The 55,875-nt window shown below is 56.9% G+C and carries 59 protein-coding genes (1 of these 59 only partly in view); 34 read left to right on the forward strand and 25 right to left on the reverse strand.

Going from position 1 to position 55,875, the window contains the following annotated elements:
• Positions 1-341 precede the first annotated feature (341 nt).
• Entirely contained in the window at positions 342-755 is a 414-nt protein-coding gene (locus tag ABJI08_RS09400; RefSeq protein ID WP_348401573.1) for a GFA family protein, read from the reverse strand.
• Positions 756-855: 100 nt separating this feature from the next.
• Between ABJI08_RS09400 and ABJI08_RS09405 the strand changes: the two genes are divergently transcribed.
• Complete coding sequence (locus tag ABJI08_RS09405) at positions 856-1,500, forward strand: N-acetyltransferase (protein WP_348401574.1); 645 nt, start codon at positions 856-858, stop codon at positions 1,498-1,500.
• Positions 1,501-1,569: 69 nt separating this feature from the next.
• Here the strand turns inward: ABJI08_RS09405 and ABJI08_RS09410 are convergent, their stop codons facing one another.
• Positions 1,570-2,448 (reverse strand): hypothetical protein, encoded by an 879-nt coding sequence (locus ABJI08_RS09410; protein WP_348401575.1) that lies wholly within the window; start codon positions 2,446-2,448, stop codon positions 1,570-1,572.
• A gap of 487 nt (positions 2,449-2,935) precedes the next feature.
• Here ABJI08_RS09410 and rsgA point away from each other — a divergent pair, with 487 nt between their 5' ends.
• The 3 genes from rsgA to ABJI08_RS09425 all read left to right on the forward strand — a co-directional run bounded on the left by rsgA (position 2,936) and on the right by ABJI08_RS09425 (position 5,338).
• Positions 2,936-4,015, forward strand: a complete 1,080-nt coding sequence (gene rsgA, locus ABJI08_RS09415; RefSeq protein ID WP_348401576.1) for a ribosome small subunit-dependent GTPase A — start codon at positions 2,936-2,938, stop codon at positions 4,013-4,015.
• An 89-nt stretch (positions 4,016-4,104) separates the two neighbouring features.
• Positions 4,105-4,266, forward strand: a complete 162-nt coding sequence (locus ABJI08_RS09420) for a hypothetical protein (RefSeq protein ID WP_348401577.1) — start codon at positions 4,105-4,107, stop codon at positions 4,264-4,266.
• A gap of 118 nt (positions 4,267-4,384) precedes the next feature.
• Positions 4,385-5,338: a DMT family transporter gene (locus tag ABJI08_RS09425; protein WP_348401578.1), complete on the forward strand. Its 954-nt coding sequence runs from the start codon at positions 4,385-4,387 to the stop codon at positions 5,336-5,338.
• Between the two features lie 4 nt (positions 5,339-5,342).
• Here the strand turns inward: ABJI08_RS09425 and ABJI08_RS09430 are convergent, their stop codons facing one another.
• The gene (locus ABJI08_RS09430; protein ID WP_348401579.1) at positions 5,343-5,798 is read right to left on the reverse strand and encodes an NUDIX hydrolase; all 456 of its coding nucleotides are present in this window, start codon (positions 5,796-5,798) and stop codon (positions 5,343-5,345) included.
• 57 nt (positions 5,799-5,855) lie between these two features.
• Here ABJI08_RS09430 and ABJI08_RS09435 point away from each other — a divergent pair, with 57 nt between their 5' ends.
• Positions 5,856-6,638, forward strand: coding sequence for an alpha/beta fold hydrolase (locus tag ABJI08_RS09435; RefSeq protein WP_348401580.1), 783 nt, complete (start codon positions 5,856-5,858; stop codon positions 6,636-6,638).
• Positions 6,639-7,109, forward strand: coding sequence for a GNAT family N-acetyltransferase (locus ABJI08_RS09440; RefSeq protein WP_348401581.1), 471 nt, complete (start codon positions 6,639-6,641; stop codon positions 7,107-7,109).
• An 11-nt stretch (positions 7,110-7,120) separates the two neighbouring features.
• Here ABJI08_RS09440 and ABJI08_RS09445 read toward each other — a convergent pair whose 3' ends face one another.
• The 4 genes from ABJI08_RS09445 to ABJI08_RS09460 form a co-directional block, all read right to left on the reverse strand.
• On the reverse strand, positions 7,121-8,200 hold the full coding sequence (locus ABJI08_RS09445) for a 5-(carboxyamino)imidazole ribonucleotide synthase (RefSeq protein WP_348401582.1): 1,080 nt from the start codon (positions 8,198-8,200) through the stop codon (positions 7,121-7,123).
• On the reverse strand, positions 8,197-9,000 hold the full coding sequence (locus tag ABJI08_RS09450) for an NAD(P)-binding domain-containing protein (RefSeq protein ID WP_348401583.1): 804 nt from the start codon (positions 8,998-9,000) through the stop codon (positions 8,197-8,199). The genes ABJI08_RS09445 and ABJI08_RS09450 overlap by 4 nt, the downstream gene beginning before the upstream one ends.
• Positions 8,952-9,440 carry a 5-(carboxyamino)imidazole ribonucleotide mutase gene (gene purE / locus ABJI08_RS09455; protein ID WP_348401584.1) on the reverse strand — a complete coding sequence of 163 codons (489 nt, stop codon included), beginning with the start codon at positions 9,438-9,440 and terminating at the stop codon, positions 8,952-8,954. The genes ABJI08_RS09450 and purE overlap by 49 nt, the downstream gene beginning before the upstream one ends.
• Before the next feature lie 80 nt (positions 9,441-9,520).
• Positions 9,521-9,745, reverse strand: coding sequence for a YdcH family protein (locus tag ABJI08_RS09460; RefSeq protein WP_348401585.1), 225 nt, complete (start codon positions 9,743-9,745; stop codon positions 9,521-9,523).
• 209 nt (positions 9,746-9,954) lie between these two features.
• On the opposite strand from ABJI08_RS09460, the gene ABJI08_RS09465 reads away from it, so the two are divergent.
• The 3 genes from ABJI08_RS09465 (at position 9,955) to ABJI08_RS09475 (ending at position 12,597) form a co-directional block, all read left to right on the forward strand.
• Positions 9,955-10,368 carry an Hsp20 family protein gene (locus tag ABJI08_RS09465; RefSeq protein WP_348401586.1) on the forward strand — a complete coding sequence of 138 codons (414 nt, stop codon included), beginning with the start codon at positions 9,955-9,957 and terminating at the stop codon, positions 10,366-10,368.
• A 3-nt stretch (positions 10,369-10,371) separates the two neighbouring features.
• The gene (locus ABJI08_RS09470) at positions 10,372-10,599 is read left to right on the forward strand and encodes a DUF1150 family protein (protein WP_348401587.1); all 228 of its coding nucleotides are present in this window, start codon (positions 10,372-10,374) and stop codon (positions 10,597-10,599) included.
• Positions 10,600-10,929: 330 nt separating this feature from the next.
• Positions 10,930-12,597, forward strand: a complete 1,668-nt coding sequence (locus tag ABJI08_RS09475; RefSeq protein ID WP_348401588.1) for an FkbM family methyltransferase — start codon at positions 10,930-10,932, stop codon at positions 12,595-12,597.
• A 223-nt stretch (positions 12,598-12,820) separates the two neighbouring features.
• On the opposite strand, the gene ABJI08_RS09480 is transcribed toward ABJI08_RS09475, so the two are convergent.
• From ABJI08_RS09480 to trxB, 4 genes are all read right to left on the reverse strand, one after another.
• A complete protein-coding gene (locus ABJI08_RS09480; protein ID WP_348401589.1) occupies positions 12,821-13,168 on the reverse strand; it encodes a hypothetical protein in 348 nt (115 codons plus the stop codon).
• A gap of 146 nt (positions 13,169-13,314) precedes the next feature.
• A complete protein-coding gene (locus tag ABJI08_RS09485; protein ID WP_348401590.1) occupies positions 13,315-15,390 on the reverse strand; it encodes a bifunctional sulfate adenylyltransferase/adenylylsulfate kinase in 2,076 nt (691 codons plus the stop codon).
• Between the two features lie 117 nt (positions 15,391-15,507).
• Positions 15,508-17,196, reverse strand: coding sequence for an adenylate/guanylate cyclase domain-containing protein (locus tag ABJI08_RS09490; RefSeq protein WP_348401591.1), 1,689 nt, complete (start codon positions 17,194-17,196; stop codon positions 15,508-15,510).
• A gap of 103 nt (positions 17,197-17,299) precedes the next feature.
• The gene (gene trxB / locus ABJI08_RS09495) at positions 17,300-18,241 is read right to left on the reverse strand and encodes a thioredoxin-disulfide reductase (protein ID WP_348401592.1); all 942 of its coding nucleotides are present in this window, start codon (positions 18,239-18,241) and stop codon (positions 17,300-17,302) included.
• Positions 18,242-18,456: 215 nt separating this feature from the next.
• Between trxB and ABJI08_RS09500 the strand changes: the two genes are divergently transcribed.
• Positions 18,457-18,957, forward strand: coding sequence for an Lrp/AsnC family transcriptional regulator (locus ABJI08_RS09500; RefSeq protein WP_348401840.1), 501 nt, complete (start codon positions 18,457-18,459; stop codon positions 18,955-18,957).
• Between the two features lie 115 nt (positions 18,958-19,072).
• On the opposite strand, the gene ABJI08_RS09505 is transcribed toward ABJI08_RS09500, so the two are convergent.
• The 4 genes from ABJI08_RS09505 to ABJI08_RS09520 all read right to left on the reverse strand — a co-directional run bounded on the left by ABJI08_RS09505 (position 19,073) and on the right by ABJI08_RS09520 (position 21,783).
• Positions 19,073-20,002, reverse strand: a complete 930-nt coding sequence (locus tag ABJI08_RS09505; RefSeq protein WP_348401593.1) for a sterol desaturase family protein — start codon at positions 20,000-20,002, stop codon at positions 19,073-19,075.
• On the reverse strand, positions 19,999-20,388 hold the full coding sequence (locus ABJI08_RS09510) for a hypothetical protein (protein WP_348401594.1): 390 nt from the start codon (positions 20,386-20,388) through the stop codon (positions 19,999-20,001). Before ABJI08_RS09510 ends, ABJI08_RS09505 begins: the two co-directional genes overlap by 4 nt.
• Before the next feature lie 111 nt (positions 20,389-20,499).
• On the reverse strand, positions 20,500-21,129 hold the full coding sequence (locus tag ABJI08_RS09515) for a hypothetical protein (protein WP_348401595.1): 630 nt from the start codon (positions 21,127-21,129) through the stop codon (positions 20,500-20,502).
• Between the two features lie 30 nt (positions 21,130-21,159).
• A complete protein-coding gene (locus ABJI08_RS09520) occupies positions 21,160-21,783 on the reverse strand; it encodes a TlpA disulfide reductase family protein (protein ID WP_348401596.1) in 624 nt (207 codons plus the stop codon).
• 21 nt (positions 21,784-21,804) lie between these two features.
• Here ABJI08_RS09520 and argH point away from each other — a divergent pair, with 21 nt between their 5' ends.
• The 6 genes from argH to ABJI08_RS09550 all read left to right on the forward strand — a co-directional run bounded on the left by argH (position 21,805) and on the right by ABJI08_RS09550 (position 28,002).
• Positions 21,805-23,196: an argininosuccinate lyase gene (argH, locus tag ABJI08_RS09525; RefSeq protein WP_348401597.1), complete on the forward strand. Its 1,392-nt coding sequence runs from the start codon at positions 21,805-21,807 to the stop codon at positions 23,194-23,196.
• Positions 23,193-23,339: a hypothetical protein gene (locus ABJI08_RS09530; protein WP_348401598.1), complete on the forward strand. Its 147-nt coding sequence runs from the start codon at positions 23,193-23,195 to the stop codon at positions 23,337-23,339. Before argH ends, ABJI08_RS09530 begins: the two co-directional genes overlap by 4 nt.
• Positions 23,340-23,422: 83 nt before the next feature.
• A complete protein-coding gene (locus ABJI08_RS09535) occupies positions 23,423-23,623 on the forward strand; it encodes a hypothetical protein (protein ID WP_348401599.1) in 201 nt (66 codons plus the stop codon).
• A gap of 95 nt (positions 23,624-23,718) precedes the next feature.
• Positions 23,719-24,036, forward strand: a complete 318-nt coding sequence (locus ABJI08_RS09540; protein ID WP_348401600.1) for a DUF2834 domain-containing protein — start codon at positions 23,719-23,721, stop codon at positions 24,034-24,036.
• 108 nt (positions 24,037-24,144) lie between these two features.
• The gene (gene lysA, locus ABJI08_RS09545) at positions 24,145-25,410 is read left to right on the forward strand and encodes a diaminopimelate decarboxylase (RefSeq protein ID WP_348401601.1); all 1,266 of its coding nucleotides are present in this window, start codon (positions 24,145-24,147) and stop codon (positions 25,408-25,410) included.
• Between the two features lie 36 nt (positions 25,411-25,446).
• Positions 25,447-28,002, forward strand: coding sequence for a TIGR02302 family protein (locus ABJI08_RS09550; RefSeq protein ID WP_348401602.1), 2,556 nt, complete (start codon positions 25,447-25,449; stop codon positions 28,000-28,002).
• A gap of 77 nt (positions 28,003-28,079) precedes the next feature.
• Here the strand turns inward: ABJI08_RS09550 and ABJI08_RS09555 are convergent, their stop codons facing one another.
• Positions 28,080-29,114 carry a zinc-ribbon domain-containing protein gene (locus ABJI08_RS09555; protein WP_348401603.1) on the reverse strand — a complete coding sequence of 345 codons (1,035 nt, stop codon included), beginning with the start codon at positions 29,112-29,114 and terminating at the stop codon, positions 28,080-28,082.
• A gap of 146 nt (positions 29,115-29,260) precedes the next feature.
• Here ABJI08_RS09555 and ABJI08_RS09560 point away from each other — a divergent pair, with 146 nt between their 5' ends.
• The 4 genes from ABJI08_RS09560 to ABJI08_RS09575 are packed head-to-tail and all read left to right on the forward strand — an operon-like array spanning position 29,261 to position 32,175.
• Entirely contained in the window at positions 29,261-29,938 is a 678-nt protein-coding gene (locus tag ABJI08_RS09560) for an ATP-binding cassette domain-containing protein (protein ID WP_348401604.1), read from the forward strand.
• Positions 29,935-30,837, forward strand: a complete 903-nt coding sequence (locus ABJI08_RS09565; protein ID WP_348401605.1) for an FtsX-like permease family protein — start codon at positions 29,935-29,937, stop codon at positions 30,835-30,837. Before ABJI08_RS09560 ends, ABJI08_RS09565 begins: the two co-directional genes overlap by 4 nt.
• Positions 30,837-31,586: a lysophospholipid acyltransferase family protein gene (locus ABJI08_RS09570; RefSeq protein ID WP_348401606.1), complete on the forward strand. Its 750-nt coding sequence runs from the start codon at positions 30,837-30,839 to the stop codon at positions 31,584-31,586. The genes ABJI08_RS09565 and ABJI08_RS09570 overlap by 1 nt, the downstream gene beginning before the upstream one ends.
• Positions 31,570-32,175, forward strand: coding sequence for a pyridoxamine 5'-phosphate oxidase family protein (locus tag ABJI08_RS09575; protein ID WP_348401607.1), 606 nt, complete (start codon positions 31,570-31,572; stop codon positions 32,173-32,175). The genes ABJI08_RS09570 and ABJI08_RS09575 overlap by 17 nt, the downstream gene beginning before the upstream one ends.
• Positions 32,176-32,218: 43 nt before the next feature.
• Here the strand turns inward: ABJI08_RS09575 and ABJI08_RS09580 are convergent, their stop codons facing one another.
• The 8 genes from ABJI08_RS09580 to mdh all read right to left on the reverse strand — a co-directional run bounded on the left by ABJI08_RS09580 (position 32,219) and on the right by mdh (position 43,635).
• Positions 32,219-32,596, reverse strand: coding sequence for a hypothetical protein (locus ABJI08_RS09580; protein ID WP_348401608.1), 378 nt, complete (start codon positions 32,594-32,596; stop codon positions 32,219-32,221).
• A 206-nt stretch (positions 32,597-32,802) separates the two neighbouring features.
• Positions 32,803-34,200 carry a dihydrolipoyl dehydrogenase gene (gene lpdA / locus ABJI08_RS09585; protein WP_348401609.1) on the reverse strand — a complete coding sequence of 466 codons (1,398 nt, stop codon included), beginning with the start codon at positions 34,198-34,200 and terminating at the stop codon, positions 32,803-32,805.
• Between the two features lie 167 nt (positions 34,201-34,367).
• A complete protein-coding gene (gene odhB / locus ABJI08_RS09590; protein WP_348401610.1) occupies positions 34,368-35,873 on the reverse strand; it encodes a 2-oxoglutarate dehydrogenase complex dihydrolipoyllysine-residue succinyltransferase in 1,506 nt (501 codons plus the stop codon).
• Positions 35,874-35,876: 3 nt separating this feature from the next.
• Entirely contained in the window at positions 35,877-38,837 is a 2,961-nt protein-coding gene (locus ABJI08_RS09595) for a 2-oxoglutarate dehydrogenase E1 component (RefSeq protein WP_348401611.1), read from the reverse strand.
• A 306-nt stretch (positions 38,838-39,143) separates the two neighbouring features.
• Entirely contained in the window at positions 39,144-40,025 is an 882-nt protein-coding gene (sucD, locus tag ABJI08_RS09600; RefSeq protein ID WP_348401612.1) for a succinate--CoA ligase subunit alpha, read from the reverse strand.
• A 347-nt stretch (positions 40,026-40,372) separates the two neighbouring features.
• On the reverse strand, positions 40,373-41,566 hold the full coding sequence (gene sucC, locus ABJI08_RS09605) for an ADP-forming succinate--CoA ligase subunit beta (protein WP_348401613.1): 1,194 nt from the start codon (positions 41,564-41,566) through the stop codon (positions 40,373-40,375).
• Positions 41,567-41,735: 169 nt separating this feature from the next.
• Positions 41,736-42,554: a hypothetical protein gene (locus tag ABJI08_RS09610; RefSeq protein WP_348401614.1), complete on the reverse strand. Its 819-nt coding sequence runs from the start codon at positions 42,552-42,554 to the stop codon at positions 41,736-41,738.
• A 118-nt stretch (positions 42,555-42,672) separates the two neighbouring features.
• Positions 42,673-43,635: a malate dehydrogenase gene (gene mdh, locus ABJI08_RS09615; RefSeq protein ID WP_348401615.1), complete on the reverse strand. Its 963-nt coding sequence runs from the start codon at positions 43,633-43,635 to the stop codon at positions 42,673-42,675.
• Between the two features lie 454 nt (positions 43,636-44,089).
• On the opposite strand from mdh, the gene ABJI08_RS09620 reads away from it, so the two are divergent.
• Positions 44,090-44,833 carry a sulfite exporter TauE/SafE family protein gene (locus ABJI08_RS09620; RefSeq protein ID WP_348401616.1) on the forward strand — a complete coding sequence of 248 codons (744 nt, stop codon included), beginning with the start codon at positions 44,090-44,092 and terminating at the stop codon, positions 44,831-44,833.
• Between the two features lie 12 nt (positions 44,834-44,845).
• Here the strand turns inward: ABJI08_RS09620 and ABJI08_RS09625 are convergent, their stop codons facing one another.
• The gene (locus tag ABJI08_RS09625) at positions 44,846-45,163 is read right to left on the reverse strand and encodes a hypothetical protein (protein WP_348401617.1); all 318 of its coding nucleotides are present in this window, start codon (positions 45,161-45,163) and stop codon (positions 44,846-44,848) included.
• A gap of 301 nt (positions 45,164-45,464) precedes the next feature.
• Here ABJI08_RS09625 and ABJI08_RS09630 point away from each other — a divergent pair, with 301 nt between their 5' ends.
• The 13 genes from ABJI08_RS09630 to ABJI08_RS09690 form a co-directional block, all read left to right on the forward strand.
• A complete protein-coding gene (locus tag ABJI08_RS09630; protein WP_348401618.1) occupies positions 45,465-46,319 on the forward strand; it encodes a CoA ester lyase in 855 nt (284 codons plus the stop codon).
• A 34-nt stretch (positions 46,320-46,353) separates the two neighbouring features.
• Positions 46,354-46,902: an NnrU family protein gene (locus tag ABJI08_RS09635; RefSeq protein WP_348401619.1), complete on the forward strand. Its 549-nt coding sequence runs from the start codon at positions 46,354-46,356 to the stop codon at positions 46,900-46,902.
• Positions 46,903-46,906: 4 nt separating this feature from the next.
• Positions 46,907-47,110: a DUF1737 domain-containing protein gene (locus ABJI08_RS09640; RefSeq protein ID WP_348401620.1), complete on the forward strand. Its 204-nt coding sequence runs from the start codon at positions 46,907-46,909 to the stop codon at positions 47,108-47,110.
• Positions 47,111-48,142 carry a MaoC family dehydratase gene (locus ABJI08_RS09645; RefSeq protein ID WP_348401621.1) on the forward strand — a complete coding sequence of 344 codons (1,032 nt, stop codon included), beginning with the start codon at positions 47,111-47,113 and terminating at the stop codon, positions 48,140-48,142. It abuts the gene before it with no gap.
• Positions 48,143-48,149: 7 nt separating this feature from the next.
• Positions 48,150-48,911 carry a DUF4344 domain-containing metallopeptidase gene (locus ABJI08_RS09650; protein WP_348401622.1) on the forward strand — a complete coding sequence of 254 codons (762 nt, stop codon included), beginning with the start codon at positions 48,150-48,152 and terminating at the stop codon, positions 48,909-48,911.
• Between the two features lie 56 nt (positions 48,912-48,967).
• Entirely contained in the window at positions 48,968-49,654 is a 687-nt protein-coding gene (locus ABJI08_RS09655; RefSeq protein WP_348401623.1) for a DUF1194 domain-containing protein, read from the forward strand.
• 268 nt (positions 49,655-49,922) lie between these two features.
• Positions 49,923-50,306 (forward strand): succinate dehydrogenase, cytochrome b556 subunit, encoded by a 384-nt coding sequence (gene sdhC, locus ABJI08_RS09660; RefSeq protein WP_348401624.1) that lies wholly within the window; start codon positions 49,923-49,925, stop codon positions 50,304-50,306.
• A 10-nt stretch (positions 50,307-50,316) separates the two neighbouring features.
• Entirely contained in the window at positions 50,317-50,688 is a 372-nt protein-coding gene (gene sdhD, locus ABJI08_RS09665) for a succinate dehydrogenase, hydrophobic membrane anchor protein (RefSeq protein ID WP_348401625.1), read from the forward strand.
• A gap of 11 nt (positions 50,689-50,699) precedes the next feature.
• Entirely contained in the window at positions 50,700-52,505 is a 1,806-nt protein-coding gene (gene sdhA / locus ABJI08_RS09670; protein WP_348401626.1) for a succinate dehydrogenase flavoprotein subunit, read from the forward strand.
• The gene (locus ABJI08_RS09675) at positions 52,505-52,918 is read left to right on the forward strand and encodes a hypothetical protein (RefSeq protein WP_348401627.1); all 414 of its coding nucleotides are present in this window, start codon (positions 52,505-52,507) and stop codon (positions 52,916-52,918) included. The genes sdhA and ABJI08_RS09675 overlap by 1 nt, the downstream gene beginning before the upstream one ends.
• A gap of 78 nt (positions 52,919-52,996) precedes the next feature.
• Positions 52,997-53,776: a succinate dehydrogenase iron-sulfur subunit gene (locus ABJI08_RS09680; RefSeq protein WP_348401628.1), complete on the forward strand. Its 780-nt coding sequence runs from the start codon at positions 52,997-52,999 to the stop codon at positions 53,774-53,776.
• Between the two features lie 267 nt (positions 53,777-54,043).
• Positions 54,044-54,199, forward strand: a complete 156-nt coding sequence (locus ABJI08_RS09685) for a hypothetical protein (RefSeq protein ID WP_348401629.1) — start codon at positions 54,044-54,046, stop codon at positions 54,197-54,199.
• Positions 54,200-54,302: 103 nt separating this feature from the next.
• Positions 54,303-55,875, forward strand: partial view of an FAD-binding dehydrogenase gene (locus ABJI08_RS09690; protein ID WP_348401630.1) — the 5' portion only. 68 nt of this gene lie beyond the right edge of the window; only the first 1,573 of its 1,641 coding nucleotides appear in the window; the start codon lies at positions 54,303-54,305; its stop codon lies beyond the right edge, outside the window.

A 55,875-nucleotide genomic window follows, 5' to 3' on the forward strand; every position in this document is an offset into this window, starting at 1 on the left:
GCGTCGAATGACACTCAAAAATCCCATGTCGATCACTCCAAATCTCCCTGAACAAAAACGTCAGGGCCATGTGTTCACATGGGTCAATTCTCAGTGACAATTTGGGGGGCTACCGGGTCAGTTCTCAATGACATTCAACAATAACGCATCTGATTTGGTTGGCTTGCGTATTGTCACGATCGACAGATGCCGGAATCCAAATGAAGGTCAATACACTTGCTTTGGCAAAAAATTGGTATCGTTGCAGGCTCTATTGCCAGTCTTTCTTGCTCGTTAAATCAAGCTTGGGCGACCGCTTTTTCAACATGCTGTTTGCTCATGGCGTTCCTTCGGCATCAAACTTAAACGGCGGGGTTTTTGTCAAACGTTGCTGTTCCATTCGTTTTTGCCATCCATTCGAGACGGGATTGCGTCCAACACTCGAACTTTGGGACAAGCAAGCCGCGTTGCCGGATCGTGCCCACACGAAGGTTGTATGCCTCTGGTTTTTCCTCTGTGCCGCAAGAATACAGCCCAGAGCCACAATCTGAGCAAAACGCCTGAACGCGGGGATTACCACTATCGCCAACCTTCACGTAATGCTTGGGCGTACCTTCCAAAATCTTAAAACCTTCGGACGGCGCGATGGCAATTGTACGAAATGCTGAAGCTGAAAGAGCCTGACAATCGGCGCAATGGCATATCCCAACTTTGGCCAAATCGAGTTCTGCTTGGTAGGTAATTGCGCCGCAGTGACAAGCCCCGTCGATCTTCAATGTACCGTTCCTCCGATATGACCCTAAGATCATTCTGACGTAATGCATTGCAGTTGTCACTTAACTCTCGTAGCCCAGTTTGTTGAAATACCGATCACTTGTGAAGGTACGCGTGCCTGTAGATCCTACAATCCCGGTATGGGCGACTCTCTTTTTGGTGGCTGTGGTGTCGACTTTATTGTCCTTAGCGGATGTATTAGCCTTTTCGCAGGAAACCAGAGAGTTGCCGAATTTTATGCAAGAAAAACAACTCAAAATCAGAGATGAAGTGCCGGATGATGCGCAGGCTATTTTTGATCTAACGGCCGCAGCGTTTGAGCCAAAAGCGTATAGCGACGGGACAGAGGCCCCCATCATCAATCAGTTGCGAATAGATGGCGATCTGACGACTTCGCTGGTCGCGGTGGCTGATGGCGAGGTTGTCGGTCATGTTGCGTTTTCGCCGGTCACGATCTCTGGAAGCAGCGATGGTTGGTATGGATTAGGCCCTGTTTCTGTGCGCACTGATCTTCAAAGGACCGGTATTGGCAGCAAGATAATTCGCAAAGGTCTTTCGCGATTGGAAGCCAACGGCGCGGCGGGATGCGCCCTGATTGGTGATCCTGATTATTATGGAAGATTTGGTTTCAAAAGCGATGGTCGTCTTCACTACGAAGAGTTGCCCGACAGGTTGGTGCAATGGCTTGCCTTTGGCGATGAAGACGCCGAAGGGGTTTTGGAGTTCTGTGCGGCGTTCCAAAGTTAGGAAAAGGTTCGGTGTGGGCGCGAACTTACGCTGTGGGTATGGCCTTCGGAGGATGCCAGAGTTGCGGCGTCAGCCAGCGTCGCCTTTGTTGGAAAATGTGGTGGGGAGATGGCGGGGGCAATTTGTGTGGCACCCGAGCGAAAAGCAGGGTGTGGCGTTGGTTTCCAACCCGGATTGATCAAGCGGTTTGTTGCTTTTGCGGATGACGTCTTCCAGAGTTTCCCTGCTCACTCTGGACTTGAATTTGATGCCCGCATAACACGCGTTTCGCCAGACCATTTTGCCTCTGACCTTGTGGCCACAAAAATAGAGGTCGGCCCATTTTTGTTCGATGACTTTCTCAGAAGCTTCGATTTTCATCCCGCCCTGCGCCATGTCAACGATATGGGTGACGGTGCACTGGTCGCCATACACGATCAGCATGGATGTGCGGCACATTTTTCGGGCTTCGCGGCGGCGGCATTTGAAAAAAATCCCGGTCACGAGGCCCATCAGGGCGACGATTATGGCGAGCCAGAAGACCGAGTTTGACATGGCGGATTTAACAGCGGTCACAAGGCGCGGCTTTGTCGCTGCGCTGGTGGCGGATCGTGTGGGTCCGGGTGGCAATGTGGCCACGTCTGCGCATCCAAAAATACGCGTCACCTGATCCAGCGTCTGCATGTGGTGCGAGAGGTGTTGGTACAGGCGTGCGCCGACGGCCGAGTTTCCTTGTACCGGCTCTGTGATCTCGGTCTTAATCGTGTTGGTCAGGCCGGAGATGTCGTGGTTGATGCGCTGTAGGGTCGGTGTTGCGTTGAGGGTTTCGACGGCACCAAGTTGCGACGTGAGCGTTGCAAGCTTGGAGATTGTTTCTGGCGCATTTGAGATTGTTCGGGTTGGGGTGGCTTGCTGATAGGTGTGTTTCAGGGCGAGCGTGGTTTTGCAGATGTCATTTGCGCCGGCCATAGCCGGGTGGGCCGCCAGCAAGCCCAAGCAGGAGAGGAGCCCGCAGAAAGCCTTGAGGGGTTGTTGAATATTCATGCTGTTCAATGATTTACGCGAAGATTGGTAAGATAAAGTGAACAGGCACAGGCACGCCGCATCTTAAGCGTCAATTTGGATATTCAGCGGCCGCTCAATTCCCTCAGATCTCGCGGTCAAGTGCCCGGTACGAGGTAGATACCTTAGCCTGGCATGCCTCCCGGGAGCTGTAGCCTGCACAGGTATCCCCCCGCTGGAATTGACAAATATCTGTTGCGCGCATATCTCATAGGGGTGGAACAATGGAGATTTTATGGCCCGTTGAGGTTGAGAGGCAAGGCGCCTCTCGTTGCAAATCACAGACTTGAAAAGAGCTGCGCGCGCGTGGACAATAGGGTTGTGTTTGCATCCGATACTCTGAATTTCTGAGGCCCGGGCATGACCTGAGGCCGGACCATGAAGGTACTCTATAATGACACGGGACTATTCCCAGTTTTTGCCGCTTGGCGGTCAGACACCCCCGCCTGAGGCTCAGGCATCTTTGCTTTCACGCCTTGGTTGGCAGCCATTTTTCAGCCGACAAACTGATCCTGGTACGTTGGGCGCCACGCCTCCGGCGCGCGTGACCGAAGTGCATCGCACCGGGTTGCGAGTGCGCGGCGACGGGTTTGACGACGTCATCCCTGCCGGGCCGGATGCCACGGTGGGGGACTGGTTCTTGTTTGATCACGAAACCCCGGCGCAAAGTGTTTTGCTGGAACGCAAGAGTCTGTTCAAACGCCGCGCCGCGGGACATGACCGGCGGGTGCAGCTGATTGCGGCCAATATTGATACGGCTTTTGTCGTGTCGTCGTGCAATGCCGATTTCAATATCGCGCGCATGGAACGCTATATTGCGCTGGCCTTTGAGGCGGACGTGACACCAGTGATTTTGCTGACCAAGGCGGATTTATGCGATGATCCGGACAGCTATGTTCAACAGGCGATGAGCATTTCTGACCGTGTGGTTGTGTTGGCTTTGAACGCGCTGAGCACTGAGCCGGTGGCGAAGCTGGCGGATTGGTGCAAGCCCGGGCAGACGGTGGCGTTTCTGGGCAGTTCGGGTGTGGGTAAGTCGACGCTGGTGAATGCGTTGTTTGCTGAAGAGCGCGCAGAGACGGCGGACATTCGCGAGGATGACGCCAAGGGTCGCCATACGACAACTTCGCGCCAGATGCATTTCACCCGCGACGGGGTGGCCGTGCTGGATACGCCGGGCATGCGAGAGCTGCAGTTAACGGATGTCGAAGACGGCATCGCGGATTTGTTTTCGGATGTGACCGAGCTGGCCGCGACGTGCAAATTCAACGATTGCGCGCATGAAACCGAACCGGGATGTGCGGTTTCAGCGGCCGTCAAAGCGGGCGAGTTGGACCCGGCACGTTTGGCGCGCTGGCGCAAGCTGGCAGCCGAGGACCGGTTCAATTCGGCGTCCTTGTCCGAACGACGGTCTAAGGACAAGACGTTTGGCAAAATGGTCCGAACGATCGTGAAAAACAGAAAGAAACGCTGAAAGCCGAAGAATTTGGTTTTTGAGTGATCCGGTTTTGTGCATGGCGCGTACTCTTTGAAAGCTGAATAAAGCTGACAGGGGGAACGGCCATGCAGAAGGTTTTACCAATCAACGAACGCTTTGTAATGCTGGCGTTGGGGCTGTTGTTGCCCTTGGCGCTTGCATCAAAAGTGCACGCAGAGGCGGGCGTACCGGACGTGCAAGCCTTGGTCAGCCAGCCCGCAGAGTTGGGTAGTCATACGTTTAACTGACATTGATTTACGACGTCTTTGATTTTGGTGGCGGGGGGCTGCTTCCAATTTTTGACTGTGCCGGGATGCAACCCGGTGGAAACATTGATGCAGGCGCGTTGTTGGCGCTTTCGGCGGGATGAACGATCCTGACCTGCATTTTGAAAGTCGTGGTGATGGGCCTGGTCCCCACATTGCCACGTCAGACACGCAGGATGTAACCGGTCTTGCCCTCGGGCATCCTGCGTGTCACCTAATGTTTATGCGTATGTTTTTCCTGAGCTTACTGACAATGATCGCCTTTGGGGCCAATTCCGTTCTGAACCGGGCGGCGGTGGGCGAGTTTGGCATGGACCCGGTTGCGTTTGGTGCCATTCGTTTGGGTGCTGGTGCGGCTGTCTTGACTGTTCTGGTTATGGCGCAGGGTAGGGGGTTTGCTTTGGGCGGCGCGGGACGGATTGTCGGTGTCGCCGGACTGTTGATCTATATCTTCGGTTTTTCGCTGGCCTATCTGACGCTGGATGCTGGATTGGGCGCGTTGATCCTGTTCGGTGTGGTGCAAGTCACAATGTTCGGTGGGGCCGTTCTGGCGCGCGAAGAGGTTCCGACCTCTCGCTGGGCGGGGGCTGGATTGGGGCTGGCCGGGTTGGTCTGGCTGCTATGGCCGGGTGGCGCGTTTGATGTTTCGATAATGCATGCCGGAATGATGATTGCGGCCGGGCTGGGCTGGGGTGTCTATTCCCTGCAAGGACGACGGGAAACCGACGCGACTCAGGCAACCGCGATGAATTTTCTTTTAGCGGCCCCAATTGCGGTGGTTTTGGCGCTAGTCTTTGCCGGATCGGACAGCTTGGCAACGGGGGGAATTGCCCTGGCGGTGGTGTCTGGTGGGATCACCTCGGGGCTGGGCTATGCCTTGTGGTATCGCATCCTGCCCATTTTGGGTGCGAGCCGTGGAGCGGTAGCACAGCTGAGCGTGCCGGTGATCGCGCTGGGCGGAGGTATCGCGTTTTTGGGTGAACCTGTGACGCTTCGGTTTGTCGGAGCTGCGGTTTTGGTTATTGCCGGCGTGCTGGTGTCGATGCGGCGCTAGGCTATCAGCGCACCGGGTTTGGTTTCACAATCGGTTCGAGCGGATCGTATAGGATCGTGTCAGACCAAGCCGCATCAACAAGGCTGTCTGGTTTAAAGGACAGTGTCTTCATTTCCGCACGGGTGGCAAAACGGCGTTGGCTGACGATGTTTTCCGGGTCTTGCCAGCCATCCGTCAGAGTGCCCGCGATGATACGACAGCGAAAATAGATATCGACCTGATGAAATGTCCCGTCAGGATCATGAAATTCATTGATCAGACAGGGTGCACCAACCGCAATCGTCAAACCGGTTTCCTCGTAAACCTCGCGTTTGAGATTGTCTGGCAGTGATGCGCCCCGCTCAACACCTCCGCCGGGCGCGCACCACAGATCGCTTTGACCTGCCGGATAGGCATTGACCAGCAACAGCCGGTTGTCTTGCAAAATCAGGGCGCGGGCGGCGAGACGTGGCGTCGGCATGGTGGTTCCGTTGTGTTTTGGCTTTTGTAATCGGGCCTGATTGCCTATCTCAAAGGAATGAAATGGATTTGTACAGCTTTCGCGGTTTTTATCGCGTGTATTCCGGCGCTGGCGCGCGCTGATTGTGTTGTTTTGCTGCACGGGCTGGCGCGCTCAGAAAACTCCTTTGTGCTGATGGAGGCCGCGTTAGAGCGGTATGGGTTTAAAGTGGTGCGCCCGGGATATCCGTCGACACGCAAGGAAATCGCCACGCTGGCGCAGGAGACACTGCCCGGGGCGGTCAAACAATGCCGGGACGAAGAGTTGCATTTCGTAACGCATTCCATGGGTGGCATTCTGTTGCGATTGTGGCTGCTGGACCATCGGCCCGAAAATCTGGGTCGTGTGGTGATGTTGGGGCCCCCTAACAAGGGGTCAGAGCTTGTTGATGTGTTGGGGGAACTGGAACCGTTTGACTGGATCAATGGCCCGGCGGGGGCGCAGCTGGGCACGGATGGGTTACCAGGTGAGCTGCCTGCGGTGAATTTCGAATTGGGCGTGATTGCGGGGAACCGGTCATTGAACGCGCTGTATTCAGCGCTGATCGCGGGGCCGGATGACGGTAAAGTGTCGGTTGCAAGTACACGCGTGGCGGGGATGAAAGAACATCTGGTGCTGCCGGTGACGCATACATTTATGATGAACAACCCAATTGTGATTGAGCAGGTGCGTCTGTTTCTGGAGACAGGCGCCTTTGACCCGGACCTGGAATGGGGAGAGGCGGCGACGTCGCTCAAAGAGCTTGGATTGTCACGCGATGAGGCATGCGAGCAGGAACCTTGTCAGGACGGTGGGCGCTGAATGCACGATATTGCGTTCGTCCCGCTCGGCGATGTCGACCCGGAAGAGATATTGCGACACATGGCAGATCCGCGTGTGGCGGAACACTTGCCTTTACTGACCGGGGCGTTCGACCGGGCGATGCTGGCACAGTTTCTGGAGGCAAAGGCCGCCTGCTGGTCGCGTGACGGGTTGGGACATTGGGCGATCCTGAACCACGGCGTTTATGTCGGGTGGGGCGGGTTTCAGCGCGAAGGCGACGATTGGGATTTTGGTCTGGTTCTGAAACCGGAGCGCTTTGGACTAGGGGCTGCGATCACCCGCAAAGCGCTGAAATTTGCCAGAGATCACAAGGATATCGACCAGGTTACTTTTCTTTTGGCGCCGTCGCGACGGTCACTGCGCGCGCTTGATCGCCTTGGCGCGACATTCGACGGTCGGGTCGAACATGGCGCAGAGACATTCCTGAAATACCGGTTGAAAACGTCCTGAAATGCGTGGCCTTAGCTGGTTTTGCGACGGATGAGATTGACGTGGCCCATTTTGCGGCCCGGCTTGGTTTCCGCCTTGCCATAAAGATGCAGCGCGGTTTCGCCCTGGCCCATCAGGCCCGGCACTCTGTCCATATCTTCGCCAATCAGGTTTTCCATAACCACATCAGCGTGCCGTTGACCGTCGCCCAGCGGCAGACCGGTGATGGCGCGGATATGTTGCTCAAACTGATCCACCGCACAGCCATTCTGGGTCCAGTGGCCGGAATTGTGCACGCGCGGGGCAATCTCGTTCACGATCAGACCGTCTTTGGTCACAAACAGCTCGACCCCCATGACGCCAACATAGGTCAGCGCATTCAGGATTTGAGCGGCCAGAAAGACGGCGTCCATGCGTTGCGACGCGTTCAGCGCGGCGGGCACGGTGGTGGTGCGCAGAATGCCATCGGTGTGCACATTTTCGCCGGGGTCAAAACAGGCAACATCGCCGTGCAATCCACGCGCAGCAATCACCGAGACTTCGCGGGAGAATTCAACAAACCCTTCAAGGATCGCAGGGGCACCAGCCATATCAGACAGCGCATCGGTCGCTGCGTCAGGCGTCATGACCCGGGCCTGTCCTTTGCCATCATAGCCAAAGCGGCGGGTTTTCAGGATGCCCGGTGCGCCCACAGACGCCATGGCGGCGCCCATATCGGCCTGCGTTTCAACGGCTGCATACGGCGCGGTTTTGAGACCCAGATCACGGAGGAATTTCTTTTCAACCAAACGGTCCTGTGACACGCGCAGCGCCTCGCGGCCCGGGTGGATCGGGCGCAGCTCTTCGAGGATGTCGAGCGCTTGCGTGGGGATGTTTTCGAATTCGTATGTGATGATGTCGACAGAGGCCGCAAAGGTCTTGAGCGCGGACGTATCGTCGTAGTTTGCCGTGGTCACCTGATCCGCGACATGGCCCGCAGGGGGATTGGCGCCGGGTTCAAAGATGTGAGTCTTGTAGCCCAGCCGCGATGCCGCAACCGAGAGCATGCGGCCCAGTTGGCCGCCGCCCAGAATACCGATGGTGCTGCCGAGGGGAAGGTGCGAGTGGGTCATGATGATGGGTCCAACCGTTTGCCGATGGCGTTCAGCGCGCTGTGAAGCGCGTCATGAGCGCCCTGTGTCCGGAGAGTTTGCGTCATTTGAAGGCTGATCGTGCCGTCGGTGGCCAGCGCATCGCGTTCCCGCGCCAATGCGCCGTGATCGCGGTCCATAGCCGACAGAAAGCCCGAAACCAGCTGCGTGGTGAAAAAGTCTGCCGCGGCAGGGTCTTGTGTGTGATCGCCCAGCCAATTGGCTCCGGTTTGCATCATGTCCAGCAGGCCGGGCACCATGGCGCAGATCGCGAAATGCGCGTTCAGGGCCGTTTCGGAGGCGACCGGGACCACCGGGTTTTCCGGTGCAAACAGCGCCTCAAGCACCGTCGTATTCCCAAAGGCTGCCAAGGGACAACCGCCGATTTCCAGAAATCCCAGCGGAATGGTTTGCACGAAATCTGAGGCCGGGGCGCAAAGTGTGGCAAGCGTATCGGACGCAATTCCGGCCATGACTGAGACGATTTTGTGATCTGCACGGAAGGTCAGAGAAGGCAGTACGTCGTTGATCTGGTGGGGGCGCAGGCAAAGAAAAATGATGTCGCTGCCGTCCAGAACAATCTGGGTATCGGCCACGATGGCGCCGTGATCTGCGGCAAGAGCGGAAGAAACGGCCTGGGAACGGCGGGTGACACGAATTTCGTGGCCGCGGGCCGCGAGAAAGCGGACCATCGGCGCGGCTATGTGGCCGGTACCGATGAAACCGATCCGGCTCATCCCTCGGGGGCTTCGGGGATCGAGGCAGAAAGGGCGGCGCGCCATGCGTCCAGTCGGGTGGCGAGCGCCGGGTCTTGCAGGGCAAGGATACCAGCGGCCATCAGACCTGCATTTGAGGCCCCGGCTGCGCCGATGGCCATGGTGGCCACGGGAAAGCCCTTGGGCATCTGCACGATAGAATAAAGGCTGTCGACGCCCGAGAGCGCGCGGGTCTGAACCGGCACACCCACCACAGGCACACGGGTTTTTGAGGCCATCATGCCAGGCAGATGCGCAGCACCTCCAGCGCCTGCGATAATGACCTGCAGGCCACGATCAGCGGCCTCTTTGCCATAGCTCCACAAACGATCCGGCGTGCGATGCGCCGAGACAATCTTTTTCTCATATGAGATGCCAATCTCGTCCAGAATCTCTGCTGCGAGTTTCATTGTGGGCCAGTCTGACTGGCTGCCCATAATGATGCCAACCTGTGGTGTTTCCGTCATTTTCGCCTCTGCCAGATCGTGAAGCCCGGTTTATAGAGCATTGCCCGGTTTGCGCAATGCGACGCTGGTGTAAACAGTGCTCAGGCGATGATGTCGGGGGTCAGACGGTCTTCGATCAGGGCAATGATGTCCTTGAGGCGCAGTTTCTGCTTTTTCAGGCGTCGAATCGTCAGCTGATCACCGGTGCCCCGATCAACCAACGCATGAATCGCCTCATCAAGGTCGCGGTGTTCGCGTTTGAACACTTCTAATTCGACCGTAAGCACATCGTCGGTTTTCATCGCCAGGTCGGTTGGAGCGTTCATGGACGGAATTTCCCTAGGTATTGCAGGGTCATAGAATAGCGATTCGTGCGCGTGGTGCAAAGGTTTTGGCAGCGTTAACCTCAGGTTTTGCGGAAGTTCCCCAAAACGCTTGCCTCTTGCCATTATGGGGCGGGGCTCCCATATTTATCGGGAACGGGTCGCCGGTACGGGGCCCGCAATGGACTGTCGCTTAGGCTAAGGACGTGTCGATGACAAAACTAACACTGGGCTCGCACCCCCACATGCTGGGGTTCGAACAATTGGAACGGCTTTTGGAGCGCACCGCGAAGACGGGCAACGAAGGCTATCCCCCTTTCAATATTGAACAGACATCGGATTATTCGTACCGGATCACGCTGGCCGTGGCCGGGTTTCGCGAAGAAGATCTGAGCATCACGGTCGAAGATCGCCAATTGGTGATCCGCGGGCGGCAAACCGACGAGCAGGACACAAGGGTGTTCTTGCATCGCGGCATTGCTGCACGTCAGTTCCAACGCTCGTTTGTGTTGGCAGACGGCGTCGAAGTGGGCGAGGCCAGCATGGAAAATGGCCTGCTGCATGTCGATTTAAGCCGCACGGTTCCCGAAACCGTGGTGCAGACAATTCAGATCAGAAAGGGGTGAGCCATGTATAGCAAATTTGATTTTGGCACAGAGGATGGTCAGCGCATCGTTTATGTGCGTGAGGTATCGGTCTCTGACCTGCCTGAGGACGTTCAGCAACAGGTTGACGGGGCAGAAACGCTTTATGCCGTGCACAGCGCGGACGGAGAGCGGCTGGCGTTGGTGAAAGAGCGCAATCTGGCTTTTGCGCTGGCGCGGCAGAATGATTACGACCCGGTCACTGTGCACTAAGCAATATACGCGGGTCGAAACTGAGGAACGCACTGACTTTTGACGTGATGCAGCGGAATGTCTGTATCCTGTAAGACGGCCGCGCAATTTGGGTCCAAAAAACGCTAGGCTTTTTGGACCCAAACCAGACTGTTGAACAGTCTAAGCAAATATCGGTATTGCGGACGAAGTTGACTTTCGCTGCAACCTTCACGAAGATCGGCAATAGGCTGCGAAGCCGACCTTGCGAGGGTTGTTTCAAGGCCCGGAGTACGTTTGAGTGTCGCCGACTGTTTGCCCATGTTAGCGTAGGACCGTGCGACCAAGTGCGAATGAGGATGACTGACTGGGATGACTGAAGATCTTTTTGATGAGAGACTGCTGCCTGGGAGTATCGAACCTGGTTCCCGTGGCATCGTTTTCGCATCGACCGGGAGACTCTATACCGATCTTGCGAGGCGGGCAGCACGCACTGTCCGAATCGCAATGCCCGATGCAATAATTGATCTCTTCACTGACCAGAAAACGGATGATCCTGTTTTTGACGAGATCCACGAGATTTTCGGGACAGGACACCGACCAAAGATCGAAGCCATCCGAAAGACGCGGTTCGAACGGACGATTGTTCTGGACGCGGATGTCGTCGTTCTTGCGGATATTTCCGAAATGTTCGAGGTCTTGGACCGCTTTGATATGGCTGGAGTCTTGGCCGGAAACAGAGGACGACTAATGACGCCGCGGGACGGCCAGACCCCGACTTGTCTGAACCCGGTCAACACGGGCGTTTTGGCGGTTAAAGCTTCACCCAAAGTACAGGCATTCGCGCGCGCCTGGGAACTCGAGATGAATTCCCAGAACGCGCTGATGGATCAACCAGCATTTCGGAGATTGTTATACCAGAGTGATCTTGATTTCGTGGCTCTTGGGCCTGCTTACAATTGCATCTGGTTGGATCTTCTAGACATCTGGAAATTCAACATGGGCGCGCCACGAATACTCCATGTCCGAGCTTTGCATGACGATCACCCTGGTGACCCAGAAAAACCTTTCGATCTGGTCGAGGTAATTGGCGAGCAGAGAGCCCGGCATGTCGAAAAGCTTTTGGCGGCGGATTGGATGTTGGGTGGCGATACGAAGCAAACAGAAAAAGGGGCACCGAACGACATTCGGATAGAGCGATTGAGAGCGCTAGAAGGACCTGGCGAAAAGCTGCCAAAGTCACACAAAACAGATCGGCAACCCATTCAGGGTCAAGCTCCGAATGGTCCGAGCAACAAAGGACCCGGAAACCAACTGAAGCGTCTTCGCCGAGAACTGAACTACGCGATATCGCAGATCTACAACGCCGCAATAATTGCCCTTGCATATCAAGGGCGTCCAATTCGGATATGTGTTATTGGCGCAAACGATGGGAAATATGGGGATCCGCTTTACAAGTTGGTTCGACACAAACTCCGTTCCTGCACGGAAATCACGTTGTTTGAGCCTCAAGAATACCTGATACCGTTCTTGGAAGCGAACTACAGCTTCCATCCTTCTCACCGTATTGTACCGGCAGCCGTCGGCCCGGAAGATACCCTTACTCTGCACGCAATTCGCCCGGAACATTGGAAACGTTTCACCCCCACTTATTCCTCCGACTGGCCATCGTATCGGGCACCTACCGGGGTGACATCCACCGACCGCAATTGTGTCCTTCGGTGGGTGAAAAAGCACCTGCCAGACGAATGCGATCCAGAAAACCTTGTCACCGAACTGACCGTTCCGTCCAAGCGGTTGACAGGGTTCCTCGAATGTCTTGGAAAAGAACCGGTTGTCGATGTCCTTCAAGTCGATGCTGAAGGGTTCGATGATGAAGTGATTTATGCTTGCGATATTGATCTGACCGAACCGAAGATCATCCGGTTCGAACATAGCCATCTTCCTGAAGAAAGACTTGCTCGACTGAAGAAACACCTGTCCAAGCAATACGATCTGATTGAATCCAAAATGGATGTAGTCGGAATTAGACGTCCTTGAAGCCGGACTCGCGCGGTAGGCGCCGATGGGAAAAAAAGACACCCAAGTAAACGACTCGGATTTCGGCAAGGTCGGCAAAGCTGGCGCGAACTTGGTCAGACCTGACAGGTAGTTTGGGCTCAAAACGGAAATTCGCGGCGTTTTGCCGGAACGTCCGATTTTTTGGTGTCTGGGACAGGTGGTGACACGATGATCAAAGTCATCTGACCTTCTACAAGCAGGGTCAGTCGAGTGTCACGGCATATGTCTCGTCTGACCAGCCATCCACGATACAGCGCGACCGGATGAAGACGGTTGTGGCCGATGCGGGCACTGCGACTCCGCTGAGGGATCGCGTGAAAGGTTGTTCGTGTTCGTGCGGATGTGTCAGCACGCGCAAGCCCAGAACGTTGCCATCCGCGTCTTCCACACGCCATCCATCGGCATAATGGTCCCATCCAGTGTCGGGGTGGGATAGGGTCACGTCAAATCGCCAGTTTGTACCGGAACCGGAAGCTTTGGCGGCTTCGATCATGGGTGGGTCGGCGAGGGCCGGTTGGGCGGCCAGGAGAAGAACACTTAAAATACGCATGGTCTCAGAATACCCAGGTGCAATATTTTTCCAATGGGAATAACGGACACGATTTCGTGCATGTTTGCATTGGCCGCGCGGTCCTAAGCGGACAAAAAAAGGCCGAAGCGGATGCTCCGGCCTTTCTCTAAAACTGTGATGTCAGATCAACCTTTGATCAGACCCATGCTTTCCAGTTTCAGGATCACCTGATGGGCACAGTTGTCCACATCGGCACCTTCTGTTTCAACGCTCAGCTCAGGATTTGCAGGTACGTCATAGGGGTCTGAAATACCTGTGAATTCCTTGATCTTGCCTTCGCGGGCCAGCTTGTAGAGGCCTTTGCGGTCACGACGTTCGCATTCGTCGATCGACGTGGCGACGTGCACTTCGATAAAGGCACCGAATTGTTCGATGTCTTCCCGCACGGCGCGACGTGTGGTTGCATAGGGTGCAATTGGTGCACAGATTGCAATGCCGCCGTTTTTCGTGATTTCCGACGCGACATAGCCGATGCGACGGATGTTCAGATCGCGGTGCTCTTTGCTGAAGCCCAGCTCGGAGGACAGGTTCTTACGAACGATGTCACCATCCAGCAGCGTCACAGGGCGACCGCCCATTTCCATCAGCTTGACCATCAGCGCGTTGGCGATGGTGGATTTGCCAGAGCCGGAGAAGCCGGTGAAGAATACAGTGAAACCCTGATCGGCACGCGGTGGTTTGGTGCGACGCAGTTCTTTCACAACTTCGGGGAAAGAGAACCATTCAGGGATCTCAAGGCCTTCGGCCAGACGACGGCGCAGTTCTGTGCCCGAGATGTTCAGAATAGTGACGTTGTCACGATCTGCGATTTCATCATTGGGTTCGTACTGAGCGCGTTCCTGCACATAAACCATGTGTTTGAAATCAACCATTTCACAGCCGATTTCGGATTGGTTTTCGCGATACAGATCCTGTGCGTCATAGGGGCCGTAGAAATCTTCACCAGCCGAGTTTTTGCCGGGGCCGGCGTGGTCGCGGCCAACGATGAAGTGGGTGCAGCCGTGGTTGGCGCGGATCAGACCGTGCCAGACAGCTTCGCGAGGACCGGCCATACGCATTGCCAGATTGAGCAAGCTCATCGAGGTGGTCGCGGCAGGGTATTTGTCCAACACTGCTTCGTAGCAGCGCACGCGGGTAAAGTGATCCACGTCGCCCGGTTTGGTCATGCCCACGATGGGGTGAATCAACAGGTTGGCCTGCGCTTCTTTAGCGGCGCGGAAGGTCAGTTCCTGATGCGCGCGGTGCAGCGGGTTGCGGGTTTGGAACGCAACCACTTTGCGCCAGCCAAGCTTGCGGAAATACGAGCGCAGTTCGTTAGGCGTGTCACGACGTGCACGGAAATCGTAGTGCACGGGCTGTTGGATTCCAACAATCGGGCCGCCCAGATAGATTTTACCAGCCTGGTTGTGCAGGTAGTTGACGGCAGGGTGTGCATCGTCGTCGGCACCAAAAACTTTTTCGGCTTCACGTGCCTTGTTGGGTTCCCAGCGGTCGGTCACGGTCATGGTGGCGAGGATCACGCCTTCCTGATCGCGCAGAGCGATGTCCTGACCGATTTCAACGCTGTCGGCAAATTTTTCGGACACGTCCAGCGTGATCGGCATAGGCCATAATTGACCGTCGGCCAAACGCATGTTTTCGACAACACCGTTATAGTCTTCTTCGGTCAGGAAGCCTTTGAGCGGGTTGAAGCCACCGTTCATCAGCAGTTCCAGATCACAAATCTGACGTGGGGACATATCGTGGCTGGTCAGGTCAGCTGCTTCGACCTTGAGTTTCTGAGCGCTCTCGTATGAGACGTAGAGCTCGGGGATGGGAGCCAAGTTGTTTTGCATAGGATGGGTCCTGTGTTTTTGAGGTGGCAAGCCGCTTGCGGTGCCTGTGAGTTCCGCGTGCAACGCGTTGTATTCTGCGAATTTGCGGGCGAGGAATTGATCCGTGAGGCGCACTTTTTCGGTGGCACCACGTGAGGTTAGCGAATAGGCAAAGCGTTGTCGTTTGTCTGGTCCCGACCGATCACTGATCGCGATCAGGCCAAGCTCGGTTGCCGTGCGCAATTGAGCATTCAGATGCCCAAGGGAAATACCCAGTGCGCCTGCCGTTGTCCGTTGAGACGCGCCAGGTGTCGTATCAAGCTGACGCAAGAGACGAAAAAGCAGGTCTTCCTCTTCAGGATTGGTATTTGCAATTGGCAGTGGCATAAAACGACTCAAAGTGTGTTCACGTGTGAACGCATGCCATCAAAAGCATGCAGAGGGAAGCGTTATTTGATCCCATTGGCCGTTTCTTGCGCACGTTGCATTGCTGCAACGCAGAATTCAGGAGCCAGTCGATTGGTTTTGTAAAAGCTTCATAACCGTACTGGCCTGTCGCACAGACAGGGCGTCAACGGGATGGGACACACCTCGGAGTGTGAGGGAGACCAGATCGTAGTTTTGCGACGTAAAACCGGCTGCATCCAGAAGGCTTGCCGAAACCAGCAATTCAACGCCCAAGGTCTTGGTCTCGCTTTCGAGGCGGCTGGCGGTGTTTACAGTGTCACCGATAATGGTACGCGGTGCGTTTTCGGCGGCGCCAATTTCACCAATCACAAGATCGCCTAGGTGCAAACCAACGCCGATGGCCACAGGCTGAGCGCCCTCGGCTTTGAGCGCCTGATTGAAAATCTTGACGGACGACCCGATACCCGCCGCAGCTTTTAGGGCGGCGGTCGCTGACGCGTGCTCATCTTCCAGTTCGAACAAAGCCAAGAGGCCATCGCCCAGATATTTGTCTATGGTGCCGCCAGCGCCGGTGATTGAGGGCACAATGGCATCAAAGAACCGGTTCAGCAGAAACACCACGTCATAGGGCAATTGCCCCGTGGTGCGGGCGGTAAAGCCGCGCATGTCCAGAAACAGGATTGCAAGGCTTCGCTCTTGGCCAAGGCTTTGATGGGCGCGGGCGCGGCGCCCGTCGGGGCGAAAGACTCGCAAGACTGTTGCCGGATCGGTCGGGCGCATCTGACAGGCGAGACGCGCATTGGGCGGCGCGTTGACAGCGCTAAGGCTGGCGAGTTCCTGAGCAGAGGGAGGGTCGAGAGTTTCCGCCCCGTTTTCGACCACGACCCGACAGGTGGTGCAACGCCCGCGTCCTCCACAAAGCGCCATATGCGGTACCCCGGCAGCGCGCGACATTTCCAGCAGGGTCATGCCCCGCTGGCCGCTGATTTCGGGTCCATCGACATATTGAATGCGTAGCGATTTGCGACTGCCCAACACTTTGCGTCCAAAGTAAACCGCCGCTGTCATGGCAAGCAACGCCAGTACAATCGCAAGTCCGGTACGTGTCACGTCGGCCAGTTGGGAGAAAATGTCGGGCGTGGGAAAATTGTATTCCTGCAGCAGCGCCGGACCTTCGGGCGAGTCAAACAGGCGGGCGTGTTGCAGCCTTCCTTGCACCAGAAATCCCGCCAGCGCAAAGGCTGGGATCAGTGTGGCCAGCGAAATCATCGGCGGGATCAGACGCCGCCATGCGGGTAAAACCCGCAGCCAGTAATGCAATCCGATACAACCGTGCACCCAGACCACCAGCACAAGCGTTGCCTGTTGCCAGCCGCTGCGGCTGTCCCAGATCAGGCCGGCGATATAGCCCATTTCCGCTTCCACATCAAAAGCAGACGAAGCGACCCGTGTGTGCACGAAATGCACCATCAGCAAAAGCGGGATCAGAATACCAAGCAGGATTTGCAGCGCTTCTGGTCCCGGCATCCGCAAGGTGCGTCGCATGGCGAGACGATAGAGCGCCAGCCCCAGATGCGTGAGCAGTGCGCCATAGAGCAACACCGTGCCGACACGCGTTTCGGTTACCTCTTCCAGCAATTCCTGGGCCTGGTGCATCAGCTCAAGCGAGAACAGGCCCATGCCGACATTGAGCAAATGCCACAGCACGTAAATGAACAGCACAAGGCCCGAAACGATCCGGGCCTTGGTTCTCCAGTTTCCCTGCCACAATGCGCTGCTGGCCATCTGGTTCTCCGTCCGCGTGAAGACCAAGGTGCCGCGTGGGCAGGATCGGGTCAAGGCGCGATCTGATCGCGATCCGCGTCAGGCACGCACTGAGCGCGTCGGGTTATTCCTGTTCGGCGATAAAGCGTTCGGCATCAAGTGCCGCCATACAGCCCATACCGGCAGAGGTCACAGCCTGACGATAGATATGATCGGTCAGATCACCGGCAGCGAAAACGCCGGGGATCGACGTGCGGGCGGACCCGGCTTCGACCTGAACATACCCGCCATTATGCAGTTCAAGCTGATCTTTGACCAATTCGCTGGCTGGGGCATGACCGATGGCGATAAATACGCCCGCACAGGGAATTTCGCTGATCTCGTCGGTTTTGACGTTGCGGACCTTGATCCCTGTGACGCCCTTGGGATTGTCGTCTCCGACCACCTCTTCGAGCGTGTTAAACCACAGCGTTTCGATTTTTTCGTGCTTGAACAGGCGGTCCTGCAGGATTTTTTCTGCGCGCAGTTCATCGCGCCGGTGGATCAGCGTCACTTTGGACGCGAAATTGGTGAGGAACAGGGCCTCTTCCACGGCGGTGTTGCCGCCGCCGACAACCACAATTTCCTGACCACGATAGAAAAAGCCGTCACATGTGGCGCAAGCTGATACACCAAAGCCTTTGAAGGCCTCTTCGCTGTCCAGTCCAAGCCATTTTGCACGAGCGCCTGTGGCCAGAATTACCGCATCCGCAGTGTAAAGCGTCCCGCTGTCACCCTTGGCTTTGAAGGGGCGCTCGGAAAGATCCAGATCGGTGATGATGTCGCCGATGATTTCACAGCCCATTGCGGCGGCGTGTTCCTGCATTTTGACCATCAGGTCGGGGCCCTGAACTTCGGTAAAGCCGGGATAGTTTTCCACGTCGGTGGTTGTGGTCAACTGGCCCCCGGGTTCGATCCCCTGCACCAGAATGGGCTCCAGCATGGCGCGGCTGGCATAGACGCCTGCGGTATAGCCTGCAGGTCCCGACCCGATGATCAGGACCTTTGTGTGTTTGGTGTCGGCCATGGGGGCCCCTTTCGTGATTTTCATGCGGTCTTTGGCTAGGGGATATAGTCGCACCAAGCGGTCAGGAAAACCCCATGACACAGGCGCGTGACTTTGGCGGCCTTCTTGCGGAAATTTTCGAAGATGTAAAAGGATGTTGCTCGGATGCGAAATATTATTGCGCACAATCGGGGCGGTGTTATAAGAACTGCAAAATTCATGGAGTTACTGATCATATGCCCGGTGCCCGGCTTGATCCCATCGATCGCAAAATACTTGCCGAATTGCAGGCCGATGGCCGCATGACCAATGTTGAACTTGCCAAAAGGGTTGGAATCTCTGCGCCGCCCTGTCTGCGCCGGGTGCGCACATTGGAGGATGCCGGATATATTCGTGGCTATCATGCCGACGTGGATGCGCGCGAGTTAGGGTTCGAAGTGCAGGTGTATGCTATGGTTGGGCTGGTCAGTCAGGCCGAGGCTGACCTGAGCACGTTTGAAGACCGTTGCCGTGGATGGTCGTTGGTGCGCGAGTGTCACATGCTGAACGGCGAAGTGGATTTTATCCTGAAATGCGTGGCACCCGATCTGAGCACGTTCCAGACGTTTTTGACCGAGGAACTGCTCAGGGCGGATAATGTGGCGAGCGTGAAGACTTCGCTGGTGATCCGTGGCGCCAAGGATGACCCGGGTGTGCCGTTTGATATTCTCGAAGAACGCCTGACCCGCGACGCCTGACCTGACTTAAGTTCGCCGGACCCATCAACCGATCAGGCTCAGCTTTTGCTGAGCCATGCCCAAACCGCGCTGTGGCGCAGCTTGCTGCGTCTCAGACGGGCGGGAGCGCCACCGGTCAGGAAAACCCCGGTGTGCCCTTGTCTTTTGGATGCCGCTTCAGATGTGAGGCCTTGATTTGATCCGAGGTCTGACGGCTTTGATCATGGCTCCAACCCGGAGGCGCGACGGCATAGAGCAGGCGTTGGCGTAGGGTCAGGTCGGGTTGGCGCATATCGCGTAATATCCCGGCCCACTCATGAAACGCCACGCGCAGCGGGTTGAACGTGCCTAGATTGTGCACCAGACCGTAGTCGACCTTTTCGCTGGCCTGTTCGGGTACAAATGTTCCAAACAGCTTGTCCCAGATGATGAACACCCCGGCGTAATTGCAATCCAGATAGCGCGCATTGCGCCCGTGATGCACGCGGTGGTGGCTGGGCGTGTTCATGATCGCCTCAAACCAGCGGGGCAGGCGGTGGATGGCTTCAGTGTGAATCCAGAACTGATAAATCAGGTTCAATCCGCCACAAAACAGAACCATGGCCGGGTGAAACCCCAGCAACACCAGCGGCGCCCGCACAATCATCATAAAGGTAAATGTCCCGGTCCATGTCTGGCGCAGGGCTGTGGTCAGGTTGTAATGCTGGCTTGAGTGATGATTGACATGGCTGGCCCAAACCCAACGAATGCGATGGCCAAATCGGTGCACCCAGTAATATCGCAGATCATCCAGCACAAAGCACAGCGCAACAATGCCCCAAGAGGTGCCAAGGTCGAGCGGCGTGATCTGCCAGAGCGCCATAAAGAATCCCCAGGCGATAAACCCTAAAAGGATACCCGAGGCGACATTGCCCGCACCCATGATCAGCGATGTCAGCGCGTCGCGGGTTTCATAGCGACCGCCGCGCCGTTTGATCACGATCCATGCCAGCTCAATCAGGATCGCAGCAATGAAAAACGGCACGGCGTAGGTCACAACATCCGGGTAGGTCAGCGTTTCGCTCATTTAGGCCTCATCTGTGTCAGCCAGTGTTGGCGGTCTGTCCCGGGCAGAGTGATATCGGTGCGCGGCGTGCCGATGTCGTTGAATTCAACCCGCAGCCCGGTTTCCGTTTCGCACGTCGTACAGCCCGAAACCGGACGGGCGACTGTGTCTGCGCCGTGGCTCCAGGCCAGTCCGGGGCCTTGATCGGTCATGATCAACGCTGTCATGCGATCGGGGGACAGGATGATCCGGGTTGGCTGTCGATCCGGAATTTCGCGCAGCCAGGCTGTGCGCGCGGCTTCTTCATTTTCAAATTGAAAGCGGCGCGACAATCCAAGGCGATGCAGGATCACTGTAATGCCCGCAATTCCGCCGACCACCAGAACCAGTAATATTTCAAGCGGCAAACCGATCTCCTCCCGGATAATATGAAACCGTGCAGGTGATCTGTTTGTCAAAGGTGGCGTGGGGTCAGCCTGCGCCAGTGGTTGCGCAGGTGGTTGTGGCGGGGCTGATGATCAGCGCGCCCAGTGCACCACTGTGCAGGTCGCCATACCATAATTGGACACGGCGTCACGCAGATGATCCGGCGTTTTCTTGAGCAGCTTACGGGTGGCTTTCTCGCAGCGCTTGAGAGCCTCACGTTCGGCCCAATCGCGGGTGGCTTCGGCCCAGGAATACCCGGATGCGCCGTTATCCGCGATGGCAAAGGCGCCGTGCCGGTTATCGTCGCCCTGAACGCGCAAATATTCCCGAAATTCCGGGGTTGCTGCACGCGACAGGGTCAGTCCGCCCTGGTTTGGGTCGTACCGTTTGGGCAGCATGCGCGCATAAAGTGCACATTCCGTCGGTGATTGCGATTTCAATTCGCAGGATATGCGTGCAAACCGTTCGGCTGCCTGAATGTTCGAAGCATTCCAGAAAGACCCCGACACTTTGTCGGTCGGATTGAAATAGAACGCACCATAGTAGTCGGCTTTGCGACGGAACGTGCGGAATTCACTGCGCGCGTCGCCCCTGAGCTTGAGCGTCGATACCTCGCGCAGACGTGACCGCTTGTTTTCAAGGTTCACATCCTGAGCCAATCCGGCCGTACCAAAACAAATCGTGGCGATCCCCAGAAGCGCCACAACAAAACGAGTGTTCATATTCCGTCTTCCACAACACCACGTCGCAGATTATTGCGCCGCAGTTTTTCTTATTATTGCCGATATAATAGCATGCGCATTTTCGCTGGACCAGTCAGCATCACCTTGAAGTCGCGCGATTTCCCTTCCGTCACGGTCAATTACAATGGTCGCCGGAAGGCCCAGAACCGCCATGTCGCGGGCCACGATCTGTTTCGGATCGCGGTGCAGGGGCAGGTTGGTCACGTTGATTTCGGTGAAAAACTTCTTCATGGCGGGCACCATATTGCGCCCGGTTGCAAGCGTAACGACTTCAAAGTCGTCGCCCCCCAGTTCGGACTGCAGTTCCGACAGCATCGGCATTTCATGACGGCATGGCGCGCACCAAGTGGCCCAGAAATTCAGTAATACGACTTTGCCGCGATATTGCTCAAGCGTGGCTTCACCGCCGTCCTCGGTTGTGAATGTTTTGTCAGAGATGTCGCGGGGTTCTGAATGGAAGTTCAGTTTGCGCATATCACCGGTGCGCATTTCGGATATTTCGGCAGTGTCCAGAGGCGCCCCGGCGGTGGCCGGGTTCTGGAGCGCAACAAAGGCGACAGCTGCAATTGCGATTGCCGCCAGCCCCGTATAAACCATGCCCGGATTAATTCGCGCTGACCCGTTCAGTTTCATATTCCCTCCGAAGGGCAGATCATGACCAAAGATACCTCGAACCAAATGTGGGGCGGCCGCTTTGCCGCCGGACCGGATGCGATCATGGAGGCAATCAATGCCTCGATCGGGTTCGACCAACGGATGGCGGCACAGGATATTGCCGGTTCAAGAGCCCACGCGGCGATGCTCGCGCATGCAGGCATCCTGACAGATAACGATGCAGAGGCCATTCGGGAAGGGTTGCTCACGGTCTTGTCAGAGATTGAAACAGGCTCATTTGAGTTTTCCACAGCGCTGGAAGACATCCACATGAATGTGGAGGCGCGTCTGAAGGATATGATCGGCGAACCCGCCGGGCGTTTGCACACAGGGCGCAGCCGCAATGATCAGGTGGCGACCGACTTTAAACTATGGGTACGCGATCAGATGGACGCCGCCATGGGCGGCATTGATGCGCTGATCCGCGCGTTGTTGGCACAGGCCGAGGCGGGCGCCGATTGGGTGATGCCGGGCTTTACCCATTTGCAAACGGCGCAGCCGGTGACGTGGGGTCATCACATGATGGCCTATGTCGAAATGTTTGGCCGGGACCGGTCGCGCTTTGAAGATGCCCGCCGCCGCATGAACGAATCGCCGTTGGGTGCCGCTGCCCTGGCCGGAACATCCTTTCCCATTGATCGCCAGATGACGGCTGAGGCGTTGGGCTTTGACCGGCCCGCGGCGAACTCGCTGGACGCAGTCAGTGACCGGGATTTTGCGCTGGAATTTCTGGCGGCTTCGTCGATTTGTGCGATGCATCTGAGCCGTTTTGCCGAAGAACTGGTGATCTGGTCCTCAGCGCAGTTTCGGTTTGTGACGTTGTCGGATCGGTTCTCGACCGGATCATCGATCATGCCACAGAAAAAGAACCCGGATGCTGCCGAGCTGATCCGTGCCAAGATTGGCCGGATTTTTGGCGCCAACACGGCGTTGCTGATGGTGATGAAGGGGCTGCCGCTGGCCTATTCCAAGGACATGCAGGAAGACAAGGAACAGGTGTTTGACGCCGCTGACAACCTGATGCTGGCGTTGGCGGCGATGGAAGGCATGGTCAAGGATATGACGGCCAACCGCGACAGCCTTGAGGCGGCGGCAGGCAGCGGGTTTTCGACCGCGACCGATCTGGCCGACTGGTTGGTGCGGACGCTAAACATGCCGTTCCGCGACGCGCACCATGTGACCGGATCGCTGGTCGCGTTGGCCGAAGAGCGCGGGTGTGATTTACCGGATTTGACGCTGGCAGATATGCAGGGCGTGCACGCGGCCATTACGCAAGACGTGTTTGACGTGCTGGGTGTGCATAATTCTGTGGCTTCGAGGCTGTCGTATGGTGGCACGGCGCCCAAGCGCGTGCGCGAACAAGTGGCGCGTTGGAAAGGGATGATGGAATGAGAATTCTGGGCCTTATCGGCGTGGTGACATTGCTTGCAGCCTGTGAGCCGACGCCGAATTATAACCGCGAGACACCGCCCGAACCAACCTCGGGTGTGACCATTTCAGGCGAAGCGCGCACAGGCGTGGTTTACGGCGGGTGAACCGCAATATTCCGCCCGTTGGTTTTGCAAATACCGGGCAACTGAGCTAGAATAAGACTCAGTTGCTTGGGGGCATTGGTATCGTGAAACGTGTTTTGGTAGTGTTGCTTGGATTTGGTTTTTTGGCCGGGTGTGGCGTTGACGGCGAGCCGTGGACGCCAACAATGGGCGCAAATATCGGTTTGGGCAGCGGCGGTGTCAGCACATCCGGACATATCGGTGTGAGCAACGGACCTATCAGTATTTCGGTGGGTGGTGGATGCCATCGCCACGGCTGTTGGTAAGCTGATCAGATCAAAGTCATTCTAGGGCGTGAACCTGCTGGGCAGGTTCTGCGGAATGTCGTAGACCTTAGTCATTCGGTCTGCGGAGAGTTTACATGTCACCCTTACGTCTGATTTTTCTGGGCCTTGCCATTTGGGGGGCCGTACATCCCATGTTCTTTTTCGGACCGTGGTTGATGGAAAATGGCGCGGATCTGGAAAAGCTGGTTTCAGAATGGAAGGCCGGCCCGGCGACAACGGGATTATACTGGGATTTGGTGATTGCGGCGGTGGCGCTGACGGTCTGGATATTGGCCGAGGTAAGTGTACGGCGGAACTGGCTTGCCTTGATCGCTATTCCCGCAACGTTTTTGATCGGGGTCAGCTGCGGGTTGCCCTTGTATTTGTTTTTGCGGGCCAAACCGGTCCGTTGAACGCCCGGTGCGATGCCGCCTGTGTGGATGTGTGATTGAAAGCAATTGCGCCTGTGGCTATGAGGGTCACTGACGCACAGGCAGACGCACAGGCAGGAGACGCAGCGCATGGATCATTTCCTTTATCGTGATGGGGCATTGTTCGCCGAGGACGTGCCGGTTTCCGAAATCGCCGCTGCTGTTGGCACACCGTTTTATTGTTATTCCACGGCCACGTTTGAACGCCATTTCCGGCTGTTTGACGAAGCGCTGGAGGGGATCGATCATCTGGTGTGCTATGCGATGAAGGCGGCAAGCAACCAGGCGATCCTGAAAACTCTGGCCGCGCTGGGCGCTGGGATGGATGTGGTGTCAGGCGGAGAATACGCGCGCGCGGTGGCGGCAGGTGTGCCGGGGGATCGAATTGTGTTTTCCGGGGTTGGCAAAACCCGCGATGAAATTGCGATGGCGTTGCAGGGCGGTATCCGCCAGTTCAACGTGGAAAGCGAGCCGGAAATGGCGGTCATTGACGCGGTTGCACAAGAACTGGGCATGGTGGCACCCATCACCGTGCGGGTGAACCCGGATGTTGACGCGAAAACCCACGCCAAGATTGCCACCGGAAAATCTGAAAACAAATTTGGCATTCCTATCAGCCGCGCGCGCGACGTTTATGCGCATGCCGCCAGCCTTAAAGGGCTGAAAGTGATTGGCATCGACGTGCATATCGGCAGCCAGCTGACCGAGCTGGCACCATTTGAGCTGGCCTATCGCAAGGTGGCAGAACTGACCGAACAATTGCGGGCGGATGGTCACGAGATCACCCGGCTGGATCTGGGGGGCGGTTTGGGCATTCCTTATGAGCGGTCAAACACAGCCCCGCCATTGCCGGTGGAATATGGCGCGATGGTCAAGCGAGAGCTGGGGCATCTGGGTTGTGAGATTGAGATTGAGCCCGGTCGGCTTATTGCCGGAAATGCCGGGATCATGGTCAGCAAGGTGATCTATGTGAAATCCGGTGAAGACCGCGAGTTTCTGATTGTCGACGGGGCGATGAACGATCTGATCCGCCCGGCCATGTACGAAGCGCATCATGATATTGTGCCGGTGATCGAACCGGTGCCGGGCACGGAACCCGCACAATATGACATCGTTGGGCCGGTTTGCGAAAGCGGTGACACATTTGCCAAAGGCCGGACCATGACACCGCTGAGCGCGGGCGATCTGATCGCGTTTCGCAGTGCAGGCGCATATGGCGCGGTGATGTCGAGCGAATATAATTCGCGCCCGCTGATCCCGGAAGTTCTGGTCAACGGGGATCAATTTGCGGTTATCCGCCGACGTCCGAGCTATGAAGAGATGATAAATCGCGATAGCATTCCTACATGGTTGTAAGGCTATCCCGCCTTAGGCCAAGCGATTGGGAGCATCGTGGCACACCGAACGGAGGCTGAAACTGCGTTAAAGCGGCTGGGTATCGTGCTTGGCCTGACCCGGATTGGCTTGTTGGCCGAGCGGGTGACGCAAGCGTTTTGGCCGCTGTGGTCCCTTGTTTTTCTGGTTTTGGCCGCTTTGATGATGGGCGCACAGGATGTCGCGCCGCTAGAGGTTGTATGGCTGGTCGGGCTGCTTTGCGTGCTGGCAACAGGTGTGGCCGCTGTGGTTGGTGCGCGCAGGTTTGTGATGCCGACCCGACAGGATGCGTTGGTGCGCCTTGACGCGACCTTGCCCGGGCGGCCCATTCAGGCGCTGATGGATCAGCCTGCGATTGGGGCGCATGACAAAGGCAGTCAAATGCTTTGGCGTGCGCATCAGGCGCGAATGGCCAAAAACACGCAAACCGCGCGACCGGTACATCCAGATTTGCGCGTGTCCCGGCTGGACCCGTTTGGACTGCGCTATATTGCGGTGTTGGCGCTGTCGGTTGCGTTTTTGTTTGGGTCCTTTGCCCGGGTCGGAAGCGTTGGTGAGATGACCCCGGGGAATGGTGCCGCGCTGGCTAGTGGTCCGACATGGGAGGGCTGGATTGAGCCGCCTGCCTATACCGGGCGTCCGGCGTTGTATTTGAATGATCTGACTGATGCATCGCTGGAGTTGCCAGAGGGCAGCCGCATTCTGGTGCGTCTTTATGGTGAAGTTGGCGCGCTGACGGTCGCCGAGACCGTGTCCGGCCGGGTGGGCGAAGTATCAAGTGCCGCTGACGCAGAACAGAATTTTGCCATTGCCCAATCTGGCAAGCTTGAAATCGCGGGTCCGGGCGGACAGGCGTGGGCCATTGATATGGTTGGGGATGTGTCGCCGCAGATTTCCGTAAGTGGCACGGCCGAAGTTTCCGGGCGCGGGGAAATGACGCTGCCTTTTGAGGCGGCGGATGATTATGGCATCACCGGTGGCACAGCTGAAATTGCGCTGGATCTGGAGGCGGTGGCGCGCCAGCACGGGTTGCGCGTCGCGCCTGAGGACCACACACCGGTGACGGTGGAATTGCCATTGCCAATCACGGGCGACAGGGCGGTATTTACCGAAACTCTGATCGAAGATTTTTCCAAACACCCATGGGCGCATCTGCCAGTAATTGTGACTTTGACGGCTTTGGATGACGCGGGGCATGTCGGCGCGTCTGCACCAGAGCAGATGGCGCTTCCGGCGCGGCGGTTTTTTGATCCTTTGGCCGCGTCTGTGATCGAGATGCGGCGAGATCTTTTGTGGTCGCGTGAAAACGCGGCCCGGGTGTCGCAATTGTTGCGGGCGGTGTCCCATCGCCCCGAAGAAGGCGTTTTTCGCCAGGAGACAAACTATCTGCGTTTGCGCACAGTTCTGCGCCGACTTGAGGCGTTTTCCGGGCGCAGGCTGACGGATGAAAAGCGTGATGAGCTTGCCGAAGCTTTGTGGGAACTGGCGCTGAAGCTGGAAGAGGGCGATCTCGGCAGTGCGCTGGAACGGTTGCGCCGGGCGCAGGAACGGTTGTCGGAGGCCATGAAAAACGGCGCCAGCGATGCCGAAATTGCCGAGCTGATGCGGGAGTTGCGCGAGGCGACCGAAGATTACATGCGCGAATTGGCACGGCGTAATCAACAGAACGGCGAAGACGGCGAGTCTCAGCAATTGTCGGAAAACATGATGCAGCTGGATCAGAATGATTTGCAGCGCATGATGGATCGCATTCAGGAATTGATGGAACAGGGCCGCATGGCCGAAGCGCAGCAGGCGTTGGATGAACTGCGCCAGATGATGGAAAACATGCGCGTCACGCAAGGTGAGGGTCAGCAAAGCGAAGGTGAGCAGGCCATGGAAGGTCTGGCCGATACGCTGCGCGAACAGCAGGGGTTGTCGGACGAAGCGTTCCGCGAATTGCAGGAACAGTTCAATCCCGGTGCGCAAAGTGGCCAGTCGCGGGAAAATGAAGGTTATAGTGGTGGTGAAGGCCGCGGCCAGTCACATGACGGGACCGGGCAGGGCACGGGTGAAGGTGAAGATGGATCGCAAGACGGTCAGCAGCCCGGACGCAGTGCGCTGGAAGACCGGCAGCGGGATTTGCGCGACGAACTGGACCGTCAGATGGGCAATATGCCCGGTCAGGGTTCGCCCGAAGGTGATGCGGCGCGCGAAGCTTTGGGACGGGCGGGGGATGCGATGGAAGGCGCGGAGGATGCGTTGCGCAGCGACGATCTGGCCGAAGCCATCGACCGTCAGGCTGAAGCTATGGAAGCGCTGCGTGATGGCATGCGAAGCCTGGATGAGGCAATGGCTCAGCAAGAACAGCAGGGGCAGCAGGGTCTGGCGGAAAATCAGGGCAATGCGCAGGATCCGCTGGGCCGAAGTGCAGGAAATCGCGGACCTTCCGGAACAGAAGAAGGATTGCTGCAGGGCGAAGATGTGTACCGTCAGGCGCGTCGGTTGCTGGATGAAATCCGGCGCCGTGCAGGCGAAGGGGATCGTTCGGAAGTGGAACGCAACTATCTGGAAAGACTGCTGGACCGGTTCTGATTTTCGCAGAGTGCCCCGGGGGTGACTCGCGCCGCCTTGCAGGCGCCGACGACCCACCCACCCGGGCCAAAAAGACGTTACTCTGACCCGGTGAAGCCGTCGAGCCAGAGGAACAGTTTGGTCACTTGAGAGTCGAGCCAGACCCTGCCCTGGTTGGCATTTTCGATGAACGCATCAAGGTAGGGGCGTGCTGGCGGGTAAGCCTGCGCAATCTTGTCGTCGTTGCTGTAGGCGAGGATGGCGGCCAGTGCGACCAGCAGCGCAATCCCAAAGCCCAGACGGAACCCACGGCGCCGTTTGGTGTCAGTTGGTGCGGCAGGTTCGTCCGAACCAGCCCGACCGGGGTCTGCTGTTCCGCGCAGCGTCGAATTGATCTCTTCGATATCGGGCAGCAATTCGCGCCGTGAATCCGGCTTGGCGGGCTCTGGCGGTGTCTCTTCGGTTTTTTCTTCTGTCGGCAAACCACGCAGGCGGCGCATTCGCGCCTTGGCCTCAAGCAGTCGGCGATCAGCTTCGTTTTCGGGTTCGCTCAGCCCGAGGTCAGGTTGGGTTTCCAGCGTGTCGGCCTCGCGGGCGCGGGCCTCGTGTTCGGCCTCTTCACGCAGCACGCCGGCGACCGCTGGATCAAGGCCGCGCTGGCGAGGCGTCCGATCCGGTTTGATATCATCATCATCCGTGAAGACCTCGTCATATGGGCGGTCTTCGTCGGCTAGGGTTTCGTCTGTTTTGGAGTCCGGTTCCGGATCGTCAAATTGTTTGTCGTCAGAGCCAGTCTCGTCTTCTCCACTCCAGATGTTTTCCGCACTTTCAAACAGTCCGTCGCCTTCAGCTTCGGCAGCGGGGATGTCCTCACCATCATCATCGAAGGTTATTTCCGGCGGCTCCACTTCTTCAAAGGCGGGCCGGTCGTTTTCGTCTTCGTCGGTTTGCCCGTCTTCAGGCTGTTCTTCTGACAGTGCAAAATCATCAGGTGCGACGGCTGTTTCTTCCTCGGGATGAGACTGAAACCACGTGTCGCCGCAATTTGAACATTGCACGTCCCGCCCTGCCAGCGGAATCACATCGTCTGGTACTTCGTATTGAGCACCACAATTCGGGCATGTCAGCCGCATGGTTTTCCCCTGATGTCCCCACTGCTCTTCATTAATTTATGATCTTATTCTGTAATATGCACCCGGGAAAGTGCAAAGCCCTGCCGTGACCGGATTGAATCCTGTCCGATGCTCGTGCACAACAAGGCCAGACAGGGGGCCGATCCGTGATCGAACTGGAAAACATTGCTTATAACTATGGCGGCGGCGAGTTGCTGAGTGAGATTTCTCTCAAGCTTGCACCGGGATCGTTCCATTTTCTGACCGGCCCGTCCGGAGCAGGAAAGACGACATTTTTGAAATTATGCTATGGGGCATTGGCTCCAACTGCGGGTAGCGCACGTCTTTTTGGTCAGGATGTGCGCGATATGGACCGGGATGGGCATGCGCTGGCGCGGCGTCGCATCGGAGTTGTGCATCAGGATTGCCAGTTTCTGGACCACTTGCCGCTGGCCGACAATGTCGCGCTCCCTTTGACAGTGTCAGGGCGTGATTCGCATGAGCAAGTCACCAATCTGGAAGAATTGTTGAGCTGGGTTGGTCTGGGGCATCGGGCAAGCGCGTTACCGCCGGAACTTTCGGGGGGTGAGCGCCAGCGTGCCGCACTGGCGCGGGCGGTGATTATGTCGCCGGAAGTGGTGTTGGCCGACGAGCCGACCGGGAACGTGGACTGGGAAATGTCGCAACGGCTTTTGCAATTGCTGGTGGAGTTGAACAGGATGGGTAAGACCATCCTGATTGCCACGCATGACCTGAACCTGATCCGGGCCGCCAAGCATCATGTGCAGGCGCGGGTTCTGCGGATTTCAAATCGAAAATTGCAATTGGCGGGGGCGGATCTGTGAAGCTGATCAAGACGATCTCCTCGCTGATTGTGGGGGACGTACAAGCCGACCGGGTTGTGCCTCCGACTGGGTTCACCGCAAGGTTAACGTTGTTTGCTGCCGCAACGATGGCGTTTTTGACTGTGTTTGCGTTGGCGCTTTCGCTGGCGTCGGGGCGGTTGGCGCAACGTTGGGGAGACGAGCTGGCGCAAAGCGCGACATTGCGGATATCGGCGCCTGCGGAACAGTTGGATGCACAGACCGAGGCGGCGCTGAGCGTGTTGCAGAGCACGCCTGGCGTCGCATCTGCACGAGCGTTGGGCGACGATGAACAACGCGCCTTGCTGGCACCCTGGTTTGGTCCGGATTTGCCGGTGGACAGTTTACCGATTCCACAGCTGATCGAAATTCTGGAGACCGATGACGGGTTTGACCCGGCAGGGTTAAGGTTACGGCTACAGGCCGAGGTGCCGGGCGCGGTCCTAGATGATCACACCCGCTGGCGCGCTCCGCTGGAACGCGCGGCTGGGCGATTGCGATTGCTGGGCTGGGTGGCGATCCTGTTGATCGGGGCAACAACGGGCGTCATGATCACGCTTGCTGCGCAGGCGGCGCTGGCTGCTAATGCGCAGGTCGTCGCGGTGTTGCGGCTGATTGGGGCACGAGACGCTTATATAGTGCGCGCGTTTGTAAGGCGCTTTACGTTGCGGGCGCTGTCGGGTGCTGCCATTGGCACGGTGCTGGGCGCTGGCGCGATGATGCTGTTGCCTGCAGCCCAGGAGGAGGGCGGCTTTTTGACGGGACTGGGCTTTGTTGGGACCGGGTGGTTGTTACTTTTGCTTATTCCGTTTCTGACGGCCATTGTGGCCTATGCTGCAACCGGTGCGGCGGCGCGGCGCACGCTTTCGGAGCTGGCATGATGCGATACGGTATTCAATGGGTACGATCCCTGATCTTTAACGCGCAGATGTATGTCGCCATGCTGGTATTGGGGTTGGCGTTTTTCCCCTGGGCGATATTCAGCCGCAAAGGCGCTGCGATGGCGTGCAAGTCTTATTGCCGCTGGGTGTGCTGGACGGCAGGCTGGATGATTAATCTCAAAACCGAAGTGCGTGGTACACCTCCGACGCAGGAGGTTATGATCGGTGCCAAGCATCAGTCGTTTCTGGATATTATCATGATTTTCGGCTCTGTTCCGGCAGGGAAATTCATCATGAAGCGCGAGCTGATGTGGGCGCCAATTCTGGGGCAGTACGGATTGCGGATCGGTTGTGTTCCGGTTAATCGCGGCAAACGTGGTGCGGCCATCAAGCAAATGGTCGCTGATGTCGCGTCGGGCGCGCAAATTGCCGGCCAGTTGATAATCTATTCGCAAGGCACACGGGTCGCGCCGGGGGCTCGCAGGCCTTACAAGGTGGGCACCTATGCACTCTACAGCCAACTCAACCAACCATGCGTGCCTGCAGCTACAAATGTCGGTGTGTTCTGGCCGCGCCATGGCGTGTACCGCAAGCCGGGTGTTGCAGTGGTTGAGTTTTTGGAACCTATGGCGCCAGGACTGAGCCAAAAAGAGTTTATGGAAACATTGGAAGAGCGCGTCGAGAAGCGCTCGGATGCATTGATGCGCGAAGCGGGGTTTGATCCGGATGGGGATGAAATACGTCACTGACATTGCGGAGCTGGAAACGCTTTACGGCACACCCGGGGCGGCATCTCTGCGCAAAGTGGCGCAACGGATGACGCCAGAGTATCGCCGCTGGATCATGGCATCACGGTTCTGCGTTATCTCGACAGTTGGGGAAGACGGGACCGACGGGAGTCCGCGCGGTGATGACGGACCGGTGGTGCGCGAACTGGACGCACAAACATTGGCAATACCGGATTGGCGCGGCAATAACCGGATGGATACTTTGCGCAATATTGTGGCAGATGGCCGAATTTCGCTGATGTTTATGGTGCCGGGATCAAACAATGTCGTGCGGATAAACGGGTTGGCACGCGTAACGACCGACGTTGATTTGTGTGAGAGCTTTGAGGTGCAGGGGCGACATCCCCGGTCGGTGATCGTGATCCGGATTGGCGAGATATATACGCAATGTGCGCGTGCTTTGATGCGGGCGCGGATGTGGTCGTGTGGCGATGAAAGTCAGGAATTGCCGAGTGCCGGGGAGGTGCTGGCCGCGCTGACGGATGGCGAAGAAGGCGGAGCTGTTTATGACGCCGCGTGGCTGGAACGCGCCAGAAAAACCATGTGGTGACGGGTAGGTCGGACAAATTTGTCCGACCTACGGCAGATGTGGTTTATGTTTCAAAACCAGGTGCCTTGATTTTGAGACTACCGCCTGAACTATCACCCCAATCCGGGAAGGCAAATAAGGTGACGCCCCAACGTTGCGGAGTGCCTATGGGACCTGCAAACCATCCTTTGTGTATTTTGCCCATTCGGGCGCCGGGATCATAGGGAAGATCAGGGAATTCTCTCGCGACAATGGCTTCGACATAGGTAAGTAGTTCAATGGCTTCCGCTTCTGAGAGCGCATTTGGCGCATGTGTCTCAAGGGAACACGTTGCAGGTCGGACACTTAGGAAAACCCTGTGTTCGAGATCAATCCAGGTTCTCTGTCCAGATGGGCTTGTCGCCCTTGCGAGACCAATCTGTTCAGGTTCAGGAATTGCCAAACCGTGATGGTTGGGCAAGCAAACCTGGGTAAACAACTCAGCGATCCGTTGAGCTCTGGTTTGCATTGGCGTCAGCAGCCACGCGCCTGATAAGCCAGCAGCAAATCCTATGGCTATGACCGGGATGAGAATTTTTGTTTCAAAGACCTGTCCACAAACGAAAAGGGGCAGCCACGGCCGCCCCGTCTCCGATAATATGTTTTGCCTTAGCTGTGAATGGCACCGTCGCCACAAGCCAATGCCGCTTCGCGGACCGCTTCCGAGTAGGTCGGGTGTGCGTGGCAGGTTAGCGCGATGTCCTGCGCAGACGCGCCAAATTCCATGGCCACGCAGATCTCGTGGATCATGTCACCAGCCGCAGGGCCAATGATGGCGGCGCCCAGGATTCGGTCGGTCTCGGCGTCGACAATCAGTTTTACAAACCCATCGCCCTGATGCACAGCCTTGGCGCGGGCGTTGCCCATGAACATGAATTTGCCAATCTTGGGCTTTTTGCCTTCGGCCTTGAGTGCGGCTTCGGTGATTCCCACGGTGGCGACTTCGGGGGTGGTGTAGACCACGCCGGGGATGACGCCATAATTTACGTGGCCATGATTGCCCGCGATCACATCCGCAACGGCCATGCCTTCGTCTTCGGCTTTGTGCGCCAGCATGGGACCTTCGATCACGTCTCCAATGGCATAAATGCCAGGTACGTTGGTGGCCCACTGGGCGTTGGTCGCAATCTGGCCGCGTTCGGTCAGTTTCACGCCAGCAGCCTCAAGCCCCAACCCGTCGTAATAAGGTTTGCGACCCGTTGCGACGAGGACAACATCGGCGTCCAATATCTGCTCGTCATCAGGAGATTTCTTGAGAGCGTATTTTACTTTGGCTTTGGTCTTGGTGGCGTCGACACCGGATACGGCGGCGCCCATGACAAAGGTAAGTCCTTGTTTTTCAAGGATACGTTTGAATGTGCGTTGCACGTCGGCGTCCATGCCGGGGGTGATGGCGTCCATGTATTCGACCACGGTCACCTCGGACCCCAGACGGGCATAGACCGACCCGAGTTCCAGTCCGATCACGCCAGCGCCGATGACAACCATCTTCTTGGGCACTTTGGGCAGGTCAAGCGCGCCTGTGGAATCGACCACCACGCCTTTGTCATTGTCGACCTCAACACCGGGCAGGGACGATGGCACAGAGCCGGAGGCGATCACGATATTCTTGGTATCATAGGTGGCATCGCCCACCTTGACTTTGCCTGCAGCTTCGATGCTGGCATAGCCTTTGATCCAGTCTATCTTGTTCTTTTTAAGCAAGAATTCGATGCCGCCGGTGTTCTGGCCGACGACGTCCGATTTATAGGACTTCATCTGTTTCCAGTCGACAGACGGGCTTTTGCCCTTGAGGCCCATATCGGCAAAGTTGTGCTCTGCCTCGTGCAGCATATGGGTGGCATGCAACAGCGCCTTGGACGGGATACAGCCCACGTTGAGGCAGGTGCCGCCAAGGGTTTCGCGGCCTTCGACTACGGCAGTTTTCAAGCCCAGCTGGGCGCAGCGAATGGCCGACACATAGCCGCCGGGGCCAGCGCCGATAATGATGACGTCATATTGGGACATGGGTCATTTCCTTCATAAAAACGACGTCGGTATCACGTCGGTATTGCGACTGTATTACGTCGGTATGAGTTTCGGGAGGGGGGCGCTGCCCCCATCGCGGCAAGCCGCGACTCCCCCGGAAGTATTTTTAGCAAAATGAAGCGCACGCACCATTTTGCTAGGTGTCTTTACAGATCCATCAGCAACCGGCGTGGATCCTCAAGCGCTTCTTTGACGCGCACGAGGAAGGTCACAGCACCTTTGCCGTCGACGATGCGGTGGTCATAGGACAGAGCCAGATACATCATCGGGCGGATCACGACTTCGCCGTTGATCGCCATGGGACGGTCCTGAATCTTGTGCATGCCTAGGATACCGGACTGCGGCGGGTTCAGGATCGGTGAGGACATCAGAGAGCCGTAGACGCCGCCATTGGACAGGGTGAACGTGCCGCCCTGCATTTCGGCCATCGACAGTTTGCCGTCACGCGCGCGGCGACCTTTTTCGGCAATCGCTTTTTCGATGCCTGCAAAGCTCATCGAGTCTGCATCGCGGATTACGGGCACCACAAGACCTGTGGGCGTACCGGCGGCGACGCCCATATGCACAAAGTTCTTGTAGACGATGTCAGTGCCGTCAATCTCGGCATTCACTTCGGGCACTTCTTTGAGCGCATGAACACAGGCTTTGGTGAAGAAGGACATAAAGCCCAGACGCACGCCGTGCTTTTTCTCGAACTGGTCTTTGTACTGACTGCGCAGGGCCATCACTTCACCCATGTCGACCTCGTTATAGGTGGTCAGCATGGCGGCGGTGTTCTGGCTGTCTTTCAGACGGCGGGCGATGGTCTGACGCAGGCGGGTCATTTTGACCCGTTCTTCGCGACCCGCATCTTCGGCAGCAACCGGCGCGCGTGGTGCGGCAGCTTTTGCCGGTGCGGCGGCCGGAGCCGGGGCCAGAGCGGCCTTGAGCACGTCTTCTTTCATGATGCGCCCGTCGCGGCCCGATCCCTGAATATTGTCCGGGGTCAGACCTTTTTCCGCCATCAGTTTATTGGCAGATGGGGCATTTTCGATGTCGTTGCGACCTGCACCAGCGGCCGAGGCCGGGGCCTGAGCGGCGGCAGGGGCGGCCGGGGCAGGCGATGCACCGGCAACAGCGCCAGAGCCTGAGATCACCGCCAGTTTCGCACTGGCGTCAACGGTCGCGCCTTCGGGAGCGGTGATTTCAGCCAAAACGCCAGCAGCGGGGGCAGGCACCTCGACGGACACCTTGTCGGTTTCCAGTTCGCAGAGCATTTCATCCTGCGCAACCGTGTCACCCACAGCTTTGAACCATGTGGAAACGGTGGCTTCGGTCACGGATTCGCCGAGCGTGGGCACCATGACGTCAACCGATTCGTTGCTGGCCGCCGGGGCCGCTTTGGCCGCAGGCGCGGATGCGGCGGCAGCGCCGTCGCCCGCAGTGATGGTCGCAAGCAAGGCATCAACGCCCACTGTGTCACCTTCGGCGGCAATGATTTCGCCCAGCACACCGGCAGCAGAGGCCGGGACTTCGACGGTTACCTTGTCGGTTTCCAGCTCGCAGAGCATTTCATCAACTGCCACGGCATCACCCGTTTTTTTGAACCAAGTGGCCACGGTGGCTTCGGTGACGCTTTCGCCAAGGGTCGGGACGCGAACTTCTGTCGTCATCGATCAGTTTCCTTCCATGGAGAGCGCGGCATCCACCAGCGCTGATTGTTGTGCTTTGTGTTGGCTTGCCAGTCCAGTGGCAGGCGAGGCCGAAGCGGCGCGGCCTGCGTATACCGGACGGGTGTGTTTGGCTTTGATACGGGTGAGGGTCCATTCGATATTGGGTTCGATGAACGTCCAAGCCCCTTGGTTTTTCGGTTCTTCCTGACACCAGACCATTTCGGCACCTTTAAAGCGCGACAGTTCGGTGACCATGGATTTGGCCGGGAACGGATAGAATTGTTCGACCCGCATCAGATAGACATCGTCAATGCCGCGTGCGTCACGCTCCTCGAGCAGGTCATAGTAGACCTTGCCAGCGCACATCACGACGCGTTTGATTTTGTCATCTGCGACCAGTTGCGTGTCAGAGTTTCCTTTTTGCGCGTCATCCCACAGAACCCGGTGGAAGCTGGAGCCTTCGACAAAGTCTTCGGCAGTTGAGACACAGAGTTTGTGGCGCAACAGCGACTTTGGCGTCATCAGGATCAGCGGTTTGCGGAACGTGCGGTGCAGCTGACGGCGCAGGATGTGGAAATAGTTGGCCGGGGTTGAGCAGTTGGCCACAATCCAGTTATCCCCACCACACATTTGCAGGAAACGTTCCAAGCGGGCGGATGAGTGTTCGGGGCCTTGTCCTTCGAAGCCGTGCGGCAAAAGAACGGTCAGGCCTGACATACGCAGCCATTTGGATTCACCGGAGCTGATGAACTGGTCAAACATGATCTGCGCACCGTTGGCAAAGTCGCCAAACTGGGCTTCCCAAAGGGTCAGCGCATTGGGTTCCGCCAGCGAGAAGCCGTATTCAAAGCCCAGAACTGCATATTCGGACAGGGCCGAGTCGATCACGTCGAAATGTGACTGGCCTGCGCGAATGTGGTTCAGCGGGTAGTAGCGTTCTTCTGTTTCCTGATTGACGATACCGGAATGGCGCTGAGAGAACGTACCACGGGTGGCGTCCTGACCAGACAGGCGGACCGGGAAGCCCTCGGTCATGAGCGAGCCAAAGGCCAGAGCCTCGGCGGTTGCCCAATCAAAGTCCTTACCGGAGTCAAACATCGCTTTGCGCGTATTGAGAAGGCGACCAACGGTTTTGTGTACCGGGAAACCTTCTGGCAGCGTACTGAGCGCGGTGCCGATTTCCTTTAGGGTGTCCGCTTTGATCGACGTCTTGCCGCGCTGATAGTCTTCGTCCTGCTTGTCCAGATGCGACCAGCGGCCATCCAGCCAGTCAGCTTTGTTCGGCTTGTAATCCTTGCCGGCCTCAAACTCTTCATTGAGGTGCGCCTGGAAGGCGGCCTTCATGTCTTCGATTTCGCCTTCGGGGATAAGACCATCTTTGACCAGCCGTTCTGTGTAGAGCGACAGAGTTGTCTTATGGCCTTTGATGCGTTTGTACATCACCGGGTTGGTGAACATCGGCTCGTCGCCTTCGTTGTGACCAAAGCGGCGATAGCAGAAGATGTCGAGCACCACGTCTTTGTGGAACTTCTGACGGAATTCGGTGGCGACTTTCGCGGCGTGTACCACCGCTTCTGGGTCATCGCCGTTCACGTGGAAGATCGGCGCTTCAACCACCAGCGCGTTGTCGGTGGGATAGGGCGAAGACCGTGAGAAGTGTGGCGCTGTGGTAAAGCCAATCTGGTTGTTCACAACGATATGCATGGTGCCGCCGGTTTTGTGCCCACGCAGACCGGAGAGGGCGAAACATTCTGCCACAACACCCTGACCGGCAAACGCCGCGTCGCCGTGCAGCAGGATCGACATCACCTGCATACGCTCTGCGTCGTTCAGCTGGTCCTGCTTGGCGCGGACCTTGCCCAGAACAACCGGGTTTACTGCTTCAAGATGCGATGGGTTGGCAGTCAGCGACAAGTGCACGGTGTTGCCGTCAAATTCCCGGTCGGACGAGGCGCCTAGGTGATATTTCACATCGCCTGATCCGTCGACATCTTCAGGTTTGAAGCTGCCGCCCTGAAATTCGTTAAAGATCGCTTTGTAAGGCTTGGCCATCACGTTGGCCAGAACCGAAAGACGGCCCCGATGCGGCATACCCACAACGATCTCTTTTACACCAAGGTTGCCACCGCGTTTGATGACCTGCTCCATGGCCGGGATCAGGCTTTCGCCACCGTCCAGACCAAAGCGTTTGGTGCCCATGTATTTGACGTGCAGGAATTTCTCAAAGCCTTCGGCTTCGACCAGCTTGTTCAGGATCGCTTTGCGCCCTTCGCGGGTAAAGCGGATTTCCTTGTCGTAACCTTCGATCCGCTCTTTCAGCCAACCGGCCTCTTCGGGGTTGGAGATGTGCATGTATTGCAGCGCAAATGTGCCGCAATAGGTGCGCTTAACGATGTCCATGATCTGGCGCATCGTGGCGATGTCCAGACCCAGAACCTTGTCGATAAAGATCGGGCGGTCCATGTCGGCATCCGAAAAGCCATAAGAACGCGGATCCAGTTCGGGGTGGCCGGTATTGTCGCGCATGCCCAGCGGGTCAACATCTGCAATCAGATGGCCCCGGATACGGTAGGCGCGGATGATCATCAGGGCGCGGATCGAATCCAACACGGCGCGTTTGATTGCCTCGTCAGAGACCTCGACACCCTTTTCGGCGGCTTTTGCCTTGATCTTACCGCCTGCGGCTTTGGCCTCGGCGGGCTCTGGCCATTCGCCGGTCAGCGACGCCGTCAGGTCGTCATTTGGCATTGGCGGCCAATCGGTGCGCGCCCAGCTGGGGCCGGTGGCCTCGGCTTTGACGTCCAGATCAGCGTCGCCAAGTTGGCGGAAAAATTCCTGCCAGACCTCATCAACCGCAGCAGGGTCATTGGCGTAGCGGGCATACATCTGTTCGAGGTATTCCGCATTGTGCCCCTGCATAAAGGAGGAGGCGTGGAAGATGTCGTTGGGAGACTGTTCAGTCATGATTTCACCTCAGCATTTCGCTCGGGCAGGGGATTTCTCCCGCAGCCATTGACCCCATGAAGGTTGTTGGAGTTGGATTTGAGCCCTTTGGTTTCAGTTCTGTTCCTGCCGGAACCGGAACAACTGAAAACGGATCCGTCGGCTCAATACTTTGTGCCGCAGCAACGGAACCTGTGGATCCGACAATACGGAAATTTGGTACCCGGACACGCCGCGCAACTCCCGACGGCCCCCACGGGCGGGGGCTTTCGCCCCACCCGCGGTCAGGCACTGCCCTGAGGGCAGTGGTCGGGAGAGTGCTCAACATCAGCCGATGGCTTTCAGGACGGCTTCGCCCAAACCAGCAGGGCTGTCAGCAACAACGATGCCAGCTTCTTTCATTGCCGCAATCTTGTCGTCTGCGCCGCCTTTGCCGCCAGCAACAATCGCACCAGCGTGGCCCATGCGACGGCCGGGAGGGGCCGTACGGCCAGCGATAAAGCCAGCAGTTGGTTTCCAGCGGCCTTTCTTGCGCTCGTTGGCCAGGAATTCGGCAGCTTCTTCTTCTGCCGAGCCACCAATTTCACCGATCATGATCATCGATGTGGTTTCATCATCGCTGAGGAACATATCGAGGATGTCGATATGTTCGGTGCCTTTGATCGGGTCGCCACCAATGCCAACGGCGGTAGACTGACCAAGGCCGATATCTGCTGTCTGTTTCACTGCTTCGTATGTAAGCGTACCTGAGCGCGAAACGACACCCACGCTCCCGCGTTTGTGAATATGACCGGGCATAATTCCGATTTTGCAGGCGTCTGGCGTGATGACTCCGGGGCAGTTCGGGCCGATCAGACGGCTGGAAGAGCCTTCCAGCGCGCGCTGAACGCGCATCATGTCCAGCACCGGGATACCTTCGGTGATGCAGACAATCAGTTCCATTTCAGCGTCGATGGCTTCAAGAATCGAATCCGCAGCAAAGGGGGGCGGTACATAGATCACCGAGGCGTTGGCTTCGGTTGTGGCTTTGGCTTCGTGCACCGAGTTAAAGACGGGCAGGCCCAGATGATCCATGCCGCCTTTGCCGGGGGTCACACCGCCGACCATTTTGGTGCCATACGCGATGGCCTGTTCCGAGTGGAACGTGCCCTGTGAGCCGGTAAAGCCCTGACAGATCACCTTGGTGTTTTCGTCTACGAGAATGGCCATGTTGGCTTCTCCTGTTTTGAATTTTTGTTAGCGCAGCTTTGATTTCAAAGTACGTTGTGTCGGATCGGGTGGCCGAGGAATGCGAATTGGCAATGGCGCAAACATGTGCCCATTGACTGTTCCCTTAACTCCACTGGCTGAGCGGTTCGGAGACGCGCCCGGATGATCATCTCTGAAACATTCCGGGCAATCTGACCCCGTCCGATCAGTTGATGGAGGATGGCGGGCTTGTTGGCGCCGCAGCCTGAGGGGTTGTGCGCACTGGCAGGTTTTCGTTTTGACCGCAAGCAGCCACAAACAAAGTGCTGAGACCCAGTAGTGTCATAACAATCGCATTCCGCATAAATTTACCCTTTCACGGCTTTCACAATTTTTTCGGCTCCGTCGCTGAGGTTGTCAGCGGCGATCACATCAACGTCTGAATTGTTGATGATGTCTTTGCCGGCTTCCACGTTTGTACCTTCAAGACGTACAACCAGTGGCACCTGCAGGCCAACCTCTTTCACCGCAGCGACCACGCCTTCGGCGATGACGTCACAGCGCATGATACCGCCGAAGATGTTCACAAGGATCCCTTTGACGTTGGGGTCAGAGGTGATGATCTTGAACGCTTCGGTGACTTTCTCTTTGGTCGCGCCGCCACCCACATCGAGGAAGTTGGCAGGCTCAGCACCGTAGAGTTTGATGATGTCCATGGTCGCCATGGCAAGACCCGCGCCGTTCACCATGCATCCGATTTCGCCGTCCAGAGCAATGTAGTTCAGGTCGTATTTCGACGCTTCCAGCTCTTTGGGGTCTTCTTCGGTGGTGTCGCGCAGTTCAGCGATGTCGCCGTGGCGGTAGATGGCGTTGCCGTCAAACCCAACTTTGGCATCGAGAACTTTGATGTCGCCCTTGTCCGAGACGATCAGCGGGTTGATTTCCAGCATCTCCATGTCTTTGTCGGTGAAGGCCTGATAAAGCTTGCCCATCAGTGCGACGCACTGTTTGACTTGTGCACCTTCAAGACCCAGCGAAAAGGCGATGCGGCGACCGTGGTAAGCTTGATAACCCGTGGCCGGATCAACGCTGAATGACAGGATTTTCTCTGGTGTTGCCGCGGCAACTTCTTCGATGTCCATGCCGCCTTCGGTCGAGCAAACGAACGAAATGCGCGATGTCTGGCGATCCACCAGCAGAGCGAGGTAGAGTTCACGCTCGATACCGGAACCGGCTTCGATATAGATGCGGTTGACCTGTTTGCCTGCCGGACCAGTCTGGTGAGTCACAAGTGTGCGGCCCAGCATCTTTTTGGCTTCTTCGGCGGCTTCTTCAACCGACTTGGTTAGGCGGACACCGCCTTTTTCGCCAGCATCGGCTTCTTTGAAAGAGCCTTTGCCGCGTCCGCCGGCATGGATCTGCGCCTTGACGACCCAAAGTGGTCCGTCCAGCTCTCCTGCTGCGGTTTTGGCGTCTTCGGCTCTCAGGACAACACGTCCCTCTGATACCGGGGCGCCATAGGTGCGAAGCAAAGCCTTCGCCTGATATTCATGGATGTTCATGGAACTGTCCCATATTGCTGCGATTTGACCGTTTCTGGCATAAAGATGCCTGACAGCTAAGCGTTTTTTGTCTTCTTTGGCGAATTTGTCGCATTTGTGATCACACGATAAAAAACTGTGATCACAAAAGTGAAACAGGTGGCGCTAACTGTGCCGGACTTGATTAGAATTATTTGGGATACAGCGACAGAAGGGGCGAGTCGGACAAGGTGTCCAACACAAAGTTTCGGTCATCTGAGGCCAGCTTGTCATAGCTTGCCTGTTGTGCGCTGTCGCGATAATTGCGCATCTTGCGGCGTTGCCAGAACGCGCGTTTGGAGCTGATAAAGCCGCGCGCGTCTTCTTGAGCGTCTGGTGTCTTGATGGGCGAAAGCGGCTGTTTGTCGAGGATGCGCAAGGTTTCCTCTGGGGATTGCACCAGATCTTCGTAACGGATCAGCGCGCTGTTTTCGTAATTGGCCAACAAGTCGGCATGCATCTTCATCTTCAGGACCATCAGCGCCAAAAGGCTGTCGTGATATCGAGGGGCAACACCGTCGCGTTCTACGGTCAGCCAGGGCTGGCGCAGGAACCGCGCAAAGTCGGGAGTCTCCTGCATCAGCGAATGGAACGGATTGCGGTGCATGGATTTCAGCCAACTGGCCGGATGACGCACGATGATTAGAACAGCCGGGGCTTTTGGGGTCAGAAACTCATCCACAAAACGCTGGCTCGGAGCGGCGTGTTTCCAACCGCCATTCTGAGGCAGTTGTTCATAATGCAGATGATCCGTCATGGCCTCATGCGCAGCCTGCCCGTTTGGCAGGCGCGGAAATGGGCCCTTTGGAGCAAACGGGGTCATTTCGTGGGTGACAATCGGCAGGCTGTCAAAAAGCGACAGATCGAAATGCGTGCGCAGCAGCGATTCCAGAAAACTGGTGCCGGAATTGCGCTCTCCGAGAAGCTTGAGGCCGTTTTCGACGGAAATGTTTCGGTTCAGGCCGATCATGCTGAGCTGTCTTCTTGCGGTCACTGGCGTGCGCCAACATTGCATGTTGGGGCGTCGCTGCAACCTAAAACGAAAAAAGCCCGCCAAAAATGGCGGGCTTTTCGAAACTGTGTGAGGCTCAGGACAGTGAGTTGTCGATGCCTTTGCACGCGTCGACCAGACCCTGAACGGCTTTGACCGAAACGTCGAACATGTCCTGCTCTTCTTTGTTGAGCTTGATGTTGACGATTTTTTCAACACCACCCGCACCGATCACGGTAGGAACGCCGACATACATGTCTTTGACGCCCAGATCGCCATCACAATAGGCGGCACACGGCAGAACGCGCTTTTGGTCTTTGAGATAGGCTTCGGCCATTTCGATTGCCGACGCCGCAGGCGCGTAAAATGCCGAACCGGTTTTCAGCAGGCCAACGATTTCAGCACCGCCATCGCGTGTGCGCTGAATGATCGCGTCCATTTTTTCCTGTGTGGTCCAACCCATGTCGATCAAGTCAGGTAACGGGATACCTGCAACTGTGGAATAACGCAGGGATGGCACCATGGTGTCGCCGTGGCCGCCCAGAACAAAGGCGGTTACGTCGCGCATGGACACGTTGAATTCGTCTGCAAGGAAGTGACGGAAGCGTCCGGAATCCAGAACACCAGCCATGCCGCAGACTTTGTTTGTGGGCATGCCCGAAAACTTTTGCAGCGCCCAGACCATTGCGTCCAGCGGATTGGTGATACAGATCACAAAGGCATCAGGGGCGTGCGCAGCAATGCCTTCGCCAACCGATTTCATAACTTTGAGGTTGATGCCCAGCAGATCGTCCCGGCTCATGCCTGGTTTGCGGGCCACACCGGCGGTTACGATACAAACGTCTGCACCGGCGATACCGGCATAGTCGCTTGTGCCGGACATGGTGGCATCGATTTTCTCGACGGGGCCGGATTCAGCAATGTCGAGCGCCTTGCCCTGAGGCAGTCCGTCCGCGATATCAAAAAGAACGACGTCACCGAGTTCTTTGATCGCTGCGAGGTGGGCGAGCGTGCCGCCGATGTTTCCTGCGCCGATGAGGGCAATCTTGGGTCTGGCCATTTGACTTGTCTCCGGTCGATTGAATTATGGGGCGTGGCTTAGGGCGAAAAAGGCTGTGACGCAAGTGTTCGCAGGCGCGGCGAACGGCAGCAGGCGATCGCGGAACCGCAATCCCAGGTCGATTCCATCCTTATTTGCTTGCTTGCCGGAACGGGTTTTGCTGGATAGAAATTGGGTGATCATAATATATGATGGAAGGCAGTAAATTTAAGAAAACAGCAGCGAAACTGTTTATGATAATGGTTTTGGCGAGAGTGACATTGGCGGCTTGCGGCAACAGAACCACCCCGGAGACGGTATAGATGGCCACAATTGGTCAGGAATGACAGACGCCCGACTAGGCGATTAAAGAGGGGCTGTTGACCGAAAAGGAATATGAAGCTCGACGCAAAGAGTTTCTCAACAAATCACAACATAATCCGGCGGGATTCCGGCCAGCGCGTCGTGACAGCCCGTGATTGATTCTTTCAGCATCCTCGCGCTGAGCGCTGCGGCGGTGGTGTTTGCTGGCGTGTCCAAAGGCGGGTTTGGATCGGGGGCTTCCTTTGCCAGCGCGTCGATGCTGGCGCTGGTGATGCCCCCCGGTCAGGCGCTGGGGCTGTTGTTGCCGTTGTTGATGTTGATCGATGTGGCGTCGTTAAAACCCTATTGGCGTAAATGGGATGTGCGCCAGACATGGATGTTATGTCTGGCGGCGGTGCCCGGGGTGAGCTTTGGCGCGCTGTTTTACACAATGGTCAATGAAGACGGTCTGCGGCTGTTGATCGGGCTTGTGTCATTGGGGTTTGTGATCTGGCAATTGCGCCCGCGTGGTGTGGTCGGAAATATCAGGTTGCCGATGTGGGCTGGTTGTCTTGCCGGGTTTGCGGGGGGCTTTACCAGTTTTGTCAGCCATGCCGGTGGCCCGCCGGTCGCCGTTTACCTGTTGTCGCTTGGGCTGAGAAAGACCACGTATCAGGCGACAACTGTGCTGGTGTTCTGGTGCGTGAACGTCATGAAGGCCGTACCCTATGCCTTTCTGGGGATATTCACGGTTGAAACGTTGTTGACGGATCTTGTGCTGGTTCCGTTTGCGTTTCTGGGCACGTGGCTGGGGGTAAAGGCGCATTACGCCGTGTCAGAGCGTGTGTTCTTCGCTCTGACCTATCTGTTGCTGACCGCGACCGGCTGCAAGCTGATCTGGGACGCGATGACCTGAGGTCAGGCGTCTTCAGGCGCCGTCGCCTTTGGGTGGCAATGCTTCGGCCAGTTCTTCGTAGGCCTGACCGCTGGCGACAAGACAGGTCGCGCCATTGGGAAATGTCACCGTGATTGTCCAGCTGCCCGACGTGTCAGAGGCAAACACCTCGACCACGGCACCTTGTGCGCCAAGCCCCACCGACTGGCGGGTTTCGCCATAAGTTTCCCCAAGACGCTGAACCACAGCATCGCGCGGGCCACAGTTGCGGGCTCCTTGCGCCTCAACCAGCTGTGCGCCCATTGCCAAAAGACCAATACCCATCGTCATCGTGACAAGATTGCGTTTCATTTCTTTGTCCTTTCACATCAAAAGCGGACATGCCTGTTGCATCCGGGCACATTGGCCCGAAAGTGGCGTCACCCCCGGTCATCTTATGGATCGACCCTTTTTGCCCGGTGTCCGCTTGTCTGATCGCCGGGGTTCCCACGAGGGTTGATGTCCAAAAGCATGCGACCAGAGCTGCCAAATATGGGTTAACGGGGCGCGCGCGGGCGGTTTAGGGCACAATCTTCTGCACTGCGGCATTTTTGGCCTTGAAGTTTTCATCAAAAAATGCCCCATTTCGCGCAACTTTATTACGGAGAGACTCATGGATCAGCGCGCGCGTCCTTATCGTTCGGTTCTTTACATTCCCGGTTCCCGTGACCGGGCGCTGGAAAAGGCGCGTGGCCTGCCGGTGGATGCCATCATCTTTGATCTGGAGGACGCCGTGTCCCCCGATGAAAAAGAGAACGCCCGCGCCACGTTGCACGCGGCGTTGACACAAGGTGGCTATGGCGACCGGATGCGCGTTGTGCGGATCAATGGGCTGGACACGCAATGGGGGCAGGCCGATGCAGAAGCGGCGGCCAAAATGGAGTGCGATGCGGTGCTGTTGCCCAAGGTTGAGAGCGCGGCCCAAGTTGACGCGCTGGCCGCACTGGTCGGCGACACGCCCATCTGGGCGATGATGGAAACGCCGCGCGGCATGATGAATGCGGCGGAAATTGCCGCACATCCTCAGCTGACCGGGTTCGTGATGGGCACCAATGATCTGGCCAAGGAGCTGCAAACCCGGTTCCGCCCGGATCGTTTGCCGATGATGGCAGGGCTGGGCCTGTGCCTGCTGGCTGCCAAAGCCGAGGGGATTGTGATTGTCGATGGCGTATATAACGCGTTCAAAGATGCCGACGGGCTGAAAGTGGAATGTAATCAGGGCCGCGATATGGGCTTTGATGGCAAAACGCTGATCCATCCAGCTCAGGTGGACGTAGCCAATGTGGCTTTCGCACCATCCGAGGCTGAGATTGATCTGGCCCGCCGTCAGATCGCCGCGTTTGAAGAAACCGAAGCAAGCGGTCAGGGCGTTGCCGTTGTCGACGGCAAGATTGTCGAAAACCTGCATGTGGTGACGGCGCGCGAAATTCTTGCAAAGGCGGATGCAATCGCGGCGCTAGAGGGATAGACCAGAGGTCAGAGCCATCTGATAGGAGAGCGAGATGACACTTCTGGTTATTGGGGTCGTGCTGTGGATTGCGGCACATTTCTTTAAGCGCGTCATGCCGGACGCGCGCGCCCGCATGGGTGATAAGGGCAAAGGCGTGATTGCGCTGATCCTGTTTGCGAGTATTGCGCTGATGGTGATCGGCTATCGCAGCGCAGAATATGTACATGTCTATACGACACCGTCCTGGGGCATTCATCTGAACAACCTGATTATGGTTTTTGCCGTGATCCTGATGGGGTTGGGCAATTCCAAGAGCCGCTTTAACGGCGTGACACGTCACCCGATGCTGGCTGGTGTGCGGGCATGGGCGATTGCGCATTTGCTGGTCAATGGTGATCTGGCGTCGCTGATCTTGTTTGGCGGCATGTTTGTGTGGGCGTTCGTTCAGGTCATTCTGATCAATCGCGCCGAGCCGGACTGGACCAAACCAGAACCGGGTAATCTGGCGGGTGACATCAAACTATTGGTGATCTCCGTTGTGGTGTTTGGCGTTTTCGCAGGTGTGCACATGTTGCTCGGCTATCCAGTTTTTCCGGGGTGATATCATGAAGCTGTATCGATTTCTGTCCGAAGAGGACACTTCTGCGTTCTGCCACAAGGTGACGGATGCATTGAACAAGGGGTGGGAGCTGCATGGCTCTCCGACCCAGACGTTTTGTCAGGCCACGGGTGTGATGCGGTGTGGACAGGCAGTGATCAAGGAGGTCGAGGGCACATATACCCCCGACACGAAACTAGGAGAACACTAGATGGCCAAGACCAATCCGGGCCGGTTTTTTGAAGACTATGCTGTGGGGCAGTTGATCGAACACGCTGTGCCGCGCACCGTTGGGGCAGGCGAGCGGGCGCTTTATCATGCGCTCTATCCGGCGCGTCATGCGCTGTATTCTTCGGATGCGTTTGCGCAGGCCAGCGGTCTGCCCGGATCGCCGCTGGATGATCTGGCGGCGTTCCATGTGGTCTTTGGCAAAACGGTCCCGGATGTGTCGCTGAATGCGGTGGCCAATCTCGGCTATGCCGAAGGGCGATGGCTGAAACCGGTTTACGCGGGCGACACATTGCAGTCTGCGTCCGAGGTAATCGGTCTGAAACAGAACTCTAACGGCAAAACCGGCGTGGTTTATGTGCGCACACGCGGCTCCAACCAGCGCGGTGAAGTCGTGATGGAGTATGTGCGGTGGGTGATGGTGCGCAAACGCGACATCGACGCACCCGCGCCGGACACTGTGGTGCCTGAGCTGGCCAAAGTGATCGATCCGGCGGATCTGGTCATTCCTGAAGGGCTGAATTTCGCCAACTATGATTTTGCGGCTGCGGGTGAAGATCATCGCTGGGGCGATTATGAGATTGGCGAGACCATTGACCATGTCGACGGCGTGACGTTGGAAGAAGCTGAACACATGATGGCGACACGGCTTTGGCAGAACACTGCCAAGGTGCATTTTGATGCCACGTTCCGCCCCGATGGGCAGCGGTTGATCTATGGCGGGCACATTATTTCCCTTGCGCGCGCGCTGAGTTTTAACGGGTTGGCCAACGCGCAGATGATCGTGGGTCTGAATGGTGGAGCCCATGCCAATCCGGCGTTCTCGGGACTGACGGTCAAGGCCTGGTCTGAGGTGTTGGACAAGGCCGAAACGGATGTGCCTGGCGTTGGTGCGATCCGGTTGCGGCTGGTGGCAACCAAGGGTGGCGAACCGTTTGCCCTGCGTGGCGACGACGGAAAGTACCTGCCAGACGTCTTGCTTGATCTTGACTATTGGGCGCTGATGCCACTCTGATTGCAGTATGATTAGACATGCCGCACCCCCGCTGAGTTTTATAGCAGCCTGTGCTGTGGCGATGCCGGCACAGGCTGACCTGCGTATTGGCAAGACGTCAGACGATGTCATCGCCTATGTCGAAAGCAACCTGATCGGGATATTTTATCACGAACTGGGACATGCGCTGATCGACACGCTGAACTTGCCAATCTTCGGACAGGAAGAAGACGCCGCAGACGTGTTATCGGTTTTTTTGATCGATGCGTTCTATGATGAAGATTCGGCGGTTCAGCTGGCCTATGACACCGCGTTTGGTTTTCTGGGCGAGTCCGAATATTCCGATGAAATTGCGTTCTGGGATGTGCATGGCCCGGATTTGCAGCGGTATTACAATCTGGTCTGCATTTTCTATGGTGCCAATGCAGACGAGCGTGACGACGTTGCGCAGGATCTGGGTTTGCCGGAGGATCGCGCCGAGTATTGTCCTGATGAATATGATCAGGCGGCTGATAGCTGGGGGGCGGCGCTGGATGAGATCACGCACAAAAGCGGCGGGCAGAGCTTTAAGCTTGGCAAGATGGATGTCTCCAGCGATGGCGCGCGTGTGACGTCGGATATTATTACGGCTGAGGTTGAGGCCCTGAATAAGGAATTTCGATTGCCGCGAAAGCTGCGGATCAGCGTCGAAAGCTGCGGCGAGGCGAACGCTTATTATGATCCGCAAACCACAGAGATCGTGATGTGCAGCGAATTTGCCGACTGGCTGGTGGAAACGGCGCCGGACTGACCTGAGCTACACGACAAAGTGATGCCGATGCATCGGTGCGATGGCTAGGGTTGGCCATGCTGTTTCGATTGTTGATTTGTTTCCTGATGAGTGTGGGCGCGCCGGTGCGGGCCTGCGATATTGCGCTGTTGCTGGCGGTGGATGTGTCGGGCAGCGTTGATGCACGCGAATACCGGGTGCAAATGGATGGTCTTGCAGCTGGATTGCGCGATGGAGTGGTTGTCGAAGCGCTTGCACGCGGGCAGGCTGCGGTTTCGTTGATGCAATGGACGGGTGAGGGGCGTCAGGCAGTGGTGGTGCCCTGGATGCGCGTGCGCAGCATTGCCGAGGCGGAGACTATGGCCGTTGCGATTGAGCAGGCGCCGCGTCGCTGGAACCGATTTTCTACCGCGATTGGCGAGGCACTTTTGACGGCACATGATGTGATGCGTGATGCGCCGGACTGCCAGCGTTACGTCGTGGATGTGTCTGGGGATGGGCTGTCTAACGAAGGACCCGCCCCCAGACAGGGGCGTGACATGCTGCGCGCGGCGGGAATCACTGTCAACGCGATTGTGATCGAGACCGACGATTCGGACCTGACGGCCTATTTCTGGGAAAATGTGATCACAGGCTCGGGCGCCTTTGTCGTGACCGCGAACGGATTTGAAGACTACCCGGAACGCATTCGTCAAAAGCTGGTGCGCGAGGTCACTATCCAGGTTTCAGAGCATCGAACTGGCATAACGAGCAGGAAACCTTAACAAAATCAGAAGAAACCGTTGATAGCGCAAACATTCAGGCATCGATGGGAATCACCGGTGACGTGTTTTGCACCCTCGTGGTGGGCGGAAATATTTCCAACAATAATAGTATGATTTGATATGTGATCACGAATAAATTCTAGTGATCACAAAATTGTAGAAATCTACCCCATTGCGCCAAATAACCGCGCCTTTTAGGCTGAGACTAACGTGACACACACAAAAAATCCGTTAGTAAAGAACGCAAGGGAAACTGAAAGGATTCAGTATGGCTGATGCGAAAAGGGTTGAACGCCCGCTTTCACCTCACCTGACGATCTATCGCCCACAAGTGACATCGGTCACTTCGATCCTGACACGGATCACCGGCAATGCGATGATCGTCACGGCATTTTTGATCGTTTGGTGGCTTGCCGCCGCTGCAGCGGGACCGGAATATTTCGCGTCTGTGAACGGGTTTGCGACGTCGTTTATCGGCGACCTGCTGTTCAGCCTGTCGCTGCTGGGCATTTGGTATCACTATCTGGCCGGTCTGCGGCATCTGATTTTTGATGCCGGACGTGGACTGGATATCCCAACAGCTGAAAAGCTGGGCTGGGCCTGTATCATCGGTTCGGTCGTTCTGACCCTGCTGACCATGATTATAGTCTGAGGAGCGAATTATGCGTTATCTTACCGACCGCAAGCGCGCCGAAGGTCGTGGCGCTGCTCACGCAGGGACCGAACATCATTGGCATATGCAAGTCAGCGCCGTTGGCCTGGCTTTGATCACACCGATTTTTATCTTCATTTTCGGCAACGCCTTGGGCGGCAGTTATGAAGATGTGATCGCCACATTCAGCCGTCCGTTTCCAGCCATTCTGACGGCGCTGGTTCTGGTCTTTGGTCTTCAGCATTTCGCCAAAGGGGCGCAAATGATGATCGAAGATTATTTCCACAAGTCGACCAAGAAAATCCTGATCATGTCGGTGATCATCCTGAGCTATGGCATGACGGCGGTTGGCCTGTTCGCGCTGGCAAAAATCGCGCTTTGAGGACCTGAGACATGACTACATACGAATATGAAACGCATGATTATGACGTTGTTGTCGTAGGCGCCGGCGGCGCCGGTCTGCGCGCAACGCTGGGCATGGCGGAGCAGGGGTTGCGTACTGCCTGTGTGACCAAGGTGTTCCCGACCCGGTCGCACACGGTGGCGGCGCAGGGCGGCATCGCAGCCTCGTTGTCCAATATGGGCCCCGACAACTGGCAGTGGCATATGTATGACACAGTCAAAGGGTCTGACTGGCTGGGCGATACCGATGCGATGGAATACCTCGCACGGGAAGCACCCAAGGCGGTCTATGAGCTGGAGCACTACGGTGTGCCGTTCAGTCGGACCGAAGAAGGCAAGATTTATCAGCGTCCGTTTGGGGGCCACACCACCGAATTTGGCGAAGGTCCTGCTGTACAGCGGACATGTGCTGCGGCTGACCGGACTGGCCACGCCATTTTGCACACGCTTTATGGGCAGTCGGTTAAAAACAACGCCGAGTTTTATATCGAATATTTCGCCATCGACCTGATCATGTCAGAAGATGGCCAGTGTCAGGGCGTTGTCTGCTGGAAGCTGGACGACGGCACCATGCACATATTCAACGCAAAAATGGTGGTGTTGGCGACGGGCGGTTACGGCCGTGCGTATTTCAGCGCCACGTCGGCTCACACCTGTACTGGTGACGGTGGTGGCATGGTGGCCCGTGCGGGTTTGCCGTTGCAGGATATGGAATTTGTTCAGTTCCACCCAACCGGGATCTATGGCGCAGGTGTGCTGATTACCGAAGGTGCACGCGGAGAAGGTGGTTATCTGACCAACTCTGAAGGTGAGCGGTTCATGGAGCGCTATGCGCCCCAGTACAAAGACCTTGCGCCGCGCGATTACGTGTCACGCTCGATGACCATGGAAATTCGCGAAGGTCGCGGGATTGGCGCTGATGGCGACCATATCCACCTGAACCTCAGCCACTTGCCCTCCGAGGCGTTGGCGGAACGTTTGCCTGGTATCACCGAAAGCGCGCGCGTGTTTGCGGGTGTTGACGTGACTAAAGAGCCGATCCCGGTTCTGCCGACAGTGCACTATAATATGGGTGGTATTCCGACCAACTATTGGGGCGAAGTGCTGAACCCAACTGCCGAAGATCCCAAGGCCGTTGTGCCGGGCTTGATGGCTGTTGGCGAAGCGGGATGTGCGTCGGTTCACGGTGCCAACCGTCTTGGGTCAAACTCGCTGATCGATCTGGTGGTGTTTGGACGTGCTTCGGCCATTCGCGCCGGTAAAGTTGTTGACCCCGAAGCCAGCAATCCAGTGTTGAACACAGCCTCTGTCGACAAAGCGTTTGATCGGTTTGACGGTTTGCGCAATGCCAAAGGTGGCACGCCAACGGCTGAACTGCGTTTGGAAATGCAACGTACGATGCAGGCAGATGCGGCCGTGTTCCGGACAGACAAGACGCTGAAACAAGGCGTCGAGAAGATGACCGAGATTGCCGCCAAGGTAGACGATCTGAGCGTTACGGACACATCATTGGTGTGGAACAGCGACCTGATGGAAACGCTGGAGCTGACCAACCTGATGCCCAATGCATTGGCCACAATTCACGGTGCGGAGGCTCGCAAGGAAAGCCGCGGCGCGCATGCGCACGAGGATTATGCCACGCGGGATGATGAAAACTGGCGCGTTCACACTGTCAGTCGTGTTGAAGGCAATAAAGTCGACCTGAGCTATCGTCCGGTAGTTGTCGACCCGCTGACTACCGAAGACGAAGGCGGCATCAGCCTCAAGAAAATCGCACCCAAGGCGCGGACGTTCTGATGAAGATGCGTTTTCTGGCATTTACAGCACTTGCTGCTTTACAGGTTTCAGGAGCGATCGCTCTTGAAAGCGAAGTAGTGCGGCAAGTGCAACAATGCATGAAGAAAACGCATGCGCCGGGAAGCTATGCCATTACTCAGTTTGAACCGGTGCCCACGGTATCGGCTCATTCTGGCGGATCAGAACTTGGGACGCACAACGTCAACGATTGTTTGAAAGACACGTACCAGGTTCAGTACAGGTCAGATGCGGCCGTTTGTTGGGGGGCAGGTGCAAGCTCCGGCGACGCCCAGCAGAGTGGCTGCTTGGCCCAAGACCAATCCGGTAAGTACGGGTTTGCGTCCACCGAGGTAGACAGCAACATTTGTTCCAGAAGAGGCGGTCCTTTGTATGGCGGAACTGGATATTGCTAGAAAAATCAATGCTGGCGGGCCGTGCGTCCCGAAACGGGATGCCAGCCCCAACAGGAACAGCTCTTAGGAGACAGACCCATGGCTGAATTTAAACTCCCAAAGAATTCGCGCATTACGACGGGCAAAACTTGGCCCAAGCCCGAAGGCGCGACCAATGTGCGTAAGTTCCAGATTTATCGCTGGAATCCGGATGACGGAAAAAACCCGTCGCTGGACACGTATTTCCTCGACATGGACAAATGTGGTCCGATGGTCCTGGACGCGTTGATCAAGATCAAAAACGAGATTGACCCAACGCTGACGTTCCGGCGGTCTTGTCGCGAAGGTATCTGCGGTTCCTGTTCGATGAACGTCGACGGTATCAACACGCTGGCCTGTATCTATGGGCTGGACGAGATCAAGGGTGACGTCAAAATCTATCCATTGCCGCATATGGCCGTGGTCAAAGATTTGATCCCCGATCTGAACCATTTCTATGCGCAGCATGCGTCGGTTATGCCGTGGCTGGAAACTAAGACAAACCGTCCGGCGCATGAATGGAAGCAATCCATTGAAGACCGCAAAAAGCTTGATGGGCTGTATGAATGCGTGATGTGCGCCAGCTGTTCGACGTCTTGCCCGAGCTATTGGTGGAACAGTGACCGGTATCTTGGCCCGGCGGCGTTGCTGCACGCCTATCGCTGGATCATCGACAGCCGCGACGAGGCCACTGGCGAACGTCTGGACGAATTGGAAGATCCGTTCAAGCTGTACCGGTGCCACACGATTATGAACTGTGCCAAGACCTGCCCCAAAGGCTTGAATCCGGCCAAAGCGATTGCCGAGATCAAGAAGATGCTGGTCGAACGCCACGTTTGATCGACGTTACAGGTTCCCAAAAAGCCCGCCATTTGTGCGGGCTTTTTCCTTTCTAGCACTTGTTTAAGATGCGCTGTCTCGGAGCGTTTCAGGTGCCAATAATGGATCGGTTCTGATCCCGGTGTGCGCTTTTGACACGATGGTTAACGCAAAGGCAGTTGCCGAAAATGCATGCCACCATTGCGTAATCGGGGGGGTGTGGTACGCAAAAAATGCGCCTAGGCTCAACGGCAGGGAGGAGTTCTGACTGGATTGGAGAACTCTCTAATGTCGAACTCTGAAAACATTTCACAAGACGCAGCACGTGCGCTGGAAATTCTCGAACAAGCTTATGCCTACTACGCGCAACCCTCAAAGGTCGTGAACAAAGGGCAGGCCAGACAAGAGAACGAAACCTATTTCGAATATGTCAAAGCTGCCTAGGCAGCACCCGTCCGATTGCAAGGCAACTATAACATGACGTGAGGTTGCGCTTGGTTGCACCCTTTCTGACCGCTAGCTTGCCGTCAGAGGGGGGACGAACGGTATGACAGATGTGATCGTGACAGGCGCGGGGCTGGCTGGCTTGGTTGCAGCTGTTGAAGCTGCAGACCGGGGCCGCAAAGTTCTGTTGCTGGATCAGGAAGGCCCGCAATCGCTGGGTGGTCAGGCTTTTTGGTCCCTTGGTGGTTTGTTTATGGTCGACACACCCGAGCAAAGGCGCATGGGCATTCGCGACAGCCCTGAACTTGCCCTGCGCGACTGGATGGGATCGGCCCAGTTTGACCGGCCCGAAGATGCCAACCCACGAAAGGTGGCCGAAGCTTTTGTAGAGTTTGCTGCAACAGACATGCGTAGCTGGTTGGCGGCACGTGGGTTTCGCTGGTTTCCGGTGGTAGGTTGGGCAGAACGCGGTGGTGCGCAGGCGGATGGGCATGGCAATTCGGTGCCGCGCTTTCATATCACATGGGGCACGGGGCCCGGAGTGGTGTCTCCGTTTGTGCAGCTTGTGCAGGACCATGTGCGCGATGGCCGGATCACGCTGGGGTTTCGCCATCGCGTCACGGGGTTGATGATCGCAAACGGTGCGGTATCCGGCGTTAGTGGAGATATCCTGGCGCAAGACGATGCGGACCGGGGCAAGTCCACCAACCGCGAAGTGGTTGGCGCTTTCGAGCATCGGGCCGACGCGGTCATTGTCACGTCAGGTGGTATCGGCGGAGATCATGCCACTGTGCGTCGATATTGGCCCACGGATCGGCTCGGGCCAGCGCCATCGAGGATGGTCGCCGGGGTTCCCGATTATGTCGATGGACAAATGCAAAGCGTGGCGCAGCAGGCGGGCGCGGGTCTGATCAATGGCGATCGGATGTGGCATTATACCGAAGGCCTTGAAAACTGGGATCCGATCTGGCCCAATCACGGTATTCGTATTCTGCCCGGCCCATCATCGATGTGGTTTGATGCGCTGGGCGACCGTTTAGAGGCGCCGTTTTTGCCGGGGTTTGATACGCTGGGCACGCTGCGCCGGATTTTGTCGACCGGGCACGACCACAGCTGGTTTATTCTGACCCAGAAAATCATCGAAAAAGAGTTTGCCTTGTCCGGGTCCGAGCAAAACCCGGATCTGACATCCGGCAGATGGTCGTCGGTGTTGAAAGCCCGGTTGCTGGGCAAAGGCGCACCTGCGCCGGTTGAGGCGTTCAAGCGAGAGGGGGTCGATTTTGTCGTAGCGGATACGTTAGAGGAGCTGGTGTCCGGCATGAGCGCTTTGACACCGCAAACGCCTTTGGACATTGAGAAAATTCGTGCTCAGATCGCGGCAAGGGATGCCCAGACCGACAATCCGTTCGCAAAGGATGCCCAAGTGACCGCCATTCGCGGCGCGCGCGCCTATCGCGGGGATCGGTTGATCCGCACCGCGAAACCGCATCACATTCTGGCACCGGAAAACGGACCTTTGATTGGGGTGCGCCTGAACATCCTGACCCGCAAGTCGTTGGGTGGGTTGCACACCGATGAAAATGCGCAGGTTCTGCGTGCGAATGGCGACGTTTTCCAGGGGTTGTTTGCCGCAGGAGAAGTGGCGGGATTTGGCGGTGGTGGCTATCATGGTTACA

The sequence above is a fragment of the Shimia sp. genome, from assembly GCF_039969785.1.
Lineage (GTDB): Bacteria > Pseudomonadota > Alphaproteobacteria > Rhodobacterales > Rhodobacteraceae > Shimia.

What these genes read in the sequence shown, in the direction of transcription:
- ABJI08_RS09410 (WP_348401575.1), bottom strand. Translation starts at nt 2,448, where the DNA reads ATGGCCGGCGCAAATGACATCTGCAAAACCACGCTCGCCCTGAAACAC.
- rsgA (WP_348401576.1), top strand. Translation starts at nt 2,936, where the DNA reads ATGACACGGGACTATTCCCAGTTTTTGCCGCTTGGCGGTCAGACACCC.
- ABJI08_RS09420 (WP_348401577.1), top strand. Translation starts at nt 4,105, where the DNA reads ATGCAGAAGGTTTTACCAATCAACGAACGCTTTGTAATGCTGGCGTTG.
- ABJI08_RS09425 (WP_348401578.1), top strand. Translation starts at nt 4,385, where the DNA reads ATGAACGATCCTGACCTGCATTTTGAAAGTCGTGGTGATGGGCCTGGT.
- ABJI08_RS09430 (WP_348401579.1), bottom strand. Translation starts at nt 5,798, where the DNA reads ATGCCGACGCCACGTCTCGCCGCCCGCGCCCTGATTTTGCAAGACAAC.
- ABJI08_RS09435 (WP_348401580.1), top strand. Translation starts at nt 5,856, where the DNA reads ATGAAATGGATTTGTACAGCTTTCGCGGTTTTTATCGCGTGTATTCCG.
- ABJI08_RS09440 (WP_348401581.1), top strand. Translation starts at nt 6,639, where the DNA reads ATGCACGATATTGCGTTCGTCCCGCTCGGCGATGTCGACCCGGAAGAG.
- ABJI08_RS09445 (WP_348401582.1), bottom strand. Translation starts at nt 8,200, where the DNA reads ATGACCCACTCGCACCTTCCCCTCGGCAGCACCATCGGTATTCTGGGC.
- ABJI08_RS09450 (WP_348401583.1), bottom strand. Translation starts at nt 9,000, where the DNA reads ATGGCGCGCCGCCCTTTCTGCCTCGATCCCCGAAGCCCCCGAGGGATG.
- purE (WP_348401584.1), bottom strand. Translation starts at nt 9,440, where the DNA reads ATGACGGAAACACCACAGGTTGGCATCATTATGGGCAGCCAGTCAGAC.
- ABJI08_RS09460 (WP_348401585.1), bottom strand. Translation starts at nt 9,745, where the DNA reads ATGAACGCTCCAACCGACCTGGCGATGAAAACCGACGATGTGCTTACG.
- ABJI08_RS09465 (WP_348401586.1), top strand. Translation starts at nt 9,955, where the DNA reads ATGACAAAACTAACACTGGGCTCGCACCCCCACATGCTGGGGTTCGAA.
- ABJI08_RS09470 (WP_348401587.1), top strand. Translation starts at nt 10,372, where the DNA reads ATGTATAGCAAATTTGATTTTGGCACAGAGGATGGTCAGCGCATCGTT.
- ABJI08_RS09475 (WP_348401588.1), top strand. Translation starts at nt 10,930, where the DNA reads ATGACTGAAGATCTTTTTGATGAGAGACTGCTGCCTGGGAGTATCGAA.
- ABJI08_RS09480 (WP_348401589.1), bottom strand. Translation starts at nt 13,168, where the DNA reads ATGCGTATTTTAAGTGTTCTTCTCCTGGCCGCCCAACCGGCCCTCGCC.
- ABJI08_RS09485 (WP_348401590.1), bottom strand. Translation starts at nt 15,390, where the DNA reads ATGCCACTGCCAATTGCAAATACCAATCCTGAAGAGGAAGACCTGCTT.
- ABJI08_RS09490 (WP_348401591.1), bottom strand. Translation starts at nt 17,196, where the DNA reads ATGGCCAGCAGCGCATTGTGGCAGGGAAACTGGAGAACCAAGGCCCGG.
- trxB (WP_348401592.1), bottom strand. Translation starts at nt 18,241, where the DNA reads ATGGCCGACACCAAACACACAAAGGTCCTGATCATCGGGTCGGGACCT.
- ABJI08_RS09500 (WP_348401840.1), top strand. Translation starts at nt 18,457, where the DNA reads ATGCCCGGTGCCCGGCTTGATCCCATCGATCGCAAAATACTTGCCGAA.
- ABJI08_RS09505 (WP_348401593.1), bottom strand. Translation starts at nt 20,002, where the DNA reads ATGAGCGAAACGCTGACCTACCCGGATGTTGTGACCTACGCCGTGCCG.
- ABJI08_RS09515 (WP_348401595.1), bottom strand. Translation starts at nt 21,129, where the DNA reads ATGAACACTCGTTTTGTTGTGGCGCTTCTGGGGATCGCCACGATTTGT.
- ABJI08_RS09520 (WP_348401596.1), bottom strand. Translation starts at nt 21,783, where the DNA reads ATGAAACTGAACGGGTCAGCGCGAATTAATCCGGGCATGGTTTATACG.
- argH (WP_348401597.1), top strand. Translation starts at nt 21,805, where the DNA reads ATGACCAAAGATACCTCGAACCAAATGTGGGGCGGCCGCTTTGCCGCC.
- ABJI08_RS09530 (WP_348401598.1), top strand. Translation starts at nt 23,193, where the DNA reads ATGAGAATTCTGGGCCTTATCGGCGTGGTGACATTGCTTGCAGCCTGT.
- ABJI08_RS09540 (WP_348401600.1), top strand. Translation starts at nt 23,719, where the DNA reads ATGTCACCCTTACGTCTGATTTTTCTGGGCCTTGCCATTTGGGGGGCC.
- lysA (WP_348401601.1), top strand. Translation starts at nt 24,145, where the DNA reads ATGGATCATTTCCTTTATCGTGATGGGGCATTGTTCGCCGAGGACGTG.
- ABJI08_RS09555 (WP_348401603.1), bottom strand. Translation starts at nt 29,114, where the DNA reads ATGCGGCTGACATGCCCGAATTGTGGTGCTCAATACGAAGTACCAGAC.
- ABJI08_RS09570 (WP_348401606.1), top strand. Translation starts at nt 30,837, where the DNA reads ATGCGATACGGTATTCAATGGGTACGATCCCTGATCTTTAACGCGCAG.
- ABJI08_RS09575 (WP_348401607.1), top strand. Translation starts at nt 31,570, where the DNA reads ATGAAATACGTCACTGACATTGCGGAGCTGGAAACGCTTTACGGCACA.
- lpdA (WP_348401609.1), bottom strand. Translation starts at nt 34,200, where the DNA reads ATGTCCCAATATGACGTCATCATTATCGGCGCTGGCCCCGGCGGCTAT.
- odhB (WP_348401610.1), bottom strand. Translation starts at nt 35,873, where the DNA reads ATGACGACAGAAGTTCGCGTCCCGACCCTTGGCGAAAGCGTCACCGAA.
- ABJI08_RS09595 (WP_348401611.1), bottom strand. Translation starts at nt 38,837, where the DNA reads ATGACTGAACAGTCTCCCAACGACATCTTCCACGCCTCCTCCTTTATG.
- sucD (WP_348401612.1), bottom strand. Translation starts at nt 40,025, where the DNA reads ATGGCCATTCTCGTAGACGAAAACACCAAGGTGATCTGTCAGGGCTTT.
- sucC (WP_348401613.1), bottom strand. Translation starts at nt 41,566, where the DNA reads ATGAACATCCATGAATATCAGGCGAAGGCTTTGCTTCGCACCTATGGC.
- ABJI08_RS09610 (WP_348401614.1), bottom strand. Translation starts at nt 42,554, where the DNA reads ATGATCGGCCTGAACCGAAACATTTCCGTCGAAAACGGCCTCAAGCTT.
- mdh (WP_348401615.1), bottom strand. Translation starts at nt 43,635, where the DNA reads ATGGCCAGACCCAAGATTGCCCTCATCGGCGCAGGAAACATCGGCGGC.
- ABJI08_RS09625 (WP_348401617.1), bottom strand. Translation starts at nt 45,163, where the DNA reads ATGAAACGCAATCTTGTCACGATGACGATGGGTATTGGTCTTTTGGCA.
- ABJI08_RS09630 (WP_348401618.1), top strand. Translation starts at nt 45,465, where the DNA reads ATGGATCAGCGCGCGCGTCCTTATCGTTCGGTTCTTTACATTCCCGGT.
- ABJI08_RS09635 (WP_348401619.1), top strand. Translation starts at nt 46,354, where the DNA reads ATGACACTTCTGGTTATTGGGGTCGTGCTGTGGATTGCGGCACATTTC.
- ABJI08_RS09640 (WP_348401620.1), top strand. Translation starts at nt 46,907, where the DNA reads ATGAAGCTGTATCGATTTCTGTCCGAAGAGGACACTTCTGCGTTCTGC.
- ABJI08_RS09645 (WP_348401621.1), top strand. Translation starts at nt 47,111, where the DNA reads ATGGCCAAGACCAATCCGGGCCGGTTTTTTGAAGACTATGCTGTGGGG.
- ABJI08_RS09650 (WP_348401622.1), top strand. Translation starts at nt 48,150, where the DNA reads ATGATTAGACATGCCGCACCCCCGCTGAGTTTTATAGCAGCCTGTGCT.
- ABJI08_RS09655 (WP_348401623.1), top strand. Translation starts at nt 48,968, where the DNA reads ATGCTGTTTCGATTGTTGATTTGTTTCCTGATGAGTGTGGGCGCGCCG.
- sdhC (WP_348401624.1), top strand. Translation starts at nt 49,923, where the DNA reads ATGGCTGATGCGAAAAGGGTTGAACGCCCGCTTTCACCTCACCTGACG.
- sdhD (WP_348401625.1), top strand. Translation starts at nt 50,317, where the DNA reads ATGCGTTATCTTACCGACCGCAAGCGCGCCGAAGGTCGTGGCGCTGCT.
- sdhA (WP_348401626.1), top strand. Translation starts at nt 50,700, where the DNA reads ATGACTACATACGAATATGAAACGCATGATTATGACGTTGTTGTCGTA.
- ABJI08_RS09675 (WP_348401627.1), top strand. Translation starts at nt 52,505, where the DNA reads ATGAAGATGCGTTTTCTGGCATTTACAGCACTTGCTGCTTTACAGGTT.
- ABJI08_RS09680 (WP_348401628.1), top strand. Translation starts at nt 52,997, where the DNA reads ATGGCTGAATTTAAACTCCCAAAGAATTCGCGCATTACGACGGGCAAA.
- ABJI08_RS09685 (WP_348401629.1), top strand. Translation starts at nt 54,044, where the DNA reads ATGTCGAACTCTGAAAACATTTCACAAGACGCAGCACGTGCGCTGGAA.